General features: G+C 41.5%; 64 protein-coding genes, 1 tRNA gene and 1 pseudogene (2 of these 66 cut by a window edge). 34 read left to right on the top strand and 32 right to left on the bottom strand.

All coding sequences use genetic code 11. From position 1 onward, the window contains the following. Positions 1-375 carry the 5' end (the start) of a GMC oxidoreductase gene (locus tag EO132_RS17755; protein ID WP_127139146.1) on the bottom strand. It extends 1,314 nt beyond the left edge of the window, so only the first 375 of its 1,689 coding nucleotides appear in the window; the start codon lies at positions 373-375; the stop codon falls past the left edge of the window. A gap of 239 nt (positions 376-614) precedes the next feature. Between EO132_RS17755 and EO132_RS17760 the strand changes: the two genes are divergently transcribed. The 10 genes from EO132_RS17760 to EO132_RS17805 all read left to right on the top strand — a co-directional run bounded on the left by EO132_RS17760 (position 615) and on the right by EO132_RS17805 (position 7,312). Further along, positions 615-1,430 carry a helix-turn-helix domain-containing protein gene (locus EO132_RS17760; RefSeq protein ID WP_127139147.1) on the top strand — a complete coding sequence of 272 codons (816 nt, stop codon included), beginning with the start codon at positions 615-617 and terminating at the stop codon, positions 1,428-1,430. 280 nt (positions 1,431-1,710) lie between these two features. Then, a complete protein-coding gene (locus tag EO132_RS17765; RefSeq protein WP_205780383.1) occupies positions 1,711-2,505 on the top strand; it encodes a recombinase family protein in 795 nt (264 codons plus the stop codon). Positions 2,506-2,597: 92 nt separating this feature from the next. Continuing rightward, positions 2,598-3,362, top strand: coding sequence for a hypothetical protein (locus EO132_RS17770; RefSeq protein ID WP_127139148.1), 765 nt, complete (start codon positions 2,598-2,600; stop codon positions 3,360-3,362). A 65-nt stretch (positions 3,363-3,427) separates the two neighbouring features. Further along, entirely contained in the window at positions 3,428-3,832 is a 405-nt protein-coding gene (locus tag EO132_RS17775; protein WP_127139149.1) for a hypothetical protein, read from the top strand. A gap of 26 nt (positions 3,833-3,858) precedes the next feature. Next, positions 3,859-4,053: a hypothetical protein gene (locus tag EO132_RS17780; RefSeq protein WP_127139150.1), complete on the top strand. Its 195-nt coding sequence runs from the start codon at positions 3,859-3,861 to the stop codon at positions 4,051-4,053. A gap of 48 nt (positions 4,054-4,101) precedes the next feature. Continuing rightward, complete coding sequence (locus EO132_RS17785) at positions 4,102-4,653, top strand: hypothetical protein (RefSeq protein WP_127139151.1); 552 nt, start codon at positions 4,102-4,104, stop codon at positions 4,651-4,653. 324 nt (positions 4,654-4,977) lie between these two features. After that, positions 4,978-5,559: a hypothetical protein gene (locus EO132_RS17790; RefSeq protein WP_127139152.1), complete on the top strand. Its 582-nt coding sequence runs from the start codon at positions 4,978-4,980 to the stop codon at positions 5,557-5,559. 119 nt (positions 5,560-5,678) lie between these two features. Next, entirely contained in the window at positions 5,679-6,662 is a 984-nt protein-coding gene (rhuM, locus tag EO132_RS17795; protein ID WP_127139153.1) for a virulence RhuM family protein/type II toxin-antitoxin system death-on-curing family toxin, read from the top strand. Between the two features lie 127 nt (positions 6,663-6,789). Next, complete coding sequence (locus tag EO132_RS17800; protein WP_127139154.1) at positions 6,790-7,032, top strand: type II toxin-antitoxin system ParD family antitoxin; 243 nt, start codon at positions 6,790-6,792, stop codon at positions 7,030-7,032. Beyond that, the gene (locus EO132_RS17805) at positions 7,019-7,312 is read left to right on the top strand and encodes a type II toxin-antitoxin system RelE/ParE family toxin (RefSeq protein ID WP_127139155.1); all 294 of its coding nucleotides are present in this window, start codon (positions 7,019-7,021) and stop codon (positions 7,310-7,312) included. Before EO132_RS17800 ends, EO132_RS17805 begins: the two co-directional genes overlap by 14 nt. A 368-nt stretch (positions 7,313-7,680) precedes the next feature. On the opposite strand, the gene EO132_RS17810 is transcribed toward EO132_RS17805, so the two are convergent. The 14 genes from EO132_RS17810 to EO132_RS17875 form a co-directional block, all read right to left on the bottom strand. Next, positions 7,681-8,055: a group III truncated hemoglobin gene (locus tag EO132_RS17810; protein ID WP_127139156.1), complete on the bottom strand. Its 375-nt coding sequence runs from the start codon at positions 8,053-8,055 to the stop codon at positions 7,681-7,683. A 44-nt stretch (positions 8,056-8,099) separates the two neighbouring features. Further along, entirely contained in the window at positions 8,100-8,423 is a 324-nt protein-coding gene (locus tag EO132_RS17815) for a hypothetical protein (RefSeq protein WP_127139157.1), read from the bottom strand. Continuing rightward, the gene (gene ric / locus EO132_RS17820) at positions 8,392-9,144 is read right to left on the bottom strand and encodes an iron-sulfur cluster repair di-iron protein (RefSeq protein ID WP_127139158.1); all 753 of its coding nucleotides are present in this window, start codon (positions 9,142-9,144) and stop codon (positions 8,392-8,394) included. The genes EO132_RS17815 and ric overlap by 32 nt, the downstream gene beginning before the upstream one ends. A gap of 79 nt (positions 9,145-9,223) precedes the next feature. Then, positions 9,224-9,658 carry an RrF2 family transcriptional regulator gene (locus tag EO132_RS17825; RefSeq protein ID WP_127139375.1) on the bottom strand — a complete coding sequence of 145 codons (435 nt, stop codon included), beginning with the start codon at positions 9,656-9,658 and terminating at the stop codon, positions 9,224-9,226. Positions 9,659-9,799: 141 nt separating this feature from the next. Further along, a complete protein-coding gene (locus tag EO132_RS17830; protein ID WP_127139159.1) occupies positions 9,800-11,002 on the bottom strand; it encodes a hypothetical protein in 1,203 nt (400 codons plus the stop codon). A 33-nt stretch (positions 11,003-11,035) separates the two neighbouring features. After that, positions 11,036-11,818, bottom strand: a complete 783-nt coding sequence (locus EO132_RS17835) for an ABC transporter permease (RefSeq protein ID WP_127139160.1) — start codon at positions 11,816-11,818, stop codon at positions 11,036-11,038. Further along, entirely contained in the window at positions 11,811-12,521 is a 711-nt protein-coding gene (locus tag EO132_RS17840; RefSeq protein WP_127139161.1) for an ABC transporter ATP-binding protein, read from the bottom strand. Before EO132_RS17840 ends, EO132_RS17835 begins: the two co-directional genes overlap by 8 nt. After that, positions 12,518-13,768, bottom strand: coding sequence for a nitrous oxide reductase family maturation protein NosD (locus EO132_RS17845; protein WP_127139162.1), 1,251 nt, complete (start codon positions 13,766-13,768; stop codon positions 12,518-12,520). Before EO132_RS17845 ends, EO132_RS17840 begins: the two co-directional genes overlap by 4 nt. Positions 13,769-13,843: 75 nt before the next feature. Then, on the bottom strand, positions 13,844-14,299 hold the full coding sequence (locus EO132_RS17850) for a pyridoxamine 5'-phosphate oxidase family protein (protein ID WP_127139163.1): 456 nt from the start codon (positions 14,297-14,299) through the stop codon (positions 13,844-13,846). Between the two features lie 10 nt (positions 14,300-14,309). After that, on the bottom strand, positions 14,310-14,744 hold the full coding sequence (locus tag EO132_RS17855; RefSeq protein WP_127139164.1) for a nitrous oxide reductase accessory protein NosL: 435 nt from the start codon (positions 14,742-14,744) through the stop codon (positions 14,310-14,312). Between the two features lie 10 nt (positions 14,745-14,754). Beyond that, a complete protein-coding gene (locus EO132_RS17860) occupies positions 14,755-15,363 on the bottom strand; it encodes a hypothetical protein (protein ID WP_127139165.1) in 609 nt (202 codons plus the stop codon). Between the two features lie 122 nt (positions 15,364-15,485). Then, positions 15,486-17,414 (bottom strand): Sec-dependent nitrous-oxide reductase, encoded by a 1,929-nt coding sequence (gene nosZ / locus EO132_RS17865; protein ID WP_235856514.1) that lies wholly within the window; start codon positions 17,412-17,414, stop codon positions 15,486-15,488. Positions 17,415-17,476: 62 nt separating this feature from the next. Beyond that, the gene (locus EO132_RS17870) at positions 17,477-18,058 is read right to left on the bottom strand and encodes a fasciclin domain-containing protein (RefSeq protein WP_127139167.1); all 582 of its coding nucleotides are present in this window, start codon (positions 18,056-18,058) and stop codon (positions 17,477-17,479) included. Positions 18,059-18,063: 5 nt separating this feature from the next. Then, positions 18,064-18,576, bottom strand: a complete 513-nt coding sequence (locus EO132_RS17875; protein ID WP_127139168.1) for a c-type cytochrome — start codon at positions 18,574-18,576, stop codon at positions 18,064-18,066. A 115-nt stretch (positions 18,577-18,691) separates the two neighbouring features. On the opposite strand from EO132_RS17875, the gene EO132_RS17880 reads away from it, so the two are divergent. Beyond that, positions 18,692-19,123, top strand: a complete 432-nt coding sequence (locus EO132_RS17880; RefSeq protein ID WP_127139169.1) for an RrF2 family transcriptional regulator — start codon at positions 18,692-18,694, stop codon at positions 19,121-19,123. A gap of 280 nt (positions 19,124-19,403) precedes the next feature. On the opposite strand, the gene EO132_RS17885 is transcribed toward EO132_RS17880, so the two are convergent. Then, positions 19,404-20,384 (bottom strand): GlxA family transcriptional regulator, encoded by a 981-nt coding sequence (locus tag EO132_RS17885; protein ID WP_127139170.1) that lies wholly within the window; start codon positions 20,382-20,384, stop codon positions 19,404-19,406. Positions 20,385-20,560: 176 nt separating this feature from the next. Between EO132_RS17885 and EO132_RS17890 the strand changes: the two genes are divergently transcribed. From EO132_RS17890 to EO132_RS17920, 7 genes are read left to right on the top strand one after another with little or no spacing between them, the layout of a single operon-like run. After that, positions 20,561-21,061, top strand: coding sequence for a DinB family protein (locus tag EO132_RS17890; protein WP_127139171.1), 501 nt, complete (start codon positions 20,561-20,563; stop codon positions 21,059-21,061). Beyond that, a complete protein-coding gene (locus EO132_RS17895) occupies positions 21,058-21,474 on the top strand; it encodes a VOC family protein (RefSeq protein WP_127139172.1) in 417 nt (138 codons plus the stop codon). The genes EO132_RS17890 and EO132_RS17895 overlap by 4 nt, the downstream gene beginning before the upstream one ends. A 44-nt stretch (positions 21,475-21,518) precedes the next feature. Continuing rightward, the gene (locus tag EO132_RS17900) at positions 21,519-21,929 is read left to right on the top strand and encodes a VOC family protein (RefSeq protein ID WP_127139173.1); all 411 of its coding nucleotides are present in this window, start codon (positions 21,519-21,521) and stop codon (positions 21,927-21,929) included. Between the two features lie 12 nt (positions 21,930-21,941). After that, complete coding sequence (locus tag EO132_RS17905) at positions 21,942-22,385, top strand: SRPBCC family protein (RefSeq protein WP_127139174.1); 444 nt, start codon at positions 21,942-21,944, stop codon at positions 22,383-22,385. 21 nt (positions 22,386-22,406) lie between these two features. Further along, on the top strand, positions 22,407-22,832 hold the full coding sequence (locus EO132_RS17910; RefSeq protein ID WP_127139175.1) for a VOC family protein: 426 nt from the start codon (positions 22,407-22,409) through the stop codon (positions 22,830-22,832). Positions 22,833-22,857: 25 nt separating this feature from the next. Further along, positions 22,858-23,136, top strand: coding sequence for a hypothetical protein (locus tag EO132_RS17915; protein WP_127139176.1), 279 nt, complete (start codon positions 22,858-22,860; stop codon positions 23,134-23,136). Between the two features lie 55 nt (positions 23,137-23,191). After that, complete coding sequence (locus tag EO132_RS17920) at positions 23,192-23,569, top strand: nuclear transport factor 2-like protein (protein ID WP_164732383.1); 378 nt, start codon at positions 23,192-23,194, stop codon at positions 23,567-23,569. Positions 23,570-23,605: 36 nt separating this feature from the next. On the opposite strand, the pseudogene EO132_RS17925 reads toward EO132_RS17920, so the two are convergent. From EO132_RS17925 to EO132_RS17945, 6 genes and pseudogenes are all read right to left on the bottom strand, one after another. Further along, positions 23,606-23,850 (bottom strand): annotated as a pseudogene (locus EO132_RS17925) (tyrosine-type recombinase/integrase); the annotation flags it as partial. Positions 23,851-23,910: 60 nt separating this feature from the next. Next, positions 23,911-25,197, bottom strand: coding sequence for a type II toxin-antitoxin system HipA family toxin (locus tag EO132_RS17930; RefSeq protein ID WP_127139179.1), 1,287 nt, complete (start codon positions 25,195-25,197; stop codon positions 23,911-23,913). Continuing rightward, positions 25,191-25,520, bottom strand: coding sequence for a helix-turn-helix domain-containing protein (locus EO132_RS17935; protein WP_127139180.1), 330 nt, complete (start codon positions 25,518-25,520; stop codon positions 25,191-25,193). Before EO132_RS17935 ends, EO132_RS17930 begins: the two co-directional genes overlap by 7 nt. Positions 25,521-25,627: 107 nt before the next feature. Beyond that, the gene (locus tag EO132_RS17940; RefSeq protein WP_313781240.1) at positions 25,628-26,500 is read right to left on the bottom strand and encodes a site-specific integrase; all 873 of its coding nucleotides are present in this window, start codon (positions 26,498-26,500) and stop codon (positions 25,628-25,630) included. Between the two features lie 12 nt (positions 26,501-26,512). Further along, positions 26,513-26,860: an Arm DNA-binding domain-containing protein gene (locus EO132_RS19710; protein ID WP_313781239.1), complete on the bottom strand. Its 348-nt coding sequence runs from the start codon at positions 26,858-26,860 to the stop codon at positions 26,513-26,515. A gap of 229 nt (positions 26,861-27,089) precedes the next feature. Then, positions 27,090-27,163 (bottom strand) — tRNA-Arg (locus EO132_RS17945). Positions 27,164-27,226: 63 nt separating this feature from the next. On the opposite strand from EO132_RS17945, the gene EO132_RS17950 reads away from it, so the two are divergent. Further along, positions 27,227-27,739 (top strand): adenine phosphoribosyltransferase, encoded by a 513-nt coding sequence (locus EO132_RS17950; RefSeq protein WP_127139181.1) that lies wholly within the window; start codon positions 27,227-27,229, stop codon positions 27,737-27,739. On the opposite strand, the gene EO132_RS17955 is transcribed toward EO132_RS17950, so the two are convergent. From EO132_RS17955 to EO132_RS17965, 3 genes are all read right to left on the bottom strand, one after another. After that, positions 27,736-27,879, bottom strand: a complete 144-nt coding sequence (locus EO132_RS17955) for an SsrA-binding protein (RefSeq protein WP_127139182.1) — start codon at positions 27,877-27,879, stop codon at positions 27,736-27,738. The genes EO132_RS17950 and EO132_RS17955 overlap by 4 nt on opposite strands. A 520-nt stretch (positions 27,880-28,399) precedes the next feature. Then, complete coding sequence (locus tag EO132_RS17960) at positions 28,400-30,154, bottom strand: M56 family metallopeptidase (protein ID WP_164732384.1); 1,755 nt, start codon at positions 30,152-30,154, stop codon at positions 28,400-28,402. Positions 30,155-30,168: 14 nt separating this feature from the next. Beyond that, positions 30,169-30,528, bottom strand: a complete 360-nt coding sequence (locus EO132_RS17965; protein WP_127139184.1) for a BlaI/MecI/CopY family transcriptional regulator — start codon at positions 30,526-30,528, stop codon at positions 30,169-30,171. Between the two features lie 150 nt (positions 30,529-30,678). Here EO132_RS17965 and EO132_RS17970 point away from each other — a divergent pair, with 150 nt between their 5' ends. Then, entirely contained in the window at positions 30,679-31,617 is a 939-nt protein-coding gene (locus tag EO132_RS17970; RefSeq protein WP_127139185.1) for a calcium/sodium antiporter, read from the top strand. A 61-nt stretch (positions 31,618-31,678) separates the two neighbouring features. Here EO132_RS17970 and EO132_RS17975 read toward each other — a convergent pair whose 3' ends face one another. Next, positions 31,679-32,689, bottom strand: a complete 1,011-nt coding sequence (locus tag EO132_RS17975) for a glutamine synthetase beta-grasp domain-containing protein (RefSeq protein ID WP_127139186.1) — start codon at positions 32,687-32,689, stop codon at positions 31,679-31,681. A 211-nt stretch (positions 32,690-32,900) separates the two neighbouring features. Here EO132_RS17975 and EO132_RS17980 point away from each other — a divergent pair, with 211 nt between their 5' ends. From EO132_RS17980 to pyrF, 9 genes are all read left to right on the top strand, one after another. Further along, positions 32,901-35,087 carry a glutamine synthetase III family protein gene (locus EO132_RS17980; RefSeq protein WP_127139187.1) on the top strand — a complete coding sequence of 729 codons (2,187 nt, stop codon included), beginning with the start codon at positions 32,901-32,903 and terminating at the stop codon, positions 35,085-35,087. A 79-nt stretch (positions 35,088-35,166) separates the two neighbouring features. Beyond that, entirely contained in the window at positions 35,167-36,345 is a 1,179-nt protein-coding gene (locus EO132_RS17985) for an AIR synthase related protein (protein ID WP_127139188.1), read from the top strand. 47 nt (positions 36,346-36,392) lie between these two features. Next, positions 36,393-36,833, top strand: coding sequence for a QcrA and Rieske domain-containing protein (locus tag EO132_RS17990; RefSeq protein ID WP_127139189.1), 441 nt, complete (start codon positions 36,393-36,395; stop codon positions 36,831-36,833). A gap of 20 nt (positions 36,834-36,853) precedes the next feature. Further along, positions 36,854-37,291: a thioredoxin family protein gene (locus EO132_RS17995; protein WP_127139190.1), complete on the top strand. Its 438-nt coding sequence runs from the start codon at positions 36,854-36,856 to the stop codon at positions 37,289-37,291. Then, the gene (locus tag EO132_RS18000; protein WP_127139191.1) at positions 37,288-38,283 is read left to right on the top strand and encodes an FAD:protein FMN transferase; all 996 of its coding nucleotides are present in this window, start codon (positions 37,288-37,290) and stop codon (positions 38,281-38,283) included. Before EO132_RS17995 ends, EO132_RS18000 begins: the two co-directional genes overlap by 4 nt. Positions 38,284-38,295: 12 nt before the next feature. After that, positions 38,296-38,505: a DUF4266 domain-containing protein gene (locus tag EO132_RS18005; RefSeq protein WP_127139192.1), complete on the top strand. Its 210-nt coding sequence runs from the start codon at positions 38,296-38,298 to the stop codon at positions 38,503-38,505. Positions 38,506-38,689: 184 nt separating this feature from the next. Further along, positions 38,690-39,985, top strand: coding sequence for a DUF3570 domain-containing protein (locus EO132_RS18010; protein WP_127139193.1), 1,296 nt, complete (start codon positions 38,690-38,692; stop codon positions 39,983-39,985). A 68-nt stretch (positions 39,986-40,053) separates the two neighbouring features. Then, on the top strand, positions 40,054-41,130 hold the full coding sequence (prfA, locus tag EO132_RS18015; protein ID WP_127139194.1) for a peptide chain release factor 1: 1,077 nt from the start codon (positions 40,054-40,056) through the stop codon (positions 41,128-41,130). Between the two features lie 42 nt (positions 41,131-41,172). Continuing rightward, positions 41,173-41,994 (top strand): orotidine-5'-phosphate decarboxylase, encoded by an 822-nt coding sequence (gene pyrF / locus EO132_RS18020; RefSeq protein ID WP_127139195.1) that lies wholly within the window; start codon positions 41,173-41,175, stop codon positions 41,992-41,994. Positions 41,995-42,002: 8 nt separating this feature from the next. Here the strand turns inward: pyrF and EO132_RS18025 are convergent, their stop codons facing one another. Next, on the bottom strand, positions 42,003-42,194 hold the full coding sequence (locus tag EO132_RS18025) for a hypothetical protein (RefSeq protein WP_127139196.1): 192 nt from the start codon (positions 42,192-42,194) through the stop codon (positions 42,003-42,005). A 204-nt stretch (positions 42,195-42,398) separates the two neighbouring features. Here EO132_RS18025 and EO132_RS18030 point away from each other — a divergent pair, with 204 nt between their 5' ends. Beyond that, positions 42,399-42,920, top strand: coding sequence for a hypothetical protein (locus tag EO132_RS18030; protein WP_127139197.1), 522 nt, complete (start codon positions 42,399-42,401; stop codon positions 42,918-42,920). A gap of 184 nt (positions 42,921-43,104) precedes the next feature. Here the strand turns inward: EO132_RS18030 and EO132_RS18035 are convergent, their stop codons facing one another. From EO132_RS18035 to EO132_RS18055, 5 genes are all read right to left on the bottom strand, one after another. Beyond that, the gene (locus EO132_RS18035; protein ID WP_127139198.1) at positions 43,105-43,809 is read right to left on the bottom strand and encodes a DUF4197 domain-containing protein; all 705 of its coding nucleotides are present in this window, start codon (positions 43,807-43,809) and stop codon (positions 43,105-43,107) included. Positions 43,810-43,845: 36 nt separating this feature from the next. Further along, a complete protein-coding gene (locus EO132_RS18040; protein WP_127139199.1) occupies positions 43,846-45,705 on the bottom strand; it encodes a glycoside hydrolase family 13 protein in 1,860 nt (619 codons plus the stop codon). A gap of 44 nt (positions 45,706-45,749) precedes the next feature. Then, positions 45,750-48,035 carry a glycoside hydrolase family 65 protein gene (locus EO132_RS18045; RefSeq protein WP_127139200.1) on the bottom strand — a complete coding sequence of 762 codons (2,286 nt, stop codon included), beginning with the start codon at positions 48,033-48,035 and terminating at the stop codon, positions 45,750-45,752. Positions 48,036-48,135: 100 nt separating this feature from the next. After that, on the bottom strand, positions 48,136-49,488 hold the full coding sequence (locus EO132_RS18050) for an MFS transporter (protein ID WP_127139201.1): 1,353 nt from the start codon (positions 49,486-49,488) through the stop codon (positions 48,136-48,138). Between the two features lie 134 nt (positions 49,489-49,622). After that, positions 49,623-50,690 carry a LacI family DNA-binding transcriptional regulator gene (locus EO132_RS18055; protein ID WP_127139202.1) on the bottom strand — a complete coding sequence of 356 codons (1,068 nt, stop codon included), beginning with the start codon at positions 50,688-50,690 and terminating at the stop codon, positions 49,623-49,625. A 217-nt stretch (positions 50,691-50,907) separates the two neighbouring features. Here EO132_RS18055 and EO132_RS18060 point away from each other — a divergent pair, with 217 nt between their 5' ends. From EO132_RS18060 to EO132_RS18075, 4 genes are all read left to right on the top strand, one after another. Further along, entirely contained in the window at positions 50,908-53,991 is a 3,084-nt protein-coding gene (locus tag EO132_RS18060) for a SusC/RagA family TonB-linked outer membrane protein (protein ID WP_127139203.1), read from the top strand. Between the two features lie 12 nt (positions 53,992-54,003). After that, positions 54,004-55,554: a RagB/SusD family nutrient uptake outer membrane protein gene (locus EO132_RS18065; RefSeq protein WP_127139204.1), complete on the top strand. Its 1,551-nt coding sequence runs from the start codon at positions 54,004-54,006 to the stop codon at positions 55,552-55,554. A 14-nt stretch (positions 55,555-55,568) separates the two neighbouring features. Beyond that, positions 55,569-56,972: a SusF/SusE family carbohydrate-binding protein gene (locus tag EO132_RS18070; RefSeq protein ID WP_127139205.1), complete on the top strand. Its 1,404-nt coding sequence runs from the start codon at positions 55,569-55,571 to the stop codon at positions 56,970-56,972. 76 nt (positions 56,973-57,048) lie between these two features. Then, positions 57,049-57,404 carry the start of an alpha-amylase family glycosyl hydrolase gene (locus EO132_RS18075; protein ID WP_127139206.1) on the top strand. Its footprint extends 3,007 nt past the window's final position, so only the first 356 of its 3,363 coding nucleotides appear in the window; it begins with the start codon at positions 57,049-57,051; the stop codon falls past the right edge of the window.

Below are 57,404 nucleotides of genomic sequence, written 5' to 3' on the forward strand. Positions count from 1 at the left end.
CTCGTAATCACTCCAACGTTGACAGGCCCTTCCCCAAATCAGGGATTTGCCACCAACTTGGTACCCTCGTATCCAGTCGAATGGTTTCTCCTGTACATAAGGGTGATCGGTATCCTTTATGAAAAAATGGGCAGTATCTTCTCCGAATCCAGATGCTTTGGTAATCAGTGGGTTTTCTTCATAGAACTTTTTGGTCATTCGACCCCGGTGTTCAAAATCCCACGGATCCATAGTCATGGTGGGGTAATCTTTGATATGCTCTACATCCCTTCCCCTCTCCAGTACGAGTGTTCTTAAACCTTGTTCACAAAGTTCCTTGGCGGCCCAGCCCCCGGATATTCCCGATCCTATAACGATGGCATCAAAATGTTCCATAAAAATTCATAATTAGGAAATACTCCGTTTGAGTATTTGTAAAACTGATTTACCTTGCCAATAGATCAGTTTGATAATGGCCCCAATCTTCCGGTTTACTGTTTTTATCCGTAGTGATGTACTTATTCTCAGAAGTAAATTGCAATTGCCTTGATTGGGCTTTAATTTCAAATATGATCAAACCTTATATATGTCTTTTTGTAAATTACTTCATATTTTTTGTAAAATCATGATAGGATATGATAAAAGAAGCACGGATAGATGATTTGAAACGCTTTTATTTTGAGCTTGACGATGAGAGGCCCATCCAAATCATATTGAACAAGCATGAAGATGGGGAAGAAGGTTGGTTTGACATGCACTATGAATTCGAACTGGGCGTGGTATTGGAAGGTAAAATGAAGCGCTCCTACCTCGAATGCGATATGGAAGTAGAACCTGGCGAGGTTTGGTTCTGCAATATGTGGGAACCACATGGTTTCGAAGTACTTGAGGCTCCTTGTGAGGTGGCTGTATTTGTTGTGGACCCAAGGTATTTGGCAACCACACGTTTTTTTGATAGGGACATGACCTCTGCATTCATGTTACCACCGAAAGATAGGCCAAGGACCGCGGCAAATTTGATGAGTGAAATAAAGGGTTTGGCAAAAAAAGTAGAACAAAGGTTCTCCAAAAGCTATGATGTGGATTGGGCCAAACTATATTTATTTCAATTGTTGCTTTCCCTTATGGAAGAGTGGGAGATCCCACTGCAAGATTCAAATTCTGAATCCAGAACCTCCATCCAAGGAGCCTTACGATTGATTTTTGAAGAAAAGAGACTCATAACGACCAAAGAGGCAGCTTTGGCCTGCCACATGTCCGTGACAAAATTCACAGCCTTGTTCAAAGATTTGATGGGTTCAACTTTTTCCGATTTCGCGTTGCAGTATCGGGTAAAAGGCGCCTCTTTCCAGCTAAAAAACTCCAACCTGACCCAAGAGGCGGTGGCACTTAACTGGGGATTTTCCGACGCAAGCCACTTGCATAAATATTTGTACAACCCTAAATATTGATTTAAGCGGAAACAAAAAAACGCCGATGCAAAGCTTGGCGTTTTAATTGAACTATTTATTTGTGACCAGGTGCGGCAGGATTCAAACCTGTGACCGAACGCCCTATATTTAAAGGGTTATGGAGCCTTCCAAAATCTGTTGACCGATTTGTTGACGGGCAATTTGACCGTGTTTATAGTCAATTGAACTTTCCTGATAAATTTACTGAAATTTTTCTTTCATAACTTTTCCAGTAAAAGATGTTCTATGAATAGGTCTCCAACCCATAAGGGCATGAAACATGAAAATAAGCTACCGTTTAATTGAACTTTCACTCTTAAACAAGTACACTGATTCCAAAGAGTTTACTTTTTCGGTACACTTAAATAGTTTACCTTATATACCCTTTTTTACACCTAAGATGAAGTTTGGTTATGCAAGAGTGAGCACAAAATCACAGAAACACGATTTACAGGTGGATGCCTTTCTTAAGGAGGGAATCAAACCTAAGAACATCTATGCCGATATTTCATCTGGAGCAAAAGCGGAAAGAAAGGGTCTTGATGAACTTTTATCCATTTTGCGTGAAGGTGACACTCTTGTAGTCTGGAAACTGGACCGAATCGCCAGAAGCCTTTCTCATCTCACTAAACTCATTGAGGACTTTGAAAAGAAAGGAATCCACTTCAAAAGCATTCAGGAAAGTTTCATTGATACCACTTCCCCACACGGCAGGTTTATCTTCAACCTATTCGCATCGGTTGCCCAATTGGAACGTGATATTATTATTGAACGTACACGGGCAGGAATGGAAAGCTCAAGAAGACGTGGCTTGAAAATTGGTCGGAAGCCTGGTCTCAGTAAACAGGCATTGAACAAAGCTATGTTGGCAGAACGATACTATAGGGACAACAAACTGAGCATTGAAGAAATCATGAAACTCATTGATGTTGGTTCTAAAAAGACCCTCTATAAATATTTGGCGTATCAAGGCAGAAGAAAGTGTATTGAATGTGGAAATCTATTTTGGGACAAGAAACAAGCATTGGACAAAACTTATTGCAAAAAGCACAAGAAGAAAATCAAACCCAATTGACTGTTTTACTCCCCTTTCACCGAATACTCAATTCTTGTTTATTAGAATTTTCCTACATTTAAAAGCTGTTCATTACAACTAACTAAACTTAAATGGAACCACAAAAAACTAACCAAACACCTCAAGAAAAAATTTTCAAAGACAAAGCTTTTTGGGTAGGCACTTTCATTGGAGGACCATTGGTGGCAGGTTATTTCCTTGCCGAAAACTTTAAAGTTTTTAAGGAATTTGATAAAGTTAAGAAGTCATGGGTTTATGCAATATTAACTACCATCATTGTTTTCATAATTTCCTTCTCAATACCTGAAAACGTAAAGGTGCCAAATCAACTGATACCTCTAATTTATACTGGCCTAGCATATTTTTTGGTAATTCATTTTCAAGGAGATAAATTAAAAGAACATCTGGACTCAGGCGGTAAAACCCATAGCTGGTGGAGAATTATAGGCATTTCTTTTATTGGACTAATTGTCACGACTCTTCCCATTATTGGATATGCATATTTTGCAGATCCAGTTACAGATTTTTCAACTGAGACTAGAACTTATGGTACTATGCAACATGAAATTGCATTTGATAGTAAAAATATTTCAACTAGTGAGATAGATAATATTGCCGAAGGATTTAGAAAAACTACGTATTTCGATAATGCTGTTACCAAATACGTGTACGCAAAAGAAGAAAATGGAAATTATATACTGTATTTATCGGTAATAGATGGAATTGAAAATGATAACTATGCCCTTAAACCTTTTAATCAACTTCAGAAGGATATGCAGAAGGAGTTTCCAGACAAAAAAATAATAGTAAATCTTGTTGTTGACTATCTAGACAATGTTGTTAAAAGGATAGAATGAAAAGACCTCTTTTGGGCACACAAAGGAAATGTAATTAAAGTTCAAATAAACGATTCCAATTATTGGTGAAATACATTGCTCAAATATGGATTCTAACAATTATAACCTCTCCACTGGTGTTGGCAATTGTTTTAGGAATTATAATTAATAATTCGAGCCTTTCCGAGATATTTGAATCTTATGAGTTTTTTATTTTAATGTTCTTGGTTGGTTCCTTGTTTTCAATTCCTGCAATGGTTGTTTTTGGATTATTACAGAGAAGTTTAAAATCCTCTATACCAATATGGAAAAGGAAGTTGATACTTTCAATCTATTCCTTTTTATCCGTTTGGATTACTTTTTATATTGTTGATGAAGGATTTATAACGAGATGGACAGATCAAACAGTTTGGCCATTAATTTATTCACTAATCATAGTACTTGGTGTTTGGATTTTTAGACTTCCAAACACGAATAGATTGGCACAATAAAATTAAAGTTCAAATAAACGATTACAATGACTCTAGACGAAATAGATAAAAAAATCAAAAACTCCCCTAGTCTTATTGGAACAACGGGTAATGAAAGATTGGTTCTGAGTGGGCTTTTGGAAGAGTTTGACTTTTGTAAAGTTAATGATAAGAATAAAGCCAAGTATATCCTAGAAAAACTGGGTTTTGGAATAAATGATATAAATGGAATTTTGTCCTAACCGAATAAAGTTTAAATAAACGATTAAATAACATAAAATGGCACGAGTTTGAGTAAATATTCGGCGTTTATCATTTTGATATTACTTGTAGGTTGCCAAGAGACTTCCCAATCCCAAGAAGCATTAGGCACTTGGAATTATTGTACTAGGGATGGGAATTATGAGGAATGGATTATCACAAGGGACTTCTTGTTAATTATGTCAACAAAACCCAAAAAGTTTTTCCTCTTTCAAAATGAGATTAAGGATGGCAGTTTGGTTATTTCAACCATAAAAGGGGAAATAAATTTACCAATGCCTAAGGACACCTTAATCATCTTAGTAGAATCAAAAAAAAAGATGATTTTAAAAAGTGTCTTTGAATCAGAACCTCTACAATTAAACAGAGTAGAATATGACTTTGAACCCGTAGATTGGGAAAATCTGGAGTATTGGAAGAGTAAAGTTCACTCGGAATTTGAAAAAAGAGCAGCGCTTGAAAAATGTCCTGACTTAAGGAGTGATGAAGAAAAAATTATTCCAGAAATAATATTGGATAGTCGAAACATACTAGGCGAAGAAGTACCAATGACCCCAATTCAAAAGAGTAAAAACCATTGAATGACTGAGAACCAAGTCAAAACAAAGTTCAAATAAACGATGAAGTACTTGGACGACCATAACATCCTAAAGCTCAGTAAAATTATCTATCAAACCAATGTTATGCCGTCTGGGAAAAGTGATTCATTCTTAAGGCTTAGTGAGCACCTCCTTAGACAATTACAAAATGATTGTGATTTGGCTAAGGTTCATAGAATTATTTCAAGTGAATTAATTAGCACCTATGGATTAGATGTGACTGAATCTCAAAGTAGAAATATTTCTGAAACAATATATTCATGGTATCATGAATAGCAAAGTTCAAATAAACGATTCCAATTGAAGGTGTTCAAATACATAATTATTTTTCTGCTTTTGGTCAGTTGTAAAAAGCAAAAGACCCAAATTAAAGATTATGGAACATCTAAAGCATCTGATAAAAGTTTAGCTGTCCCAATAATTATATCGGACTTTAATAATTACGGAGAACTTATAGATGAAATCAGACAGGTAACTTGTAATGATAGTATTGTCAAAATAGTTCTCGAACAAAAAGACCTAGTTAAAAATGTCTACCCTATTGAGTATTGTGAACCGATTATTTTCGACCCAAATGAAAAGCACTATGTTACTTTTTGGAATGATGGAAAACCCTATGAACATTTAACACTAATTGAAATTTCAGCTGATTCATTAGAAACAAAACTTATAGATGATTTTTCGTACTACAGAACTTCCTCTAAAACCAAAGAGATTGAAAATTACTTGGTTATTATTGAATCGGAACGAACTGGAAAAGTTGTGGGAATCGAAGAATTTTTAACTAATTTGACTAATGCATATGATAATTTAAAAACAAAATCGGACCTGAACGTGGCGTTTTTTGAGTTTAGTCCACCATCAATACCAATAGAGGAAATTGAATGATTAAAAACTACGCCATACTTTAGGAGTGTGTTATATTAAAGTTCAAATAAACGATAACTAACGACTGAAAGTGATTAAACAAAAATTATCTCAAACAGAAGGTTTCAGTTTATAACTATATGAATACGGATAAGCAAATAGAGATTTATCAGGCCAATGACGGTTCCACTCAAATTAATGTTCAATTTGAACAAGATACTGTTTGGTTAACCCAAGCGCAAATGGGTCAACTATTTGAAAAAAACAAGCGTACGATTTCAGAGCACATACGAAATATTTTTAAAGAAGGTGAACTGGATGAAAAACTGGTTGTCCGGAAATCCCGGACAACCACTCAACACGGTGCCATTGCAGGGAAAACACAAACCTCCAACGTTAACTTGTACAATCTAGATGTTATAATTTCTGTAGGTTATAGGGTAAAATCTCAAAGAGGGACACAATTTAGAATATGGGCTTCCAATATTCTAAAGGAATATCTTATACAAGGGTACGCTGTAAATGAAAAACGTTTGGCCCAAAAGGAGCAAGAAGTACAACTTTTAAAAGGAGGCATACAAATATTAAGCAGGGCCATTGAAGAAAAAGTAGAAGATAATGAATGGCTTAAAGTTTATGCTAAAGGTTTAAGTTTATTAGACGATTACGACCATGAGCAATTAGATGCCAAAGGATTAACTGCAAGAGCGGCAACCTATCCGACTATAGAGGCTTATTTTGAGGTAGTGGATCAAATGAAATCTGAATTTGACAGTGCTGTATTTGGAAAGGAAAAGGACAACAGTTTTCAAAGCTCTCTAAGCCAAGTCGCAAAGGGTTTTGGCGAAACGGATTTTTATCCGACATTAGAAGAAAAGGCTGCAATGCTTTTATACTTGATTGTGAAAAACCATTCATTTGTAGATGGTAATAAACGAATTGCGGCAGCATGTTTTCTAAAATTCTTGCAACATAACAATATGCTTTTTAATAGTAAACAACAACCAATAATCAATAACGAAACACTAGCTAGCTTAACCTTATTTATAGCATCAAGCAAACCTGAGGAAATGGAAACAGTAAAGCGTTTGGTGATCAGTGTTTTAAATAGAAGCAATCAATAGTTCAAATAAACGATAGCTGACTAACCTATTAGCGAGGCGTATATACTCACTTTAAATTTTTTAAAAAGAGCCATACACATCACAAGTGGTGCGAAAAAGTATTATATTGCATCACAAACATAAATTTATGGAAACGGTTAGAAAGTCAATCACTTTTACAAATCAACAAGACGGTTGGATAAAGCTTAGGGTTCAATCAGGTGACTTTACCAATGATAGTGAATATATAAGGGATTTGGTAAGAAAGGACCAGGAAGAGAACATGAAACTCGCGGAACTTAAGGCCGCAATTGATGATGGATTGCAAAGTGGCAGAAGTAGTCTCAAAATAAGTGACATTATCACAAAAGTTGATAATGGGGAATTATAATTTATCTACTAGGGCCCAATATGACTTAGTAGGCATTTACAAATATGGTATAAAGTTTTTTGGTCCTCAACAGGCCTCCAAGTATTTATTGAATTTGGAAAATTTTTTAGAGGAACTCGCCGAACGCCCAGAATTGGCCAAAGACGCATCGGCCATTTCCGGTCCTTTAAAATACTACAGTTATAAAGCTCATGTCATTTTCTACCAATTTGATAGTGCCAACGAAATTTTTATTGTTCGGGTGTTGGGCAAACGCATGAATTTTATTGAACATCTTTAAAGTTCAAATAAACGATGAGCGATAAGAGACTGGGGAAGATTAGAAAGAATTTTGATCGATTAACTGCAAGCCTTGTAGTAATAGCTATTTTTTTTCTGACTTATGGACTTTATCATTATTTGATTTTGGGCACTACTACTGTGTAAGCTGTCCCTTATTGATAAAGTCTCAATGCAGTTACCAGTTTCCTGACAACAAGGATATGGCGATAGGAATATCGTGAGTAAAGACAGGAGTACACAGAGAAACTTCATAGCGTATAGATAACAAATGCTATAAAAATCTTGAAGTTTAATGAGAGTTGCCCTTGTTTATAAACAGGGGTATAAGCAAGAAATAATAATAGAAAAGGGAATTGAAATACTTTTTTATTTTTGTAAATAAGTAATTTTAATTTGGAACATTTCAGCCATTTTCTCTGCCCTTAGCTTGGCTTCCTTGGCTTTTTCCCCTAGGAAGTTTTCATCAACGGTCTCAAAAAACAATTGTTTCCAACGTTCAAAATGTTCACCCTTAACTGGAAGTTTCACATGGGGTGCAAATGGACTTCCAGAATAGGTGTGCTCCTCTAATAGAATCGTTTGCCAAAACCTGTACATCTTTTCTAAATGTACAGGCCAATTATCTTTAATAACACCATTAAAAATAGGGGAGAGCAGCTCATCCTCCCTTACCCGATCGTAAAAGGTATCCACCAATATTTTGATGTCTTCCAAACTTTCAATTTTGGTTCTCCGTGGCATATTCTTGTGTATTTAATGAATGTCCAAGTTGTGAATTGGATAAATCATATAAGATTAATAACTATAACAATAAGACTGAAGAGCGTAGAAAGGATTAACAGGTTAAAAGTAATCAAGGGCTTTAACTGTGCCAGCACAGCACCGTTGAACGCCATACAGAAAATCGTCACAAAAAACAATAATATCATTTTGAGCAGCATATCCATATCCCCCATTAAAAGCATCATGGCAGCAGCTGAACCAAGACAGCTTTGACCAATGATCGCTATGGTCGAATACCCCATCTGGCCTTTTTTGAACTCCAAGAAAAGCTGATTGTGCAAGTTCGTTACCCTATTATTGCTTCGATTGACTCCATTGGTAGCCATAGGAATGTTTGTTAGATAATTTACTTTCCAATGTTTCCGCTTTTGGGAACAAGATGTTGTTTTCCAAATGGATGTGTCGATGGAGGTCTTCCTCAAATTCCTGAAGGAGCGAAAAGGTGACCCGGTAGGTGTTGCAAGCATCGGCAGGGGGCGTGTAGTCATTGCTCAAATGAGCTATTTTTCGGAATCGTTCTCCTTCATTGTCATGCTCCTCCATCATCATTTTGATAGGGTTTTTCACGGTTCCAAAATAAGGTTGCTCCTTAGAGGAACCTTTAGAAGGGCCATTGACCATTTTACGTACCCAAGGAAAGAGGACCAACTCTTCTTTTTTCATGTGCATGGCCAATTCCCCAGCCGAGGTGTGAAAATGTTCTGAAACTTGATGTAGTTCTGGATGTTGCCCGCCATGCACTTTGCAGAGCTTGGTCAGGTATTGTTTTATAATCGGGATTTGCCGTTCCACATAGCGATGGTGTTTTTTCTCGATATAATCGATAAGTAGGTCCAAAGGCCATGTTTTAAAGTCAGGTTGATCACCTTGGTCTTGCTCCTGAACAATATCGAGTTCTTGCATCAAGCCTTTTAGATCCAAACCTTTTTTCTCTGCAATTTCTTTGAGGGTACGGTTGCCTTTACAGCAGAAATCAATTTTATGGTTTTTAAAGATTTGTGCGGCACGGTAGTCTTCCGCCACCATTTGTCCAATAGTTTTTTCCATGTTTCAATATTTTTTATGCTATACAATCAGTTTATTCATATTAATCGGACAAAATTGTCCGAAATAAAATCAAAATTTTTTAACGTTTCAAAAAGGTCAAACCAACCTCCAATCCCATGGCCAGCTCATATAAGCTTGTGCTTCCCAACATTTTACTTAAATTGGTTCTAATGTCAACGAATTTATCGTGTAGGGGACAAGGCTTGTTTGCATTACACTCTTTGAGTCCCAGACCACAACCCTTAAAGATCTTATCCCCATCGATAGCCTTGACGATCATATTCAATTTTACATTGTTCATTTCCTCTCGATCAATTTCAAAGCCACCGGTAGGCCCTTTTACCGATTTTATGATATCGTTCCTAGTAAGTAGTTGTAGGGTTTTGGCAGTAAAAGCAATGGGTGAATCTATTTCCTCGGCGATCTCATTTACGCTGACACGTCTTCCTTCCAAAGATTGGAGTGTAATATATACCGCAGCGCGTATGCCATATTCACAGGCTTTTGAAAACATCATAAGGAAACTTATATAGGTACAAAGATAACATTAAAAATAAATCGGACAAAATTGTCTTTTATTTATTTAAATCAAAATTCACTTGGTAATCAAATATACTTTATTGGGGGGTAATCCAACACAGATTAACAATTTATCTTAGGTTTTAGAACGGTTTTTTATGAGCATCATGGCAATGCTGATAGCAATCAGGACGCTAGTCCAGGACAAAAGCGTCGCTTGTCCGTCGAATATGACCCATCCCTGCCAAGCAGCAATACCCTTGTAGAATATCAGTGTTTCGGTAAGGATAAAACCGAGGAAATACCACGAAAAGGATTTTGTTGATATTCGAAGCAACTCAAAATAATCCATGAAAAAGAATAAAGCCATGCTGATGACACCTAAAAAAGTCAAGTGCAAATACCCGATTGTAAAGTCAAGATACGTAGCCGCCATAGTTGAAAAATAGGGGAGTACGGTCAGTAATTGAAGCACCATTTTAATCAAACCCATCGCCACCACTAATTTAATGAGCAGGGTTTGCAGTTTTGTCAGGGGTAGTCCATGGAACAGATTCTTGATCATTCCCCACAAGCATGCAAATGCATAGAGTTGAGCCACCGCACCCAACCCGGCAAGGGTATAGAACCCAAAAGAGGGCTTTGTCCAAAGAGTGGATAAGAAAAAGGTAAATACAATGCCCAAGTTGAAGTTCAAAAAAAAGTGGGTGAAGGGTTTTTTGGGTATTTCCAACCCATGTTGCTCGCAAACAAAAAGGAATATCCCCACTACCGCAAGAATCATCCACCCATTGTACTGAAAATGCAAATAAAAATATATGGCCAGTCGATACCAAATGGATTGAGGGCCTAAGCTGTTCATGATGGCACCCAAAGCCCAAGGCCCCAAACTGGAAATCATCATATAAATTAGGGCTGCTTTGGCACATTTTAGCCCCTTGCTCTGTTCGTATTTTGGGTCGATGTTTTTCCAGAAATGATATGCGTACACATAGGATACGATCAGGAACAATGTGGAAAAAACAATGGAAAGGAGTGCATACCCTTGAAATGGGAAGGTCAGCAGCATCCCGATCAATGTGGCTTGGGTACACCAAAAAATACGTTTGTACGTCCTGCTGGATTTCTTTTTTTCCAAAAAGCAAAAATGTAGCAAAGTGGTCAAAGCAACATACACCCATCCCAATAAAGCTATGTGTGAATGGCCGTGGACAACAAACCTATAATTGAAACTGAAGCCGAGCATAGGGTAGAAGCGTAGCAATAAGCCAAGTATGGCTGCCACGAGAAAATATATCATGGCCATCTGGAGATGCGATTGATATGATTGACCCTTCACGTTAAATGATTTGAAAACATACACCTATCAGGATTAAAAATCTTTTTTTCCAGCTTTGTACCGTAACCCCAATAAAGGCAGTATGGTCCACAATAAAAGTATGGCCAGTGAAATCAAGAAACCTAGATTGGTGCCAAAGAACTGTTTGAAAATGGCCCCTGTGTACCCCAGTAGGGCAGAAATATCCAATTTGAGCAGTATCAATATCCTGGAAAGATCAATGGGGTTGAGAATAGTGGCCACCAAGGAGAATGTGTCCAAAGGGTATTCTTCGAAAACGATGAGCGACATCAAGAACAATCCATCGTAGACCACGGCCAAGAAAAGCCAGAGCAAGACTGCATAGCCAAAGCCCTTTATCTTGTTTTCGTTGGATATGGCGATCACAAAGGACAGCCCTACAAAAATGAAGGTCAAAAATGCCCCGGTGACCAGTAATAGGGAAAAATCAAAAATGGCATTGCTCCGTAAAAGCCCATACAGTACAAATGGGATTCCCAACCCCAATACCAAGCTCAGGGTCAGTGAACCGGCCACGCCAAAATACTGTCCCAAAAAGATGGAACTGCGTTTTATGGGCTGTGCCAACAGGAGCTCGGTAAATTCCCGGGAGTTGTAATAGTACATCACTCCGAATATGGTTCCTATCAAGGGAATCAGGACAATGATCACGTTCATTAGGGTAATCACGGCCTTGGATACATCGTTGTTCAGGAACAACAATACAAAACCCAGGGCGAGGTAGAACAAAAAGTAAACATAGCTCCAACGGCTTCGTATAAGATCGTAAAAACTGTACTTCAATATTTTAAGCATGGCTAGCTGTTGTTATGGCCGCAATGGCGTGTTCAAAATTGGTTTGTTCAGTCTGTTCCATAAGTTTTCCGATACACCCTTTGAAATAAATTTCCCCTTCCAACAGGTATACGATTTCATCGGCCACTTCTTCCACAAACTGCATGATGTGCGAAGTGATCAAAATGGTTTTTCCATTGGCCTTTTCTTTTTGGATCAATTCCTTTAAATGAATCAATGCCTTGGGGTCCAAACCTGTGGTAGGTTCATCCAAAATAATCAGTGGACTATCAAACATAAAGGTCAGAACGATATTCACTTTTTGCTTGGTGCCCCCGGATAGGGTGGCCAGTTTTTTGTTCAAAAACGGTTCCAGTCCAAAGAGGTCGATGAGCTCAGCTTCTTCACTAGGGCTGTTTCTGAGATCTTTGATCATACCGATCAGTTCCTTGACCTTGATATTGGGTGGGAAATTGGCAATTTGCGGGAGGTAATCGATTTTTTTGCGGTATTTCCATCCTTTTTTTATCGGTTCTCCCAAAACCGAGATCTGTCCTTTATTTGGAATCACCATGCCCAAGATACTCTTGATCAAAGTGGTTTTTCCGGAACCATTTGGCCCGAGAATGGCATAAATGTTACCCTTGTCAATGCTTAGGTCAACCCCTTTCAAAACCTGGTTCTTGCCAAATTGCTTGTGAAGCTTGTTTATTTCAATGGTCATGATCGTACTTTCATTAAAGGTTGGGCATCTTTTAAATTATCGGGCGTAAAAACCGGGGAGACCCTTTCCGAGAAATCAATAATGTCCATAAAAAGACTCCGTAATAGCACAATGGTCTCTGGAGTTCGGTTCACAACATAGGAAAATAGTTTTACTGGACGATAGGGAACATCCCCAATGCCATCCTTGTCCAAATCGTATCCCGTATAACTGCTCCAGAAATTACCCTCAAAGACATTATCGTTGAGTTTGCTGTTGTAGGAGATGTCAAAGGAATTGTACAAGAAATTATTGCCTTTGAAAATATTGGTATAACATGCTCCGATTACACGTATGGCCCAACCATTGCCAATAAAATCGTTGTCGTTGTACTTGATTCGGTTCGACCCTTCTATGTTGATACCGATGGTGTTCTCCTCAAAAATGTTTCCACTGATTTCCGCATCGTTGATCTCTTTCAATAACATACCATAGGCAGCCGTGCCCCAATTCTTCCGAAAGGTGTTGTTTCTCATTGTGATGAATTTGGAGAACATCACGGCGACACCAGCGCCATTATTTTCAAAAGTATTGTTGGTATAGACATCATTGTTGGAGAACATGAAATGGAGGCCATAGCGAAGATTCTCCATGCTCACATTTTCAGCAATGGTGATCTCATCGGAAAATTCGAGGTAGATGCCGTCCCGGGTACCCTGTACATGGTTTTTTAGCACTTCTATCCCTGAAGAATACCAAAGCTGTATCCCATTGCCCGAGTTGTATTCGTCGACAGCTTCCCCTATGATCCTGTTGTGGTAGACTTTGCCATGGGATGATTTCTCCAAATAGATTCCAAAGAACAATTGCTCCAACACCATGTTCTGAATAAGGAAATTCTTGCTCTGTACCACACGTATCGCAGCATTGTCCTTGGTATAACTGACCCCTACATTGATGATGAAAAGTCCATCTAAAGTGACATGGTCCGATGTAACCCTGAAAATCTCCCCTTTTTTTTCACCATCCACAATAGGATAACCGACTCCTCTTATAACTAAGGGTTTATCCACCAATATTTCAAATTCCCGATACGTGCCCTTTTGTACCAATAGGGTGTCATAGGGCTGGGCTAGGGAAATGGTCTCCTTAATGGAGTTGTGCTCGCAGTCGTCACAGACATTCCATGTTTTCGCCCAAACCAAAGACGTCCACAGCAGAAGCGGCAGGGCTAGGATAAATTTGTAATGTGGATGGGAGGTTGGCATATAGTGATTACTATTTATGAGGTTCTATATTTAAATCCATTTAGGTTCGTTTTCCAAGTATCCGTTAGATGTAACCTATAATTCCTTTACTAACTTTCCCGTAATGTCGGTAACTGCTATGCGGTATACCACTGGCATTTCCGCTTCCTGCAATCTACCGGAAAAATGGCTCAAGAAATGGGGGCGCTCTGCATTTTTACGGTCAATGGTGCGCTGTACGCCTTCCGCAAAATGCTTTAAATATTGCTTTGCGGCATTTCCCGAAAGCTCTTCAAATATCCCGTGTACCTGTATCGACTCCCAATGACGGAACGACTCGATTCTATCGACTTGAAATGAGACTTTGTCGTGTTTTCTTAGGGCATTGATTCTATGTCCGTTGGAAGCAAAACATAATATACTCTTTTCCTCCTTAAGAAAATAGTAGGTTGACGGTACCACATAGGGTTCGTTGTCAGCTATATAGGCCAAACGACCCACATAATTGTCATTCAGTAGATGTTCACATTGTAAGGGCTCCAAATCAATCATTGTACTCGTGTTAAAGTTTAAACCTTTTTTTTAATTCCGTCCATGTATATAGTTTGCCGCCATTGGCACCCAAAGTGTTTTGGGCGGCCTGTTTCTGCTCAAATGCACTCAAAAACGCTCCCATGGGGCTCGGTATGTTTTCACTGATCAAATAGATGGCCTTTGTACCGTCCACCAAAGAACCGGGCTGGTCAAAATCGTTGACCATGAACAATGCCATGGTAGATTTGTCTTGATCCTTTAAATGGTTCATCATACATTCAATGGCATCAAAATTAAAGACCTTGCCTTTTTTGGTAACCAATTGCGCTGCATGTTGTTTGTCCACAATCGTCATGCTACAGTAATGACAGCCCACATGGCCATAATCAATGGGTTTTGGTCGTATCGAACAACCTGAAGCAAGGCCCAGGACCATAAATAGCATAATTATCTGTTTTTTCATTTTGAATTATTTATTGTTTTGAGCTTTTCCATCCCAAGAATCCTGCAAACAAAGTGAGCATCATCCCCACGAACATTAAATAACCACCAATGGATGGTAGAGAAGTGACATCAAAATTCAACATTTTGACATGTCCCAACAATGGTGGCTTGTAGGTCATGGGACTACCATCGGGATTGGTCAATTTCATAATGGCATTTGGATCTAAGTTGGTACCATAGTCAATCAACCATTCATTAAAATCGTACATGCCCAAAATACCAAGAACGGACATGAGTAGAAACCATCCCCAAAACCATTTATAGCTTACCTTGTTTAGATATCCCAAAATACCGATCAACACACCGATTCCCACCATGATCCCAATGATCAAAGGGAAAGTGCCGAATTCCCACATCTCCTCAGGTTTTGGCAACGTATGCATTCCAATATAGTGGTTTAAGCCATCGATGTTCTGGATATCAAACTCGTTTACTCCCTTAAGACCACTAATGTGGATGTTCAATCCCAACGGGTCTGGATATTGGGGCGCTCCCAACATGATGTTCCAGAGCGGGAAAATATACAATCCCAATAGGAAGAGCGGGCCAACAATCATTACTATACTAGCCTTTTTCATTTTTCTAGATTTATTGGTTACAAACTGAGTGCGGTTTTTTGGTCAAGGTTGTATGTCAATTTGTGAAAAAGCGGGCAGGTCCTGGACACAGCCCGCTTGATTATAGGGTATATCAATCCGAATTATTCACCCAAAGACCATTTGAGTTCTACATTGGAATTGGCAGGGGAGACCCTAACATATCCTTGCATTTCTTGGTGCAGAGCAGAACAGAAATCGGTACAATAGAATGGCCATACCCCAACTTTTTTTGGTTCCCAAACCGAAGTTTTGGTCTGTCCGGGCATAATGAGAAGCTCAGAGGTGTTCTGTCCTATCATCGCAAAGCCGTGGGGTACATCGAAATCCTGCTCATGGTTGGTAATATGGAAGTATACCTTATCCCCAACTTTGATGCCCTCGATATTATCCGGGGTAAAGTGACTTCGGATAGTGGACATATAAATATGCACTTGGTTTCCGTCGCGAACCACCTTGGAATCAGTAGGCGTTTTTACCGCAAAAGGGTGTTTGTTTTCATCCAAGCGATAAATTTTCTGCGATTTAGGTGCCAAAATCTCGGCAGGTATTCCAGCGGCATAGTGGGGCTCACCATGAGTAGGGAAATCATAGATCAATTCCATTTTGTCCCCAGAGATATCATAGATCTGGGCAGAGTGTTCCATTTCAGGTCCTGTGGGCAGATATCTGTCCTTGGTAATCTTGTTCATGGCCACGACATACTTACCGAATGGTTTTCTGGAGTTCCCTCCGGGAATCATCAAGTGACCTACGGAGTAATAGGTTGGTTTCCTGTCAATGACCTCCCAAGTCCCCAATTTCCATTTTACCACCTCAGAAGAGATGAAGAACGTGGTGTAGGCATTCCCCTTACCATCGAATTCTGTATGTAATGGGCCGAGACCACCACTTTTTACTTGGCCTGCCAATACATCCTCGAACTTAAGGATTGGAATCCCATAAGCTTCCCCATCAAATTTTTCTCCTTCAATGGCAGCAATCATCTTGTCAAAGGAGTGAACGGTCAAATCAGCGGAGAGTTTACCATTCCCTATAATATATTGACCGCTAGGGTCCACATCACAACCATGGGGGGATTTAGGCGTTGGCAAGAAGTAAACCGCTCCAGGGACTTTCAATGGGTCTACTGTCAAGACCTCTTTTTTCATGGTAGTTGTGGCTGTGTGGCTACCTTCATCATATAGATTGTGGGCATAGTTGGCGGGCATTTTGGTGCCTCCACCATTGTTCACGTATTCCTCGATTTTCTTCCAGTTGACCGCTGCAATGAAATCCTTGTCGTTCTGTGAGGCATTGACTTCTTGAAGTGTATGGGCTTCTTCGGTATTATAAGTAGTGAAAAAGAACCAACCATGGGATTTACCCCTTCCAGGGTGCGAAAGATCATAGTTGAACCCTGGCATCAACAATTGGAACTTAAGGTCCATGTGACCATGTTCCGGGTCTACACTGATAAAGGACAATGATCCCTTGAAGTTGCTCTTGTATTCATTAATGGGCATGTCTCTTTGAGGGATGGGTACGGAAAAACGAGTTCCCGCCACTACATATTCAGTGTTTTCGGTAATAAAGGAGGAACTATGGTTACCGGCACTGTTGGGTACCTCTATGATTTCCTCTGTTTCAAAGGTGCTCAAATTAATACGGGCAATTCTTGGCGTATTGTTACCGTTTATAAAAATCCATCGACCGTCCAATTCCCCATTGGTTTGGGAAATATCAGGGTGGTGGGCATCATCCCAAGGCACAAAACCATGGGAGGTGTTGAGCATGGGCTTGGTTTCTTCGGAATACCCATAGCCCGATGTTGGGAATTGGGAGAATACCGGAATCTCTTTGAACATTCTACCTGAAGGTAAACCGTAGACAGTAAGGTTGCCACTATACCCGCCTGATAGGAAAGCATAGTACTCATCTTGCTCACCTGGAGCCACATATACTTTTTCGGCGGCACTTGATGCGAGTGCCCCGTTCGAACTTTGGTTTTGTTGACCACAGGAAACCAGCAGCAGGGTAGCTCCAAAGGTCATTATTAAACGATTATGGATTTTCATTGTATTAGGGTTTTTGTTTATTCAATTATGATATTTTATTACGGGGTAGGGGGTAGTATTACTTTGTCCACGACATGTACGATTCCGTTTCCTGCCGGGATACTGGCAATTATTTTGGCCCCACCTACATAAACCTCACCTTCTTTTGTTTCTACGGCTACATTTTGATCATTGGCTTGTCCCAATTTTTTGAAGTTCTTCAAAAAGTCCTTGGAATAGTTCCCTGGGGTTACATGATATTTGAGAATGTTTGCCAGGGATTCTTTGTTCTCTGGTTTTAACAGGTCCTCAACAGTACCTTCTGGGAGTGCATCAAAAGCAGCATTGGTGGGTGCAAAGACCATTAAAGGTCCAGCGTTGACCAAAACATTTTCCAATTGTGCAGCTTGCACGGCGGCCACAAGGGTCGTGTGGTCATCGGATTGTAAAGCTATCTGCAAAACATTTGGGGTAGACTCGTCATCTTCGATAAAGGCTTGTCCCTTTGTGTATTCTGAGGCAACCTTGGGTTTGTTATGAGTTGCTTCCTTTGATTCATTTTGAGTTGCATTTTTACAGCTACTGGTTATCGTTAGCAGCGCAAAAAGACCCATCATACGGAGTTTAATGGTTGATTTCATAAGGTTTATTCTAGGGTTCTGAAGTATTCGAGAATGGCTCTAGCTTGGTCTTCGGTCAATCCTTGGTTGGACATGGGCGACCCATTGAACTCTTGCAAAAGGTCTTTGGCCAGTGGATCTTGTTGTACCATTTCCTGAGGGTTCAAAATCATGTTCATGACCCACTCCGGGGTTCTTCTTTCCAGTACACCATTGGGTGCAGGTCCTATGAATTTTTTTCCAATCCTGTGACAGGCCAGACACATTTGGTCATAAACCTTTTTGCCATTTTCTGCCATGGATTGGTCGATTTCGGGAGCCAATTCAACGGATTTAACAGGGCCAACACCCTTGGTGGTCAGGTCCACACGTTCAGAAGCCTTGACCTGATCAGTGGTGTTGGTTTCTGCTGGCTGTTCTGTTTGAACCTTTTTGCGTTGAACGCTAAATCCATCATCTTTCTTTTCTTCCTTCTTTCCACCACAACCGATCATGATCAGGGCGAAGAGTAATGTTATTCCTTTTAGTACTGTCTTCATGGGATAGAGAGTTAAAATTTGGTACCAAAAGTATGTAGCCATAATCACCTATAACATGATTTTAATCATAAAAAGGATAAAAATATCTTTTAATCTTTGATTTATATTTTTCGCCATGCTTTCCAATTCATCCAAATATGCCATTAAAGGAGTACTTTATTTAGCATTGAACTCCAATAGGGACCATAAAGTCATGGTCAGGGATATTTATACCGTAGTGCATGTGCCCGAAGCTTATTTGGCCAAGCTATTACAAGAACTCTCAAGGCATGGTATCATCTCTTCGACTAGAGGGCCAAAAGGAGGGTTTTATTTGAGTGAAGAAGATAGAAAGCACACGCTACTGGAAATTGTCCAGGTCATAGATGGAGAGAATCGACTAAATTCATGTGTTATGGGTATCCGTAATTGTGATATGGATAACCCTTGTGTTCTTCATAAACTAGTTGGAGGCAATAAGTCCAAGTTCATTAGAGTTCTTGAAAGTACGAAGATTTTAGACTTGGTTGATGGAAAGCAGGGCATTGAGGAGTTTTTTCCATTGTGATCCATGTTCGCTTTTGCATGCACAGCCTACTACCAATGTTTAGGGTACTATGTTGAGATTTTTCAATAACTCCTAAATCTTCAGGTTTATTGCTGTCCTTCACGGATTTGGCTTAAGGTTTAAGGAAGTTTCTGAGGATTACATTTGTCCAGTATGTGGTTCCGATAAGAACTTTTTTGAATCCGTTTGCTTGGTGTTTGGTTAATGAACACCTCTTTGTGATTCCCCAAAAACAGAGGGCTACCTAATTGTTTATCCCTGGCAATGAAATTTGAACATTTTAGGCAGGAACATTTCTGCGGTACTTCTTCGAATAGTCCAACGGGGTCATATCGGTTATTTTCTTGAAGGTGTCCCTAAACGCTTTGGAGTCGTTATAGCCAACTTCATACATCACTTCGTTGACTGTTTTTCTTCCTTTTTCCAATTCCTTTTTGGCAGCTTCCACTTTTACGCGCTGCAGGTATTCTATAACGGTATTTGAAGTAGCCTTCTTAAAACGTCGTTCAAAGGTTCGTCGGCCAACAGCCATTTGCTTGGCGAGTGCACCCACGGTAATCTTATCTTGAAAATGATGTTCGATGTACTCTTGGGCCTTCAGAACTTCCTTATCGGTATGGGCTTTTTGACCCTTGAAAATGATAAAAGGGGATTGACTGATACGACTGATATCTATCTCGAAAATTTTGGAAGACAAAATGGCCATTTCACGGCCCGCAAATTTTTCCACCAAATAGAGGTTCAAATTTAAAGATGAATACGCTCCTCCACTGGTGTACAAGCCATTCTCATCTGTTATGATCTTATCGTCGATCAAGTTGACTTTGGGGTACATTTCCCTAAATTCAGCTGCTGCTAGCCAGTGTGTGGCACATTCCTTTCCATCGAGCAGGCCTGTGCCTGCAAGTATAAAAGCACCAATACACAAACTTGCTACCTCCGCCCCCTTACCGTATTGTTCTTTGATCCAAGGGATAAATGCATTGTTCATGGAAACCACCTCCTTATAATTCCCATGAATGGCCGGAATGATAATCAAGTCGGTTTGGTCCACCTCTTCAATGGTACTACTGGGGGTGATACTAAACAGCCCATTGCTGGATCTTGCCTTTTTCTGCGTACCCACCAAATGGGTTTCAAATATGGGGGCCTTACCCTCTCGTTGAAGTGCCGTATTGGTCATATGGAACATTTTAAAGGTAGCCTCTAAATTGCTCAAGCTGGAATCGCCTTCAGGAACTAGGATTGATATATGCTTCATTTTCTGAATATCAATTGATTGGCATCAATTCAAAGGTACAGCATCACACTGTCGTAATCAACCCGTTAGTATGACGTAAAGACGCCCCCTAACTTCCATACTGGATGTTTATCTTTGGTAACCTGTTGAATTTCAGATAAAAAAGTGTAAAGTCACTACAACAAAAACTCGAATTTATGGAAATGAGATTGCTGGAAGTCTATGACTCCGTAACTATAAAACTGTTGCAACTTTTAAGGTCGCTAACGCAAGATCAGCTCAACAAACAGGTTTTTGAACATCATTGGACAGCTGGACAAATCGGTGACCACTTGGACAAATCATACAATGTTTCCAGTATATTAAAGGGTAGGGTGGCGCATACCCATCGACCACCGGACCAAAAACTTGGGGAAATCCAAGAACTCTTTCTAAATTTTGACATCAAAATGGAATCGCCCGAAGCCGTTCTTCCAACGCATAAGCCCATTGACAAAGGCAAACTTCTTAACCGATTGGAGCAAAAAATTCAATGGGTCAACGACCATGGAAAAACCATGGACTTGTCGAAGACCTGTTTGGATTATGAGATTCCAGAATACGGACCATTTACGCGTCTCGAATGGATAGGCTTTAACACGATCCATACACAGCGTCATATCCATCAACTCGAACAAATTATTAAACACATAAAATGATACCTAAAAAAATATGGGCTAACCTTGCCGTTGAAGATATTGGTAGAACACAGAAGTTTTACCTGGCCTTGGGGTTCAAACAAAATGGAAACCCTACAAAGGATTTGGTAAGCTTTTTATTTGGAGAGGATGATTTTGTCATCCACTTTTTTGAAAAGGAAAAACTAAAAACAAGTCTTGAGGGTGAGGTGGCCAACCTAAATCTGGGCAACGAGATTATGTTCACCCTATCCGCAGAGAGCAAAGAAGAAATTCACGAGTGGATTGATAAAGTAAAAGCGCTAGGAGGAACCGTTCGTTTTGACCCTAGAAAGGACAGAAAAAGATTCTATGATGAAAACGGTTATTACGTTTGTGTATTTGCCGATTTGGATGGACACTTGTTTAACCTGTTCTGTAATCTAAACAATTAATCGCTGCATGCAAGAAGGAAGAACGATCACTTAAACAAAATCTCATGAAAACAATTTGGTTGAACTTACCTGTAAAGGATGTAAAGAAATCGAAAGAATTTTTTAAAGCCATAGGTTTAAAAGAAAACCCCATGCACGAAAAAGCTGATCATATGGGAAGTTTTCTGATAGGGGAGAACAATTTTGTATTGATGCTGTTTCCTGAGAGCAGCTTTAAAAAATTTGCACAAAATGAAATCAGTGATACTCAAAAAGGAACGGAAGTACTGATCAACATTGATGCCCAGAGCAAAGCGGAAGTTGACGCAATGGCCAGAACAGTGAAGCAGGCGGGCGGTAAAGTCTTTGCCGAACCAGGTGAATCAGAGGGCTGGATGTATGCTTTTGGATTTGAGGATCTAGATGGACACCGATGGAGCATGTTGTTTATGGATATGAAAAAAATGCCCAAATAAAATGCAATACTGATGATACAGCTAAAATTCGAGATCATAATTAATGCCCCCACCGATAAGGTGTGGCTCACACTTTGGAGTGAAGAATCCTACCGAGAATGGACGTCGGTTTTTTCTAAAGGCTCGTATGCCAAAACAGACTGGAAGGAGGGAAGTAAGGCTTATTTTTTAACACCAGACGGAAGTGGAATGCTAAGTAAAATCAAAAAAAGCATCCCGGGTAGATTGATGTCCATCGAACATTTGGGGATTGTTGTTGATGGGGTGGAGGACGTGCAAAGCAATGCAGCAAAATCATGGGCAGGGGCCATGGAAGATTATACTCTCGAAGTCATTGAAGGCCATACACTATTACGTTTAAAGATCGATGTTGTCGAAGCATATAAAAACTTCTTTTTGAAAACTTGGCCCAAGGCTTTGGATGGCATAAAGGAATTGGCGGAAAAACAATCATAAAACCATATAAATATTAGGACAATGAAAGTAAACCCATATCTGAATTTTGACGGAAACGCTGCCGAAGCATTTAACTTTTATAAAAGTGTATTTGGTGGAGATTTTATTGCGAACATCACAATGGGCGATGCGCCCGATGCCGATAAATTATCGGAAGACGAAAAACATCGTACGATGCATATCTCGTTGCCCATTTCAAAGGATACCATTTTAATGGCTTCGGATATTGTACCTTCCATGGGGCAGACCTTGAACAAGGGAAACGCCGTCTATATTTCCTTACATCCCGAAAGTAAGGAAGAAGCGAATCGTTTGTTTAATGGATTGTCCAAAAATGGGAACATTGAAATGCCTATGGCCGACCAATTTTGGGGCGATTACTTCGGTAGTCTTATAGATAAGTTCGGGATTCATTGGATGATTAACTATAATCCAAAAGCTCAGTAATTCCATAAATTTTACTGAATAAAGTATGTGTAATAATTTCAAAGGACATCAACCAAAAGCGGTAGAGGTATTCTGTACATCGGTTACAACTATTGAAAAAGCGAAATTCCTGCTGGGAAAACTTCAACAGGAATTCCCCTATTGTGAAATCAATTTTGATTTGGAGGACTGTGACAATATACTTCGGGTGGTTACATTAGGACGGACATTGGATGTGCATTCCATTATCAGGCTTGTAAGAGCTTATCATGAAGACATACAGGTCTTGCCAGATGCTATTCCTGATAAAAGGGCTATATGGTAAATCGAACTTTTAATCGGACCACAATGCATGTGTAAAACTGTAAACTTTGAACAAAGTGAAACTGAATATCAAGCCAGACTGTGGAAATGCTCCAAAAAAAGAGCTGGTCAAATACCTTACCTGCTATTTTGCATCCAATGAAATAGAAAAGGGAATGGGTTTCCTAGATACTGATATTAGGTGGGAATTGGTCGGTAGCAAAACCATCAGGGGTAAAGATCAGTTCAGATTGGAATTGCACAAAAGACGCCAAAATAGCGTAGTCGAATTAACGATTCACAGCATACTTTCCCATGGCAAAGAGGCAGCAATCAATGGTGAAATGTTATTCGAGGATGGCAGTGTTATCGGTTTTTCCGATTTTTATGAATTTAGCAGTGCAAAAGGAAACCGCGTCAAGACTATTGTTTCCTATATGTGTGAAGTAAAATGAAATGTCTACATACTAAAACTGGCACTTCAGGATAAACTAATGATTGATATTAAGTTTCTTTTGAAGGGCCAACATGTCCTCGGATAATTTTTTATCCAAAACACGAGTATAAATTTGTGTGGTGGCCAATTTGGTGTGACCCAACATTTTGGAAACTGTTTCAATAGGTACACCATTAGATAGTATTACCGTTGTGGCTAAGGTTTGCCTTGCCATGTGAAGGGTCAGGTTTTTTTAATACCCACTGCATCAGCAATCTCTTTCAAGTATAAGTTAGTTTTAAAGTATATTAAAATATACTTTATTTAATAAAATACAATTTTGAGTATAATATATTATACTTAAATATTTAATCTAAATGCTTTTTTTAGAGTTTGGGATTGTATTTTGGGAATCCCTGCTTTATCGGAATATTGTTCCCATTGACCCAACGTTTTTCTGATGGTTTCAATATCCTCATTGCCCTTTTTATAGTTTATTTGGTCGGCGACCGTTTGCAGATCCTTTCTATTGAAGTTGTCACGTTTTCCGGTAATTGTCATTTGATGACCGTTGGTCCATTGACCGGACGGATTGTACGCATAGGTGACGTCATAAGCTGGGGAAAGTCGCCATCTCCCAGATCGGTCCATTAGGAATGAAATGTTCTTTGTATGATCATCTTGATTCCGTGCCAGTACATTGAAGACCATTCTTCTAAAGAGTTGAATGGCTTGCTCTTTTGGAAGTAGAAGTTCTCTCATCACATCTAGAGCGTCTTCATAGCCATATATGCCAGGTTTCCGGTAATCGAAATGGGCAAGAGCGCAGAGCGTTTGCATGTGCATTTTTTCTCCTTGACCGATTCTATCAAATCGTTTTGTCATAAAGTGGGCCCGTCCATTTTCTTCCAAAAGTTGGGAAGGCATCATTTCAATCCCGCAATCAATGGCCATCAGGTAATAAGCATATTCTATTCTCCCGTACCCTTGAGGGTCACCGAGCTCATTGTTGGTCACACCGTCAAATTTCAATATGAAATGCTCAAAACCATTAGGTACTTTTGTTTGACCGGAACGCACTTCCTGTGTAGCTTCATTATAGGCTATGATGGCCTTTGCCCGTTGTCCTCCAGCTGACGTCCCCACTTTGATCAATTCGTTCATTGCCTCGGTTTCCTGAAGATTCAATGAAATGTTCTCCCTTTCCTGTTGAATCTTTCCGGACAATTCCACCAAACTTGAAATGTTCAATGTCGTCGATTGATCATAGCCTAATTTTTTAGCTGGTTCGAACTCCAGTGCTCCCATGCCTCGGGTACCGATATAGGTGAGACGGTCCAGCGGTGAGAAGTCGGACTTTCTTATACCGTTCAATTTTAACCATCTATCAATTAGATGGTTTCCAAAGTCATCGGGCAACACATCGGAAATCATTCCAGGAAGACCTTTATAGGTCTGCTCATCCAAAGATGGAAAATTGTAAATCTTACCCTTCGAACCGGAAATGGGCATGTGTATTGGTGATACGTTCAGAGCCTTGCTGAGAAAACTGGGTTGGAACTCAAATGAACCAAGATTACGATCATTGTCCCAACTCAATGCTCCGATATTTTCACCCCATAGCGTGACACCGATTACATCTACCATTCTGAGGTCTTTTCTTTATCAAAATCAGCACCGGACGCACGCTCACGCTCTTTTCCCTTTAATTTGAGCAGTTGAACTGGGCTAATCCCGGGATCGGGTAGGAATTTGTCCAAAGCTGTAAGGTCACCGAATGCCCTAAGAATTTGAATCAAGGTCAATAATGAGGTGTTGTTGCCGGACTCAAAGTTTTTTATGGTTTGAATGTGCAGGCCGGTTATATTGGCCAATTGCTCTTGCGTCATATTTAGATTCAGTCGTCGCTGACGAACCCTTTTCATAAGTTCCTCCAAAATGGATTCATTTGATAATTTAGAAGTTATCATTTTAGGTATATTTAATTATACTTAATATAGTAAAATTACAAATAAAGTATAATATAATATATATTAAAGTTATATTTTTTGTATTCCACACTTGTAAACTGTTTCGATTAACGAACTTTCTGGGTATTCGAAAATTCCAGTTTTGACCTAAGCTCTTGCATATCTTCACTGATCTTTTTGTCCAGTACCCGAGCGTAAATCTGGGTTGTTGCCAACTTTGTATGCCCGAGTAATTTGGAGACTGTTTCAATGGGTACACCGTTGGATAAGGTAACAGTTGTGGCAAAAGTGTGCCTGGCCATATGGAAGGTCAGGTTCTTTTTGATGCCCACCGCATCTGCGATCTCCTTTAAGTATAAGTTGGTTTTTTCATTGGTGATCTTGGGCAAAAGAGTTCCAGAATGCTCCGTGACAGGATGCTCTTCATATTTATCCAGGATTTTTTTGGCAGGGTCCAAAAGGGGTACCCTTACTGACGTTTTGGTCTTCAATCTTTTTGTGGCTATCCAGCTGTTGCCTTCTATTCCTATGATGAGATTCGTTTTTGTCAGGCCCATAATATCAGAATAGCTAATACCGGTGTAGCAGCTAAAAACAAAAAGGTCTCTGACCCGGTCCAAACGATCAATGGGGAAATGATAGCTTTCCAAATTGTTCAGCTCATTCTGGCTGAGAAATTCTCGCTGTTTTTGTTCAAATGTAGGTTTCCATCGTAAAAAGGGATCTTTGTCCATCCATTCCAATTGGTAGGCGAGATTGACTATTTTACGGAGACGTTGTAGGTGTTTCATCACCGTGTTATGGCTCATGGCTTTTGGATAATAGTTGACCAAGAACATTTCAAGGTCTGAAATGAACTTGTAATTAAGTTGGTTCAGATTAACATCCGTTGTTTTGAGTTTTTGCTGTAGAAACCTATTGATGTAATTTTCAGTGACCCCAAAGTTTCGGACAGTGCCCTTGGCCAGCGTGTTTTCTATTTTTCGGTTATGTTATTCCAATAACTCCAACAGTGTTTTGGAATTGATGCTCTCACCGTTGTAAATTGATTTGACCAATTGTGGGGTTATAAGGTCCCCTTTGTATTTCAGGTCTTGATAAATGTTGAACAATCTGGATTGGACAAGGTTCAAATATTCGTTGATCTCCTTGGCCTCCCTTGTTTTGCCTTTTGCCTTTTTGCTTTTGCTGTCCCAAATGTGAATGTCGACTTTTCTTTTTAGGCCAATATTGGTTCTTTTCCCATTGATTGTTACCCTTGCGTAGAGCTCAGCACAGTTATTGGAGCTTCTTGACTTGTTGATCCAGAAGAGGATCGTGTACGTGTGAGATGTTTTCATACCTATGATTTTAGCGTTAAAAACATGTTAATGAAAAAGCCAAATCAACTGTATGTCAATGTCTTACGGGGTTAATCGTCAACAGTGTTGACGACTTGATTTTTGTTGACCGATTTGTTGACGAATCAAACCAAAATAAACCAAATTAAATGGTACCCCAAAAAAGCCGAAAACCTTGCAATCACGTGGATTTTGCAAGGTTTTCCTTTAGTTTGGTATTGCTACCTAGTGACCGCGGCAGGATTCAAACCTGCAACCTTCTGAGCCGTAATCAGATGCGCTATTCAGTTGCGCCACGCGGCCTTATTTAAGGGCTGCAAATATATTTCTTTTTAACTTTACCACAAAACCCTAGCACACAAAAAAATGGATTTTGAACCCTACATTCGTGATATTGAGGACTTCCCCAAGCCCGGTGTTGTTTTTAAAGACATTACACCACTCCTAAAAGACCCCAAAGCTTTCCAAAAAGCAGGCGATGCCCTGTTGGGTTTTACGAGCAATATGAAGATAGATAAAGTGGTCGGGGTGGATAGCAGGGGCTTTATTTTTGCCCCAATGTTGGCAGAAAAATTGGGAGCCGGCTTCGTTACCGTCCGAAAATCAGGGAAACTGCCCTATACAACGGTATCTGAACCCTATGACTTGGAATATGGTACGGGAACACTCGAGATCCATGCAGATGCCATTGAAAAAGGGGAGAAGGTGTTGATCCATGATGATGTCTTGGCCACTGGAGGAACTGCTCAAGCGGTATGCAAACTCGTTGAAAAGTTGGGAGGCGAAGTGGTGCAGTGCAATTTTTTGATTGAACTCACCTTTTTGAACGGAGCTGAAAAACTAAAGGGCTACCGTAAGGAAGTATTGCTCCAATATTAATCCAAGGCTTTTTTGGTAACGTAATAGCGCCAACCAATGATGGCCATTTGTAGTTTGGATGCCTTGGCCAAGTCCAAGCCTTTTTTAGAGTAAGAAGGGAGCACTGCTTTGTTGATTTTCGCCAATATCTTGTAAAACATATAACCACATTGCTTTTCACAAATATAGGTAAAGCAGTTTACAAGCTATTTAAGCAATAGCAATGGAGCAACCCTAACGGTTTTAAATAAATATAACCGCTAGGAGTTGCACAAGAAGTGTGATGAAAAACTTTACAATTGCTATCATTTTTTGATTGATTTTAAGTTTGAAAAAACAAATATTTTACTGTTGTTTCTTCGAATATAGAATGATAAAAGTCATGATTCCAAGGAATTAGATGGAAAATAATGAGATTGCATACGAGATTGTATTTTAAAAAATGAATCTATGCTACAACTGAAACCGTGTCCCTTGAAAAAAGTTTAAAGTTGTAAGTGTAAAATCATTTTAATCTATAAAAATGTTAGAATTGTAGGGGCTTTTTGAGGTCTCTTTTAAAAACCAAGGGAGCTTTCGTTTAAAAATGGGCTGATTTTCATTGTTTCGTTTGAGGGAATAAAAAAAGAACCGCCTTAAAAGACGGTTCCTTGGACTATTCAAAAAATGATTATACTGTAATTATTTACCTTTTTTGGTGGTTATTTCGATTACCCCGTTTTTTGCCTTTTTACCGTACTTCTCCACGGCCTTATCACCTTTAAGTACTTTCATGCTCTCAATGTCTGAGGGGGAAAGTTTTTTTATGGCAGTTGATTTTGATTTTTTGCCATCCACATAATACAGTGGTTCATTCTTGCCATCATTGTCCAGGAAAAAATAGCTGGAACCAGAACCGCTTATGACCTCAATGTCTTCGTCATCATTGGAATCTTTGATGAGCACAACATTCTTGCTTCTTTTTACAAATACCTCATCATCCTCATCGGTATCGATCACAGTGATGTTTTTTCCTTTGCCCTTCTTTTTGATTTCTTTGATGATGATCTCCTTGTTGTTTTCATCATTCTTTTTCACATGAATGGATGAGCCTTCCTTGATATGAAGTTTTTCAACCTCTTCATCACTCAATTGCTCTCCATCGACGATTACTATGGCTTTGCCACCTTTTTTCCTGATTTTGATTTCGTTGCTCCCATCCACGGTGCGCTTTTCATCTTTCTCTATTTTATGAATGGTCACAGTGTTTTCTTTGGAGGCGTTCCAAAAGGAAACTCCATTGTTTTCGTCATCATAAATAACCGTAATGGGTCCAATGGGGCCGTCGGAATTACTGGAGTAATTGCCACTTACTTTTTTACCATCATCGTTTTTGCCGGTCAAATGCAGGGAAATCTCAATAATTTCTTTGTCATCGTTTCTAACCGTGGTGTAGCTGAAATCAATGCCTTCTTCTTTCAAATCCTTTTTAATGTCCTCTAGCTCGGTATCCGAGGTGTTCTTGTCTATGGTCAGCTCTACCATCTTATCGTCCTTCGGGGTTTCTTCTTCCATAACGCTTTCGAGAGTGTCGGAATCTTTGTAGAGGTAATTTTCCTCAATGTTAAAACTCACTAGGAGCAATCCCAACAATGGTGCTACCACCAAGGTTTTCAGAACATTGATTTTTTTCGATTGATTTTGATTTAACATGACTATTCGTTTTTTGATTAATGAATTATAAAATGAGTTAGCTAAAGTGTATTCCTGAGTATTTACTGCCTGTTTGAGCATAAGGTACTGGTAGGATTTTTTATCCGTTGCGCTTTCAATGGCAAAATGGTCTGCTAAGTATTCCAGATTTTGCTTTACCGCACTTTTGTACAGCCATAATACTGGATTGAACCAGAAAAAAATCTTTAAAACTTCCAAAAGCAGGATATCCAGGGTATGATATTGACGGGCATGTACCTTTTCGTGCTCTAGAACTGAATCCAGTTCTTGTGGTTCAAAAAGTTTAGGATTGTAAAAAATATAGTTGAAAAAAGAGAAGGGGGATATTTTCTTTTCCGTCTCCATGTGCAAAAATGGCCTTTCCTTTCTTTTGTGGGCATTTCTCGCCAATTTATTTAAGGCAACCAACCTGATGATTAGCCGCAGCAACAAAAATGCACTTACTCCGAGGTAAACAGCGAGCAGTACGTTTTCCATGGTATAGATATTACTTTCAGGGACTGCCATCGGAGTGTTCTGTGTGGTAATTTCCGATGTTTGGAGTAAATTGGATTTGTCGACCACAATGGTTCTCTGGATTTTAATCAATGGAAATACAAAAGCAAGGACCAGTCCCGATAAGAGAAACAACCTATTTTCCTTAAAAAGGGTGTCTCGTTTTAGAAAAAGATGGTACACTGCCAAGAATCCCCCGGAAATAAGGGCGGATTGTAATAAGTACATATATATTGGTTCCATCATTTCTTCTTTTCAATTAGGTCGATAATTTCTTTCAGTTCCGTAATGGATATTTTCTCCTCTTGCGCAAAATGGGACACCAAACTCTTAAAAGAGTCATTGTAGTAATCAGCAATGGCCGCATTCACATATTTCTTTCGATACTGTTCCTTGCTTACCAAAGGGAAATAGCGGTGTGTGTTGCCAAAGGCCTCATAATCCACGAATCCCTTTTCTTGGAGGTTCCTCACAATGGTGGATAAGGTGTTGTAATGTGGTTTCTCACCCCGTATTTGTTCCAGTATTTCCTTTACAAAGGCTTTTTCAAGCTCCCAAAGGATTTTCATGATCTCCTCTTCCTTATTCGTCAATTTTTGCATGGTGCTCATATTATTTGCCCAAACATAATACTATTGATTTAGTTAAACAACTATTTTTGTAGTTTATTAACTAATTTTGTAGTTTTTCTTTTTGATGGATCCTTCTTCAGTGAGTGAATCTTCCATTATCTTTACGCGAAAATTTATTTTTTGGGAAATCTACTTTTTATTGTTTTGGGTTTGGTCCTGTTGATTGCAGGGGGGAATTGGTTGTTGAAGTCGGCGGTTGCCCTGTCCTTGAGACTGTATATCCCCAAGATTGTCATTGGTATGACAGTGGTATCCTTTGCCACCTCTGCCCCTGAACTTATTGTAAGTATAAAAGCAGCTCTGGATGGGTTTCCCGATCTTTCGTTGGGTAACGTAGTGGGCTCCAACATTGCCAATTTGGGATTGGTTTTGGCCATAACCGTTATCATGGGCAGTATAGATGTAAGGAAAAGTTTCTACACCACCGATTGGCCTGTGATGATCGTAGCTTCCTTGCTCTTCTGCGGTTTCATTTATTTTGATGGTATATTGGAACAATACGAAGGAATTATCCTTGTTTCCTTCTTGTTTGTTTTCCTAGTGTACCTATTGAGATTTCAAAAGACAGCCGTTGTGGATGAGATGCCCGAGGATGATGTGCCCTTACCATTATATAAGATTGTACTGTTTTTGGGAATAGGGGGAACTGCATTATGGGGTGGCTCCGAATTGCTCATTGATGGAGCTGTGGGCATGGCCTCGTCATTTGGTGTAAGCGATCGTGTCATTGGGATAACCATTGTGTCCGTAGGGACGAGTATCCCCGAATTGGCAGCTTCGGTAATTGCCGTGTTGAAAAAAGAGAAGGCGATCTCCCTGGGTAACCTTATTGGCTCCAATATTTTCAATCTATTGGCTGTACTCGGGATAACATCCATAATCACTCCAATAACGGTCATGGATGAAGGCTTGCTCTCCAGTGATATCTTTTGGATGTTGGGAATTTCCTTTCTTATATTTCCTTTGGTGTTCTTTCCAAAGGGGTTGCGGTTGGGATGGCGAGATGGACTGGTTCTTTTGGCTTTTTACGCCACCTTCATCTATTTTACCCTAAAATAAAAACCGCCCCAAAAAGCGGGACGGTTTTCATCTATAATCAACAACTAATTTATATACGCGTTTATACCTTTGCGGATTTTACGGTTTTCACGATTACGGCCGCTACTTTGTATGGGTCGGCGTTAGAAGCAGGTCTTCTGTCCTCCAACCATCCTTTCCAACCTTTCTCAACGGTCATAATTGGAATTCTGATGGATGCACCCCTATCGGAAACACCATAGCTGAAATCGGTAATGGAAGCTGTTTCGTGCTTACCGGTCAATCGCTCATCGTTGTACTCACCGTAAACAGCAATATGCTCTTTGGTCACGGGACGGAAAGCTTCACACACTTTTTCGTAAGTTTCTTTAGATCCACAGGTTCTCAACAAAGTGTTGGAGAAGTTGGCGTGCATACCGGAGCCGTTCCAGTCACCTTTGATGGGTTTGGGGTGGTATTCAATGTAGTATCCGTAGCTCTCGGTCAATCTTTGTAGCATGTAACGAGCCACCCAGATCTCATCACCGGCTTTTTTGGCACCTTTGGCGAACAATTGGAATTCCCACTGTCCAGCGGCAACCTCCTGGTTGATACCTTCAAACTGAAGACCGGCATCCAAACAAAGATCGGCGTGCTCCTCAACTAGGTCTCTACCCCAAGTGTTTCTTCCACCAACGGAGCAGTAGTATAGACCTTGAGGTCCCGGATAACCACCAACAGGGAATCCTAAAGGTAGCCCAGTAGATGTGTCCATAATGAAGTATTCCTGCTCAAATCCAAACCAGAAGTCATCATCTTCGTCATCAATAGTGGCTCTGGAGTTGCTCTCGTGTGGAGTTCCATCAGAATTCAACACCTCGGTCATTACCAAATAACCATTTCTTCTTGCTGGATCAGGGTAAATGGCAACCGGCTTCAACAGGCAGTCAGAGGAACCTCCTTCGGCTTGTTTGGTAGATGAACCGTCAAAAGACCACATTGGGCAGTCTTCCAATTTACCGCTAAAATCTTCTTCTATTCTAGTTTTACTTCTAATGTTGGCTGTCGGTTCATAACCATCCAACCATAGATACTCTAATTTAGATTTGCTCATAATTTTGGTAGTTAATCGTTCTCAATTCTATGATTAACAAAAATAGTTTTTTCATTTAATTATCAATGTTTTAAGGGGGTAAAATCACAAACTTGTCTATATTATTTATATTACCCCTGTTTTACGATGGGTTGAATGAAAAAAAAGTAATTTTTGCAGTTTAAATTATTAAATTCTTAATTGTAGATTTGAAAATTAAATTTTGTTGAAAATGCCGAAAACACGATTCCAGGCCTTGGCCGAAAGCCGTAACAGGGAACATGCCAATATTAATGAAACGGGAAAGCGTTCCGAACTTTTTGGGAAGAGCGTTTTCAATGAGGAAAAGATGCTTCAATTTCTTACTGACGAAGCGTTCGATAAGGTAAAATCCGCAATCTTTCAAGGTACAAAAATCGACCGTAAAATAGCCGACCAGGTGGCTGAAGGGATGAAAGCTTGGGCACTTTCCATGGGGGCCACACACTATACGCATTGGTTTCAACCTTTAACGGGTGCCACTGCTGAAAAGCATGATGCTTTCTTTGATATTCTTCCCAACGGAAGGGCCATGGAGAAATTTGGTGGGGCGCAATTGGTTCAACAAGAACCCGATGCATCCAGCTTTCCCAGTGGCGGAATCCGAAATACTTTTGAGGCACGTGGATATACCGCTTGGGATCCCACTTCGCCCGCATTTGTATACAAGACGACACTCTGCATCCCGACCATATTTGTAGCCTACACCGGAGAGGCATTGGATAACAAGGCACCACTGTTGCGTGCACTGCATGCCATTGATCAGGCTGCAACCGGAGTGGCCCAATATTTTGACAAAAACGTAAAAAAGGTACACGCCACCCTTGGGTGGGAACAAGAGTACTTTTTAATAGATAAATCGTTGGTGAATTCCCGTTTGGATCTTTCAGTTACGGGACGGACCTTGGTAGGGAGTTTTTCTGCGAAGGGACAACAATTGGATGATCACTATTTTGGTGTGATTCCACCGCGGGTCCTCGGTTTTATGAGCGAATTGGAAAAGGAATGCACCAAATTGGGCATTCCCGTGAAAACGCGTCATAACGAAGTGGCACCCAATCAGTTTGAGCTGGCCCCCGTTTTTGAGGAAGCCAATCTTTCAGTGGACCATAATCTGTTGTTGATGGATGTGATGGAAGAGATTGCGGATAAATACAACTTTTCCGTATTGTTCCATGAAAAGCCGTTTTCTGGCATCAACGGGTCGGGGAAACACAACAATTGGTCGTTGGGAACGGATACGGGCGTTAATCTGTTGAGTCCGGGAACCACTCCCATGAAGAACCTACAGTTTTTGACCTTCTTCGTTAATACCATCAAGGCGGTGGATACCTATGAGGAGTTGTTGCGAGCCTCGATCGCTTCAGCAAGTAATGATCACCGTTTAGGGGCCAATGAAGCTCCACCACCCATCATATCCATATTCATTGGGCAACAATTGAGCGACGTACTCGATGAGTTGGAAGGCGTTTCCAAAGGAAAGCTGTCCCCACAGGAAAAAACAGAGCTTAAACTCAATGTGGTGGGCAAGATTCCTGAAATATTATTGGACAACACCGATCGGAACCGAACCTCCCCGTTTGCCTTTACGGGAAATAAGTTTGAGATGAGAGGGGTGGGGGCCAAAATGAACTGTGCCAAACCGATGACGATGCTCAACACCATTGTGGCCAAACAATTGACCGACTTCAAAAAAGAGGTGGATGCACTTATCGATAAGAAAAACCTGAAAAAGGATGAAGCGGTCTTCAATGTGCTTCGGGAATACATCAAAACCTCCAAGCGTATCCGTTTTGAAGGGGATGGTTACGGAATTGAGTGGCAGGAAGAAGCAAGGAGAAGAAAACTCAGCTTCAACAAAAATACACCCGAGGCCCTACAGGTCATTACATCAAAAGAAAGCTACGAGCTCTTCAAGCAGATGGATGTGATGAACGAAGTGGAACTCAAAGCCCACAAGGAAGTGGAATTGGGTGCTTACATCTTCCATATTCAGATTGAAGGTCGGGTATTGGGTGAGATGGTCTACAACCACATCATCCCTGCCGCTGTGAAGTACCAGAATATGCTTTTGGAAAATATTCATGGGCTCAAGGAAGTATACGGAGCGGCGCATAAGAAAGTAGCCGAGGGCCAATTGAATATTTTAGAGCAAATCGGAGAGCACATTGTGGAAATCAAAAAGCTTACCGATGAGATGGCAGATGCGCGCAAACGGGCCAATGGCATGTCCGTTGTGGATAAAAAAGCTCAGGCCTATTGCAATAATGTGAGGCCATATTTTGAGAAAATTCGGGAGCATTCGGATACTTTGGAGAAATTGATCGCGGATGAATTCTGGCCGTTTACCAAGTATCGGGAAATGCTGTTTTCCAAATAGAACAATCCATAAAAACGAAAAGACGGAAAGCATATCAATAATTTGATGGCTTTCCGTTATTTTTGCCCAAACCTTTCATATGTCATCGGATACCAGTAAAAGATACGCACAGCGAGGTGTTTCGGCCTCCAAGGAAGATGTGCACAATGCCATCAAGAACATCGATAAAGGACTTTTCCCCAAAGCGTTCTGCAAAATCGTACCCGATTATTTAACAGGTAGCCAAGACCATTGTTTGGTAATGCATGCCGATGGCGCAGGTACCAAATCCTCGTTGGCCTATATGTACTGGAAAGAAACCGGTGATGTTTCCGTTTGGAAGGGGATTGCCCAGGATGCACTCATCATGAACGTGGATGATTTGATTTGCGTTGGAGCCACCGATAATATTATGCTTTCATCAACCATAGGACGTAATAAAAACCTGATCCCTGGCGAGGTGATTTCAGCCATCATCAATGGGACCGAGGAATTGATTTCCGATTTAGACAAGCACGGAATCACCATTCGCTCCACGGGAGGGGAAACTGCCGATGTTGGGGATTTGGTTCGAACCATTATCGTGGATTCCACGGTGACGGCCAGAATGGAGCGAAAAAATGTCATCGACAATGCCAATATCAAGGCAGGGGATGTTGTCGTTGGTTTGGCTTCCTTCGGAAAAGCGAGTTACGAAACCGAGTATAACGGGGGAATGGGCAGTAACGGTCTGACCTCTGCCCGACACGACGTATTTTCCAAATACTTGGCTGAAAAATATCCAGAAAGTTTTGATGCGTCCGTTCCAGAGGAATTGGTGTATTCAGGGAACACAAAATTGACGGACGCAGTGCCCGGTTCCCCACTGGATGCGGGTAAATTGGTATTGTCGCCAACGCGGACCTACGCGCCTATCATTAAAAAGATATTGGAGCGATATTCAGCTGAAGAAATCCACGGTATGGTACATTGCAGTGGTGGTGCCCAGACCAAAATCCTTCACTTTGTGGAAAACCTTCACATCATCAAGGACAACATGTTTCCCATTCCTCCTTTGTTCAAAATGATCCAAGAACAATCGGGCACCGATTGGAAAGAAATGTACCAGGTCTTTAATTGCGGCCATCGCATGGAGCTGTATGTGGACGAGCAGGTTGCAGAAGAAATCATGGCCATTTCCCAAAATTTTGATGTGGATGCACGGATTATCGGACGGGTGGAATCATCCGAAAGTAAAAAATTGACCATTCAAAGCCCCTACGGCAAGTTTGAATACTAGCATACGATTTCTCTCGAAATAGCGTTTAAATATATAAACCTCATGCTATGGAAAGAAAAGAGTTTCTTCGAAGTTTGGGAGCAGGCGCAGCCTTTGCTCTTACATTTCCCTGTTTACAAGGATGTTCCAAGGATGAAATTGATGGCAACTTAGTGGATGAACCCACAGGAGTTGATTTTACCATCGATCTTAATTCGGCCGAAGCATCCAATCTTTCCCAAAATGGCGGTTTTATTCTGATGAATTTAGTGGTTGTGGCCAGGAACTTGCAAGGTGGGTATGTGGCAGCCAGTCAAGTTTGTAGCCATCAATCGTACGATCAGGTGCGTTTTGTGGATCAAAATGGCGGTATTTTCTATTGCGATGTGCACGGTTCACGATTTGATCAAGATGGAACTCCACTCAATCAAGTGGATGGAACACCCGCTAGGGCACTAAAAGTATATAACACGGAGCTCAACGGTTCCACCTTACGGGTTTATGAATAGCTTTTTGAATCCCAAATCAAATGAAAAAATTAATCTACATACTCCTATTTGCCAGCTGTGGTATGCTGCAGGCGCAACAATGGCAAGAAAGTTTTGATGATGCCCTTACCAAGGCAGCTACTGAAGACAAACCTATTGTGTTGGTTTTCTCGGGGTCGGATTGGTGTGCTCCATGCATCCGTTTAAAAAGACATGTTTTTGATAGTGATGCGTTCAAGGCGTATGCTTTGAAACACTATGTAATGTACGATGCCGATTTTCCTCGTAAGAAGAAAAACCAATTACCAGAGGAGAAACTCAATGTAAACAAGTCCTTGGCTGAAAAATATAACCCAAAGGGTTATTTCCCATTGGTGGTGGTTATGGACAAAGACCGGCATGTCCTGGGCACCACAGGTTTTGTGGCACGGACCAGTCCCGAAAAGTATATCAAGACCCTTAATAAATTCCTGAAATGAAAACCTTCGTTGCCTTAGCCTGTAGTCTTTTTTGCCTGCTGTCGTTCGGGCAGTCGAGGCAGACCGACGTCACTGTAAAAAAGACCCTGAAACTAATGGGTACACGCTTCGAGATTACCGTGGTGGCACCCAACGAGGAAATTGGGTATATCAATATCGACGAAGCTGTGTCCGAAATAGAACGGATAGAAGGAATCATTTCATCCTGGGACAAGGATTCCGAGACCTCGCTGATCAATAAAAATGCAGGAATCAAACCTGTCAAGGTAAGTCGGGAACTTTTGAACCTAATCGAGCGTTCCATCAAAATATCTGAAATAACCGATGGTGCTTTCGATATAACTTACGCCTCCATGGATGAGATTTGGAAGTTTGACGGTACCATGGATAAGGTTCCTTCGGAAGGAAAAATCAAACAGTCCGTATCAAAGGTCGGGTATCAAAAAATACAATTGGATCAAGAAAATCAAACGGTTTACCTCCCCGAAAGGGGCATGTGCATAGGATTTGGTGCCATAGGAAAGGGATATGCTGCCGATAGGGCCAAAGAGCTATTGGTGTCCAAAGATGTTAAGGGAGGGATCATCAATGCTTCCGGAGACCTTACCACTTGGGGAACCAAAGTGACCGGAGAAAAATGGTTGGTGGGTATTGCAAATCCATTGAGCAAGGATAAAGTGTTCAGTTGGTTGCCCATTATAGAATCTTCCGTGGCCACATCGGGCAACTACGAAAAGTACATTATCCTTGATGGTAAAAAGTATTCACATATCATCGACCCAAGGACAGGATATCCCACTAGAGGCATAAGCAGTGTTTCGATTTTTGCAAAACAAGCAGAATTGTGTGATGCTTTGGCAACTGCTGTTTTTATAATGGGCCGTGATGTAGGGCTGCACATGATCAACCAGATTGACGGGGTGGAGGCCGTTATTGTGGATGCTGAAAATAAAATTCAAAAGAGTTCAGGTATCATGTTCGATACGAATTAGTACATTTAGTGTATGGGAAGACCTTTTTTTTTATTACTGCTTTTGATTTTCTCCAGTTCCTGCGTGGCCGTACGAGAGTATGATAAAGTGTATGTGAACGATGAGGAAATGCAGTTGAGTGCGAGGCCGAGCGAACGGTTCGAGACCAATTTCCATATTTACAGGGAAGCTTCCTCTGGTGCCAATGGTGGCAAAACAGGAGGCGGATGCGGATGTAATTAATGGTTAATTCAAAAACACGATTGTCTGGATGTTGTCAACCTGAACTTGTCTCAGGTTCTCATAAGGCTTTTGATTACCAGTACAATGAGATTCCGAAATACCTTGCCTACCGGCAGGCAGGAATTCGGAATGACGTGCACAAGGAAAATACTACAGATTGCAAGTTTTAATTTTTAAAAATCTTATGACCCAGTTGTCCAGATCAGTAAAATCCGTTTCCGTAGTCTTGTTCTTTTTTATGGCGTTCATCGGCTGGTCACAGCAGGGCGATACTTCGTACAAGCGAAGGGCTTTGGAGACAAGTGAGGTGGACTTGTTGTTCAGTTATTACAACCAAGATGGGCAGAATGCCGCCGTAACCGGGGGCGAGGGTACGGAGGAATTAACCGATGCCACTTCTAGCATTGTTCTTCGCATGCCCATGAACGAAGATGATATTTTAACGGTCGATGTTGGTCTTTCGGCCTATACTTCGGCATCTTCCAGTAATGTAAATCCGCTGGATGGAGGGCTCAATGTCACTCCTTTTGATGCTTCTTCGGGAGAATCCCGAAAGGATTTGTTGGCTTACATCAACCCGACCTATCAGCATAGTTCGGACGACCGGAACACTATTTGGAGCGCCAATGCCTATTTTTCATCGGAATACGATTATTTCTCGATTGGATTCGGCGGTAGTTTTACCAAATTGTTCAATGAAAAGAATACTGAAATTACGCTAAGTGGTCGTGTATTTTTGGATAAATGGAATTCACAATATCCGATAGAGCTGCGGGAAGGCTTTTTTGATGATCGTATCACGGGGAATGGTACCTACAATCCTATTTTTACGGAGTTTGATAACGAGAACAGGAATTCGTATTCACTTTCCTTAAGTTTTTCCCAGATTTTGAGCCAAAAACTGCAAGGAGCGTTGTTTATGGATGTGGTTTCCCAGAATGGATTGTTGAGTACGCCCTTCCAACGGGTCTACTTTTCGGATTTTGAGGACTTTTTTATTGATGGGTTTCAGTTGGCGGACAATGTGGAGCAATTGCCCGATACCCGATTCAAAATACCTGTGGGCGGTCGGTTGAATTATTATTTGAACGATTTGGTCATCCTGCGTTCCTACTACCGTTTTTATTGGGATGATTGGGGCGTCAGTTCACACACGGCCAGTTTGGAAGCTCCATTCAAGCTGACGGATAAGTTTACCCTGTACCCAACCTACCGGTACTACACTCAGACTGCGGCGGATTATTTTTACCCAAAAGAGCAGGCGTTGTCCACCTACGGGTTTTATACTTCGGATTACGATCTGTCCCAATACGATGCCCATCAATATGGGATAGGGGTACAGTACAAGGACATTTTTACAAGTGCGCGAGTCCTCAATTTCGGGTTGAAAACCATCAATCTTCGATTTAGCCAATACGATAGGAGCGATGGCCTCAATGCTTTCATCGTTACCTTGGGGACTACTTTTGTTGGAAACTGACTTCATTTAGTTGGAAAATAATCCAACGAAAAAATCGTAAATTCGCATTCCACTAGGAGGATTGATTTATGCTAGACAAACTCAACATCGTAAAACAGCGTTTTGATGAGGTTTCGGACCTTATCATTCAGCCGGATATTATTGCGGACCAAAAAAGGTACGTGAAACTGAACAAGGAATACAAAGACCTTAAGTTGCTGAGCGATAAACGCGACGAATACATTACCCTTACCAACAATATTGAAGAGGCAGAAGAAATCATTGCTGACGGAAGTGATGCGGAAATGGTGGAAATGGCCAAAATGCAATTGGACGAGGCGAAAAGCGCTATGCCCAAGTTGGAAGAGGAAATCAAATACTTGTTGATTCCGAAGGATCCTGAGGACGAGAAGAACGTGGTGATGGAAATCCGTGCGGGAACGGGTGGCGATGAGGCCAGTATTTTTGCGGGCGACCTATTCCGTATGTACACTAAATATTGCGAATCCAAAGGATGGAAGACCAACGTAATTGATTTAAGCGAGGGAACCAGTGGCGGATACAAGGAAATCCACTTTGAGGTAAACGGAGAGGACGTCTACGGGACACTTAAGTTCGAAGCTGGGGTGCACCGTGTTCAGCGTGTGCCGCAGACCGAGACCCAGGGTAGGGTGCACACAAGTGCAGCTACCGTGATGGTGATTCCAGAAGCGGAAGAGTTTGATGTCCAGATAGATCCAAAAGATGTTCGAATCGATTACTTCTGTTCTTCAGGACCAGGAGGGCAGTCGGTGAACACGACATATTCTGCGGTACGTTTAACACACGAGCCTACGGGTATCGTTGCGCAATGTCAGGACGAAAAATCCCAGCACAAGAACAAGGATAAGGCGTTCAAGGTGTTACGTGCCCGTTTGTACGATATGGAATTGGCCAAAAAACAGGCGGAGGATGCAGCCAAACGTAACTCTCAGGTAAGTAGTGGTGACCGTTCGGCGAAAATCCGCACCTACAATTATCCGCAGGGAAGGGTAACCGATCACAGGATTGGACTTACCCTTTACGATTTACAGAATATCATTAACGGGGATATCCAAAAAATCATCGATGAATTGATGTTGGTGGAAAACACCGAAAAACTCAAAGAAGCGTCGGAGATATTTTAAGCTGGTAAACCCAAGTTTCAGTACGGTCGAGAATCCATCAAAATGAAGATTGAAGATTTAATTGCCCAGATACATCAAAAAAAATCATTTCTCTGTGTTGGTCTCGACACTGATTTGGATAAAATCCCAAAGCACCTTCTAAAAGAAGAAGACCCTATTTTTGCATTCAATAAAGCCATTATTGATGCCACACATCCCTATTGTGTAGCTTACAAACCCAATATCGCTTTTTATGAGGCTTATGGTCTGCAGGGGTGGAAATCCTTGGAACGAACTATGGAGTATCTGAATGCAAACCATCCGGAAATGTTCACCATTGCTGATGCCAAGCGAGGGGATATCGGGAATACTTCAACACGGTATGCCAAAGCATTCTTTGAGACCATGGATTTTGACTCCATAACCATTGCACCCTACATGGGCAGAGATTCTGTTGAACCCTTTTTGGAATTTGAGGACAGGCATACCGTTTTATTGGCATTGACGTCCAATCAAGGTGCTTTTGATTTTCAGACCAAGAATGTGGATGGTCAAGAATTGTACAAAGAAGTATTGTCCGTCTCCAAAACCTACAAAGGTTCGGAACGGTTGATGTATGTGGTAGGGGCGACGAAGGCCACCTATTTGGAAGATATTCGGAAAATTGTTCCAGAAAGCTTTTTGTTGGTACCTGGAGTGGGAGCGCAAGGAGGGAGTTTGCAGGAGGTTTGCAAGTATGGAATTACCACGGATGTAGGTTTGTTGGTAAATTCCTCCCGAGGCATTTTGTATGCCTCCACCGATTTGGATTTTGCTGAAATAGCTACGAATAAGGCACAGGAAATCCAGCAGCAAATGGAAATTGAACTGTCTAAACTGAAATAGGGTTCAGGTTACAGGCTTTCCAATACTTTTTTAATGCTCCGTGCTTTATTTTTAAAGAATTCACCCAACTGATTATCCTTACCGGCAACACTGGCTGCTTTTTCCATAAAATTTTGGTGCATTACCTCCAAAACCGAGGCTGCTTGGCTTAAACCTGTGATGGGCGTGACCGATCCAACTTTACAATACTGATTATTCATAGCTCTCAAGATTTGTTAATAACAAAGATACGTTCAAAACGGGCTTGTGGATTATGACCAAGGATGGTATACATCTATAAATCAGGTAATTTATCTAAAATTTAACGTATGGGTTCCTAACTGGCTAGATAGGTTACATTTAGGTTGGATAAAATTAACGTACCTTTAAAAGGAGTCCTTTTTTGATCATAAATCACCCTCATCATGAGAAAGTCCGTCTTGGCCCTGACCATTTTATTTCAGTTTGTTCTATATGCCCAAAATGATGACAGCTGCAATTGCTGTACGGAAAATCACAGGGCCTTTGATTTTTGGATAGGGGAATGGGAAGTGGTCAATTCACAGGATGGAAGCCCAGCAGGGTCCAATGTGATAAGTAAGGGACAAGACGGCTGTGTTATCCATGAGAAATGGACAAGTGCCAAAGCGGGATATACGGGGACCAGCCTTAATTTTTACAATGCAGGAACCGAACAATGGGAGCAATTGTGGGTGGACAATGCCGGGGAGGTACTAAAATTGAAAGGCAACAGAAAAGGTGACGAGATGATTTTGGTATCGGAGGAGTTTGAAAGGGATGGTAAGACCTTTGTAAATCGGATCACATGGACCAAAAATGATGATGGCTCCGTTAGGCAATTATGGCTGGTTGTGGGAAATGATGGTACCGTTTCAGTTGCTTTTGACGGATTGTACCAAAAAGTCCAGAAAACAAAAAACCGGTGAGAAACACCGGTTTTTAAACTAACTAACTCAAAAAAATGCTAACTCAGATAACTTTTACAAAATTCAGTTTTAACCTTCAGGTCAAGGTTAATTTAACTTTAGGAATTTGTTATAATTATTCTTGATTATTGGGTTTATAACGGATGATTTTTTGAGTTATTGCGTTTTTGACAAAAAATTATGATTAATCTTGAAGTGCAAAGACCTTTTTTAACAAATCTGTTGTCCTGGACGAAACTTTTGTCCTAATTTCTTTCTCTTCCACGGCGATCATCGTGTATACTCCTTCCAAAGCTTCGTTGGTGGTATAATCCGTTAAATCGGGGTTTACATCATTGGTCAACGGCAGGCTGTTGTACTTTGTTATGATATTGCTCCAGATTTGGTCGGCCCCTACTTTTTGAAATGAATTTTTGATGATCGGGTTGAATTTATTGTAGAGCTGGGTACGAGTGGCCTGTTGTAAATATTGGGTCGCTGCATTGTCGTTCCCCAAAAGAATTTGTTTGGCATCATTGAAAGTGATGCCCTTTACCGCATCCACAAATATTGGAGTGGCTTCGCCCACGGCATCCTCGGCAGCTCTGTTGATGATCCTGAGTCCTTCATCGGCCAAACTGGACAAACCAACATCGCGCAAGGTCTTATCCACTTTTTGAAGCTCTTCGGGCAGTAGGATCTTTACCAGTTCATTCCTGTAGAACCCATTTTCGCTGGTAAGTTTGTTCACCTGTTTTTCAATGCCCATGTTCAGGGCCTCCCGTAATCCTTGGGCTATTTGGTCATTACCTATTCCAGAGGTTCCTTGGGGCAATTGGTTCACGACTTGTTGAAGTTCGGCACAACCTACAAGTTGAATCACCAATACACATAGCACTAATCTTTTCATGGTTGAATTTTTAAGTTGATATGAAAATACTCCGAATTACCTTAATTCAAAAACCAATCCGGTTTTAGCACCGATTTCCATAGCTTGATTCATTTCATATTCCTGCCCTGAAATTATGTCCAACCCTTTTTGGTGTCCTTGGATACCTTCCGAAAATCGCTCGAGGTCAATTGTTTGGTCTTTATCGGAATTGTTCAAGACCACCATTACGGTTTCATCAGGATGTTCTGGCAAGTATCTAAAATATACGTAGACGTTGTCTATGGGAGTAAAGTGAAGGGTTTTACCAAAATGAACGGCTTTTTTTTCTTTTCGCCAGTTCAATAGCTTTTGGCTGAAATCGAAATACTCATTTTGTACATCGGTTCTTCCCTCGGAAGTAAAGGCATTTTGTTCATCTGCGGCCCATCCGCCCGGAAAATCCCGACGTATATCGCCGTCGCCCTTGCCCTTGTCGCCCAACATTCCTATTTCATCACCATAATAGATCTGTGGTATTCCACGTAGGGTCATGATCAAGGTAAGTGCCATTTTGTATTTGTCCACATCGCCATCAAATTCCTGATTGATACGGTTGACATCGTGGTTGCCCATTTTTATCAAAAGGTTGTTGATATTGGGGTAGAGGAAATCCTTGGTCAAATGATCGTAAACCCGATATACACCGTCCCCCCAATTTTGCTCATCCTCTTTGAAAACCTTTGGTAGAATATCGTGCAGTGGAAAATCCATTACTGTCGGCAAATTGGAATTGAACCCTTGTATTGCACCGATTTTACTGTCTTTTTGCCAATAGGCGATGTGGGCGGTTTCGTGCATGAAGATTTCTCCCATAATGTTGAAGTTGGGATACTCTTCCATCACACGGGTCACCCACTCTGTAATTCCTTGCTTGTCGTTGTATGGGTAAGTGTCCACCCGGATGCCGTCCAAATCCCCGCTCTCTATCCACCAAATGGCATTTTGTACCAGGTAGTTGATCAACATGGGATTGTTTTCGTTCATGTCGGGCATGGTGTAGTCGAACCATCCATCCATACAGCCCTTGGCGTCGATTTGCGAGGCGTAGGGGTCAAACTGGGTAGTTTGGATATAGTTACTTCGCTTAAACCCATTTTCTCCACCTTCCCAATAGTGTATCCAGTCACTCGAAGGTAAATCCTGGATCAGCCAATGGCTCAATCCCCAATGGTTGGGGACAAAATCCATGATGTGCTTCATGTCCCGCTGATGGAGTTCCGCGGAAAGTTTTGCGAAATCTTCGTTGGAACCATAACGCGGGTCAATTTTGTAAAGGTCGCTACTCGCATAACCGTGGTACGAATAGACTTTTTCATTGTCCAAAGTAAGCGGTGTGCTCCACAATGTGGTGGCTCCAAGGTCGTTGATGTAATCCAAATGATCGATGATTCCCTGGATATCTCCACCATGCCTGCCACCTTGGTGCTCTCTGTTGGCTTTTTCAATGGTCTCCGCAGTACTGTCGTTTGATGGATTTCCGTTGGCAAACCGGTCCGGCATCAGAAGGTAAATCACATCTGATGAGTCAAATCCTTTTCTATGCGCGGAATTTTCACGCCGGGATTTGAACTCATACGCATAGGTATCCACCGTTTTACGTCCTTTTTTGAAGGATAGAGTCTGTGTTTCAGCGGTGATTCCATCCGTGTCGATCGTTACGAACAGATAATTGGGATTTTCTACTTTCACCACTTTTTTGATGGTAACATTCCCTGAAAATTCGGGTCGTAGGTCGCTGATATTGTCACCATAGACCAAAAGTTCCAGTTTGGTCTGTTTCATTCCAGCCCACCAATAGGGAGGCTCTACGCGTTCTACTTGACCAAATGCATTCGCGCAAATGGCCAAGAAAACCAAGATTATCAATTTTTTCATGATGTTTTTTCTAATTGTTCAAAATGGTCTCGTCAGAAGACCAATCAAGAAAGTCTAACGGGTTCGCCGTTCATCAAAATTTCCAAAGCTTCTCCTTCGTTCATATCAAAGGTGGTTCCGTCTTGGGTTGCCGTCACTTTTAAGATCCTGTCCCTGAAATTGATTTTAAAGGAATACTTCTCCCACTGATCAGGGATTTTTGGGGCAAAGCACAGCTTTCCATCCCGTACTCTCATACCACCAAAACCTTCTACAATGCTCATCCAAGTACCAGCCATGGAGGTAATGTGCAATCCTTCTTCCACCTCTTTGTTGTAATCGTCCAAATCCAATCTGGATGTGCGGAGGTAAAAGGTGTAGGCTTGCTCCATGCGGTCCAATTTCGCAGCTTGAACGGAATGCACACAAGGCGATAGCGAAGACTCATGAACGGTAAATGGTTCATAGAAATCGAAGTGCTTTTCGAGCTCTTCGTCGGTAAAGTGATCTTCGAAGAAATAGAATCCTTGCAAGGTATCGGCCTGCTTAATGTATGGAGATCTTAGAATGCGGTCCCAACTCCAATGTTGGTTGATGGGACGTTCTTTTTTATCCAAATCGGCCACGCGGACCAAATCTTTATCCAGGAAACCATCTTGCTGCAGGTAAACCCCATGCTCTTCGGAGTAAGGAAAATACATGTGGGCGGCGACTTTTTTCCAAAGCCCTGTCTCGTCGATGGACAATTGTGTCTTATCCATTACCCTTTTGTAGTCGGAAGGGTGGTTCTGTTGCACATGTTCCAATTGTTCCAATGCGTATTCCAAACACCATTTGGCCATATAGTTGGTGTACCAATTGTTGTGCACGTTGTTTTCATACTCGTTTGGCCCTGTTACACCAAGCATTACATATTTGTTACGTTTTTCGGACCAGTTAACACGTTGCTGCCAAAAACGGGCTATTCCAATCAGGACTTCCAATCCCATTTCAGGTACGTAACTGTAATCCTCGGTATAGCGGGTATAATTGTAAATGGCGTAGGCTATGGCACCATTTCTATGGATTTCCTCAAAAGTGATTTCCCATTCATTATGGCATTCTTCACCGTTCATGGTTACCATGGGATAGAGGGCGGCACCGTTTTTAAAGCCTAGCTTTTCAGCGTTTTCAATGGCCTTGTCCAAGTGGTTGTACCTGTATTTGAGTAATTTTCGGGCTACTTCCTGATTCTTGGTCGCCATATAGAAGGGCAGACAGTATGCCTCGGTATCCCAATAGGTGCTGCCGCCATATTTTTCTCCTGTAAAACCTTTGGGGCCAATGTTCAATTTAGAATCCGTTCCCGTGTAGGTCTGATTCAGTTGGAAAATATTGAATCGAATGCCTTGTTGTGCTTTTACATCGCCTTCGATATGAATATCGCTCATCTCCCAGACCTGTGCCCAAGCTTTTTTCTGTTCTTCCAGAAGTCCGCTAAAACCAAGGGCAGATACTGCGTCCAAAACAACCTTGGCAGCTGTAGTCAATTTATCGGCTTTATGATTACGATCTACCGTGTAACCTCCGTACTTGATCAAGCTGACCTTTTCTCCTTTTTTTACTTTATGGGCAAATTCGAAACCAATGGAAAGCTCTTCTTTATTTTCGGAATCGGGTGTGGTTTTTATGTTGTCGTTGTATACCGAATGGGCCTGCATGAATGTGCACACATTGAAATGGGTCTTCATGGTGTGCGACTCGATAAATGCCCTGTTTTTTTCTGATGTTACCTTTGTTGTGTTCCAAAACTTATCGTCCCAATTACTGTCCTCATTGGTAATCCCCGCATCGATATAGGGCTTGAAAACGATTCCTGCATCGGAATTAAGCGGAGTGACATCAAACGTAATGGCCCCGACTTCATCGTGCGATAGACTTAAAAACCGTGTGACGACCACTTCAATTTCAATGTTGTTAGGGGTTGTTGCTACAAAGCTTCTTTGGTACCAACCCTCTTTCATGTTCAGTTCGCGCTTAAAATCCTTAACGTCGGGGCAGATGGCCAAATCTAAAGGTGCTCCTTCGATCTCAACATCGATACCGATCCAATTGGGAGCGTTCAATACCTTGGCAAAATATTCGGGATAACCATTCTTCCACCAGCCCACACGGGTTTTATCGGGATAGTATACCCCTCCGATATAACTGCCTTGGAAGGTGGGGCCTGAATAGGATTCTTCAAAATTGGCACGTTGGCCCATGGCTCCGTTTCCCAAGCTGAAAAGGCTTTCGGAAGACTTTACGCGTTCCTTATCAAAACCCTCTTCAATAAGGCTCCATGGATTTGGTTGTATATAATCTTGATTCATTTTTTACTGTTGATTGACGTGTTTCTTTTTTGTATAAAATCTAAAACCTATGGTTTTGTTTTTATGTGTGTTAGGGCGGCTTGAAAAATATGAATTTAAGTTAAATTGAGAGTCCTTTGTCATCAATATCTTCTACTCTTGCCACCAATAGTGCAGCAATTAAAAAAGATACCCCGCTTGTTACCAATGCGAAAATCGGATGACCACCATAAAGGTATTCCACCATAGGTCCTCCGATAAAGGCATTCACGATCTGTGGTATGACAATGAAAAAGTTGAAAATACCCATGTAAACCCCCATTTTTTGGGGAGGGATGGCTCCAGCCAATATAGCGTATGGCATTGCTAGGATACTGGCCCAAGCAATACCGATTCCAACCATGGAGAGTATCAACCAATTTTCGTCGGGCATCATGTAAATGGAAAGGAAACCTATGGCTCCTATGACCAAGGAAATGGTATGGGTTTTTTTTCGTCCTACCTTTTTTGCAATGGCCGGCAGGAAAAAGGCAAAAATGGCAGAAACCCCATTGTACACTCCAAAGAGGATGCCCACCCAATCACCAGCATTTTGATAGGCGGTACTTTGGCTGCTATTGGGGTCCAGACCATAAATATGTTCTGCAATGGCCGGGGTGGCGAATACCCAAAGACCAAAAAGTCCAAACCACGAAAAGAACTGTACCCAGCTCAATTGTCGCATGGTCTTTGGCATTTTGGCAAAGTCGGTAAATATATCCAACAGTCCCCCAGTGCTTATCGTATCAATTTCAGTTTCTTCATTTTGATTGAGCAACGCCATCTCCTCAGGTGTGTACTCCTTGGTGGTGAACACCGTGATTGCCACACTGACAATGAGTACCAATGCACCTATGACGAAGGAAAGTAACAGATTCAAAGGAATTTCCCCCGCAGCTGCCGTATTGCTGATTCCCACCCAATTCGTCAATGCGTAGGGAAGCCAAGAGCCTATAACGGCCCCAACCCCGATAAGGACGGTTTGGATACTGTAGCCCAATGTTCTTTGGTCCGAAGGAAGCATGTCCGCAATCAAAGCCCGGAAAGGTTCCATGGCAATATTGAAGGAAGCATCCATGACCATGAGCATACCCGCGCCAACCCATAAGGAAGGCAAAAAGGCAGTGAACATGTCCGCATTGGGCATTAGAACAAGACCTAGGGATGCCAAAAGGGCCCCTGTTAAAAAATAGGGACGTCTACGGCCCAAACGGGTCCAGGTCTTATCACTATAATGGCCAACAATAGGTTGCACGATAAGTCCAGTGAGAGGAGCTACGATCCAAAACCAAGATAGTTCATGGACATCGGCCCCAAAACTTTGGAGAATTCTACTGGCATTGGCATTTTGGAGGGCAAAACCCATTTGAATTCCAAGAAATCCAAAACTGAGGTTCCAGATTTCCCAGAAACTTAATCTACGCTTTTGAAACATTGTGATCGGTGTTAGTTTCACAATATGAGCGGCTTAACCTGCTCGTTTTATTTACTTGGGAAGCAAAATATAAGCGTTGATAGGGACAAAGATATGTCTTTTTATGATAAAGAACCTCTTTTTGGCTTTTCCAGCTACAATTCAATTGATGTATTGTTTCTGGTGGAATCCCGAATAATAAGGTTTGTTTTAACCACTTGGGTGGTGTAGGGAGGTATCTGGTCCTTGTCCATTTTCTCCAATCTGTAAATGAGTGTTTCCGCTGCGAGTTCCCCCATATGAAAGCCATGCTGACTGACCGTGGTGAGGTGAGGTCTTGCATACTTGGAGAGGATACCATCGGAAAAGCCGATGACGGAAAGTTGTTCGGGTACGTCGAGGCCACGCAGCCTGGCCACATTTAGGGCGGTTACAGCGTAGATTTCGTTGACCCCGAAAATCCCGTCAATATCCGGGTGCATTTCAAACACCCTGTTGATACGTTGTTCCAAGTTTCTTTGGTCATCTTCGGAATCCCCAAGTTCCCCGATTCGTACAACTAAATCTTCATGGTAGGGGATGTTGTTGGCAGCCAGTGCATCTTTATATCCCTCTGTTCTGAGTCGACCTATGTTCAAATAATCTTTTGTGGTAAGCAACAGGATTTTTTGGCGCCCCTCATCAATCAATTTTTGAATGGCCATACGCCCCGCTTCGCGATCATCTATGATGACCTTATCGCATGGAATCTCATCAACGGCCCTATCGAACATTACCACGGGTATATTTTGGTTGATGGTCTCTCGGATGTGTTTATAATCCTTTTTCTGTAATGTTTCTTTGGAGAGTGATATGATAAAGCCATCGATACTGCCATCAATCAGCATTTCCATGTTGATGATTTCTTTGTTGAACGATTCATTGGTCACTCCGATAATAACGTTGTATTCTTTGGAGTTCGCCACTTCTTCTATACCGGAAATGACTTTTGCGAAATAATGGTGGACTATTTCGGGAATTATCACGCCAATGGTCTTGGTTTTCCTGTTTTTGAGGCTGAGGGCAACACTGTTGGGGCGGTAGTTGTAGTATTTGGCGAATGCCTGTACTTTTTCCCTGTTCTCCTTACTGATATCCTTATTGTTCTTAAGTGCTTTGGATACGGTTGAAATGGAAAGCCCCAACTCCGAGGCAATCTTCTTGAGCGTCATTTTAGGCTTCATTCTGCATAATCTTTCATCGGATTCAGGGGAAAAAATCCAATTATTTCTCAAATATACTCGGATTAAGAATCAGAAGGTAATTTTTTGTCAACCAGAAAACGTTGTAAGTGCCCAAAACTGACAAATGTCAAAAAAATGGGGGTCTTAATTACATATTTTCGCCTTTGGGAAGTGAAATATAGCATATTCTTAAAAATTAACTTTAACAAACTTCAATATGAGAATTAAACGAATGTACCTCTTATGGTGCATGTTCTTGGTTCCTTTTGTACAGTATGCCCAAATTACTGTGCAAGGGATGGTCACGGATACCGCGACCCAGGATCCATTACCTGGTGTGAGTATCATCATAAAAGGTACGAGTCAAGGTACGGCAACGGATTTTGATGGAAATTACCTGATAGAAGCCAATATGGGCGACACTTTGGTCTTTTCCTATATTGGATTCCAACCTAAGGAGGTAGTGGTTTCCGGGAGCACAATGAATGTTACCCTGGATGAAGATACCACGCTGCTCGATGAGGTTGTGGTCATCGGTTACGGTACCACAACGGTGGAGGATGCCACGGGCTCTGTTTCTTCAATTACGACAGAGGATTTTAACAAAGGTGCCATTGTTTCCACAGACCAACTCCTTACGGGTAAAACCGCGGGGGTTCGGATTACAAACAGTGGTGGGCAGCCCGATTCCGCACCGAATATCCGTATTCGTGGTGGGTCTTCTCTGACCGCGAACAATAATCCATTGATTGTTATTGATGGTATCCCGGTAGACAATACAAACCCTGCTGGTGTGAACAACCCGTTGACGCTTGTGAATCCAAACGATGTGGAAAGTGTTTCCATCCTAAAGGATGCATCGGCAACAGCGATTTACGGTTCCAGGGCCTCCAATGGTGTTGTCATCATTACTACAAAAAAGGGTTTGACAGGAGAATTTAAGTTCAACTTCTCTTCCAATACAACGGTAAGTACCGTGGGCAAGGAAATTGATATGATGGATTCCAATAGGTTTACCCGTTTTATTCAGGAATACCATCCCCAATTTACCAATTATTTGGGTGTTGATGACCCCAGTACTGATGCTGAGGATGATTTGGCAACCACTGATGTGATCGAGGGTAGAATTTTATCCGATACTGATTGGCAAGATGCCATTTACCGCACGGCAATTTCTTTTGATCATAATTTCAGTGCGCGTGGCAGTATCTTCAACTCGGTGCCCATTCGTATGTCGTTGGGATACACAGAAACCCAAGGTTTGGTGAAAACCAGTGATTATGAGCGTATTACTACTTCGGTAAAGCTGACACCACGTTTCTTGGATGACCATTTGAAGGTTGATTTCAACGCTAAGGGAATCATGTCTAAAAAGAATGCCATTGACGAAGGCGGTGCATTGGGCGGTGCGGTGAACATGGATCCGACAAAACCGATTTATGATACCACTGCCGACAATCGTTTTGGTGGGTACTATCAAAACACAGTATTGGATGGTAGCTTTCTTAGCTTGGACGGTCAATGGAACCCGGTTGCTATTTTGATGCAACGTTATCGCCCTGAGCGGGTAAGCAAGATTTTGGCCAATATGGAGCTTGATTATAAGATGCATTTTATGCCAGAACTTCGTGCCGTCGCCAATATAGGTGTCGAAGCTTCCAAAGCAAAAGTTAGGGAAGAGTATACCGACAATTCATTGGCAACGTACCGTCAGGACGATACCGCTGTGGATCCAGCGGATAATTATCGATTCAATCCAGGGGTAAACTACAGGGAGAATCAAGATATCGTCAATAAAACCCTTGAAGCCTATTTGGCTTATGAAAAAGATTTGGAAGGCGCCATCACAAATTTTGATGTACAAGCCGGTTACTCCTACCAAAACTTCAGGAACGATGGTAACAAGGAAGAATACAATTATGACACAGCAACTGGTGAGCGTTTCTTGGTGTTCGATCCACAAAACCCTACCAACAGATATTTCAACGAACTCAATTTGCAGTCATTCTTTGGTCGAGGAAATATCAACTTGTACAATAAATACTTGTTGACTCTATCTTTTAGAGCGGATGCATCTTCGTTGTTCTCGGAAGAAAATAGGTGGGGTTATTTCCCAGCGGCAGCCTTTGCATGGAAAATCTATGAAGAGGATTTTATGGAGAGTGCCGAATTCGTCAATACCTTGAAGTTGAGACTTGGTTGGGGTAGAACCGGGCAGCAGGATATTACCGGTGCCGTAGGTTATTACCCGTCACTTCCGTTGTTTGAGGCAGGTTCGGTGACCAGTCAATATTTACAGGGGTATGCTCTTTACTCTGCGCGTCCTTACAATTCCGACCTAACTTGGGAAAAAGCGGAAACCTATAATGCTGGTTTGGATTTTGGATTGTTCCAAAATAACGTACTGAGCGGTTCTTTCGATATTTACTATAGGACCACATCGGATTTGTTGGCAACAGTACCCGTGGCTCCAGGTCAGGCACTCACTTCATCGTTTGTGAAAAACGTTGGGGAAACCGAGAGTAAAGGTTTTGAGGTCAACTTTAATGTAAGGGCATTGACAAAAGACAATATGTCTTTGGAGTTTTATGGAAACACTTCCTACAACAGGGCGGAAGTGACCAATCTTGAAGATGTTTCCCGAATTACGGCCAGTGAGTCGGGTATCCCAACAGGTACAGGTGTGAATTTGGCCTATCATGCAGTAGGGTACCAGCCCTATTCTGCTTGGGTGTTCAGACAATTGTATGATACCGAAGGAAATCCAATCCATGGCGCATTTGCCGATTTTAATGGAGATGGAACCGTGGATAACGATGATAGGTATTACCGTTCGTTGCGTCCCAACTGGACCTTTGGTTTCGGTTTTAATTTCAACTACGGCAAGTTCGATTTGAGTTCTAGCTTCCGGGGACAATTTGGAGGTCAGGTCTACAACTCAAGAAGATTGACATCGGGTTGGACCGAGAGTGCCATTCCAAACAACTCCAACAGCTTGTCCAACGTTTTGGACTTTTATGGTGGAGCTGCGGATTTCAACTTTGTTGATGTTCGTGGAAATGTACCATTTTCCGATTATTATTTGGAAGATGCCACTTTCCTGAGATGCGAGAACATAGTCTTGGGTTATCGTTTGGATGACGCCTTGCCCAATGTAGCCATGCGTTTTTATGGCGCTTTGAACAATCCCTTCATCATTACAAAGTACGATGGACAGGATCCTGAGAATTTCAATGCAATAGACAATAATTTCTATCCAAGGCCTCGATCCTTCACGTTTGGGGTAAATGTGGATTTTTAAGATATAGCTGACATGAAAAAATTAACATCAATATTATTTTTAGTAGTTCCCTTGGCCTTAATGATTCAAGGGTGTACCAAAGATTTGGATACCGAACCAGAGGTAGAGCTTACGTTGGATGAGCTCTTGGAGCAGGACCCAGATGCCGTTAGTGGTATTCTGTCAAGACTGTATGCCTCTTTTGCGCTTTCAGGACCAGATGGGCCAGGAAGCTCGGATATAGACGACGATGCAGGGGAATCACCATTTCTTAGGGGGATTGTCAACCTTCAGGATTTTACGGCCGATGCCATGAAAAACCGATGGGGGGATGATGGTTTAGATCAATTGACCACTACTTCCGATTGGGATGAGAACAACAAGTTTTTCCGTTACCTCTACAACCGTATTTATTATACCATTCCACAATCGAACAACCTTCTTTTGGTTTTAAGTGCGGTCGATTTGGAAAATAAGGGTCAGATTGAAGGTGAGGTCAGGTTTATTCGTGCCTTGGCCTATTATTATTTGATCGATTGTTTTGGTAAAGGAGTGTTGGCCACCGAAGAAAACTATGGTACTTCGGACCCACTGCCCGAAGTGGACCGTCAAGAGTTGTTTACCTATGTGGAGAACGAGTTGTTGGCCGTCATTGAGCTATTGCCAGAGACCAACGAATATGGTAGGGCCAATAAAAGCGTAGCACAAATGCTTCTGGCCAAGCTTTATATGAATGCAGGGGTTTATACGGGGACAACCATGTTTGATGAAGCAGTGCCTTTGGTGAATCAGGTAATCAATGAAGGAGGCTATTCATTGGCTGAAGACTTTGTAAGCATCTTTTCCGGTGACAACTTCATGTCCAATGAAATTATCTTCCCGCTGATTGCCGATGCCGACATCAGCCAGAGTTATGGGAACACCACCTATATCGTCAACGGTAATTTGGGAACGGAAACCATGACCCTTAGCGATTTTGGAGCTGAAGAAGGATGGAGTGGGCACAGAGCCACCAAAGCATGGTATGGGCTTTTTAATGATGGAGACCTTGAAAACAGTACCGACGACAGGGCGGCTTTGTTCTGGACAGAAGGCCATAATTACGAAATGACCGATTACAGGGCATGGACCGATGGTTATCCAGCCGTTAAGTTCAGGAACACCTTCTTTTTCAGTGATTCCAATCCAACAAGTTTCTCCAGTACCGATTTTCCATTGTTCCGATTGGCCGATGCTTATCTAATGTATGCCGAATTGGCCGTTCGAGGAGCTTCAGGTACTGAGATGGCAACCGCATTGGGTTATGTGAACGATGTAAGAAATCGTTCCAATGCAAGCTCCATTTCCCAATCAGCTATGACCTTGGACTTCATTTTGGACGAGAGAGCTAGAGAACTCAACCTTGAAGGGCATAGGAGAAGCGATCTTATCCGTTTCGGCAAATTTACAGGGAACAGTTACCTATGGCCTTGGAAGGGAAATACCTTGAATGGTACCTCGATTCCAGATACCTACAGACTTTTCCCAATTCCATTGACCGCTTTGGAGGCCAATGAAAACCTAACTCAAAATCCAGGATTCTAATTAAAACGACTCTCATGAAAAACATAAAATTATTTATAGCACAAGTTTTAGGGGTGGTAACGGCCCTAGCTCTTTTCACTGCATGTGAAAATGACGATCACGTACCGGAATTCACCTTGAAGGCTGCTTCAGAAGATGTAGCTTTTCAAAATGAATTCTTGGCGGATTATTTACTTTCTGATGAAACGCCCGACAATATAGCCGAGCGCTTTGTTTGGAACGAAGTGGATTTTGGTGTGCCTACCGAAGTATCGTATCAATTGGAAGGATCTATTTCTGAAAACTTTGATGCCGATGGGGCTTATCAATTCGATTCGGGAACACTGACCACCCTGAATGCCAGTGTAACCGTAGGTCAATTGTTGACCATGGCCGAAGGTTTGGGATTGGACGATGACCCAGCTACAACGGATGATCAAGGAAACCCAAATAACACCGGAACTGTTTACTTCAAAGTAACCGCCTTTGCAGGAAGTGGGGAAGGTGTGGATGCTGTGACTACAGAGTCCCAAGTAGCAGCACTGACCATTACCGTTGTGGAAAAATCAGCCGATACTGGAGGGGGAATCCAAATTTCCAGTTGGGGAATTGTAGGTTCTGGTTACAACGACTGGGGTGCGTTTGAAGATGCTCCATTCTACACAACGGATACAGACGGTGTGTTGGTAGCTTACGTTAACTTGATTGATGGAGAAATCAAATTCCGTGAAAACAACGAATGGAATAACGATTTTGGAGATACTGATGCTGATGGAACCTTGGATGCCGGTGGTGATAACATAGTAGTAACTGCTGGGGATTACAAAATCACAATGAACTTAAATGATAACACCTATACCATGGAGGAATATTCCTGGGGCGTTGTGGGATCTGGATACAATGATTGGGGCAATTTGGGTCCCGATGCCAAATTCTTCTATGACTACACCACGGATACCTTTAAAGTTGGTGTCAAGTTGATCGATGGTGAGATCAAATTTAGAATGAACAACGAATGGGTTAACGACTTTGGTGATTCAGGAGCCGATGGAACCTTGGATGCAGGAGGTGACAACTTGGTCGTTACAGCAGGATATTATTTGATCACTCTGGATTTCAATGCAGGAACTTATACCATGGAAGAAGCTGAACTTCTAGGTGTGGTAGGTTCTGGATACAACGATTGGGGCAACGCAGGAGGTGACTTCATGTTGACCGAAGTGAATCCAGGGGTATGGGTTGGCGAAAATGTGGAGTTGATCGATGGTGAGATCAAGTTCAGGGTAAATGAAGCTTGGGATTCCGATTATGGAGACACAGGTGCCGATGGCACATTGGATCCAGGAGGCGATAATATTGCTGTAACAGCGGGTACTTATTTGATCAAATTAGATCTTTCCGAAGGTGGTTCGTCTGCTTATTCGCTCAATGCGAGATAGGTAAGAGCCCCTTTTTGTAACTAAAAAGATAAAGGGGAATGGCTTAGCCGTTTCCCTTTATTTATAAATAATCGGTATGAAGAAATTTTTACTTTTTGGATTATTATTATCTGCCTTGACTTCTTGGTCCCAAGTTACCATTGAGCCCTATCCCTTTGCAGTGGATGATGAGATAACCATTACCGTGGATGCCAACAGCAATGAAACGGACTGCAATGGATTGTCAAATCCGAACAAGGTCTATCTACACTCAGGTATTGGTAACGATGTAGACCCTTGGACCACGGTCATTGGAAATTGGGGTCAGGATGATGGAATTGGCGAGATGACCGACAATGGAGACGGTACCTGGAGTATCACTCTTGTACCCGAAACCTATTACGGGTCAACTGCCGAGCAAGCCGATAATGCCACTCAAATGGGAATGGTATT

It is taken from the genome of Flagellimonas oceanensis (genome assembly GCF_003992595.1).
GTDB lineage: Bacteria > Bacteroidota > Bacteroidia > Flavobacteriales > Flavobacteriaceae > Flagellimonas > Flagellimonas oceanensis.

Coding starts and splice junctions, on each gene's coding strand:
- EO132_RS17760 (WP_127139147.1), top strand. CDS start 615: ATGATAAAAGAAGCACGGATAGATGATTTGAAACGCTTTTATTTTGAG.
- EO132_RS17765 (WP_205780383.1), top strand. CDS start 1,711: ATGAAAATAAGCTACCGTTTAATTGAACTTTCACTCTTAAACAAGTAC.
- EO132_RS17770 (WP_127139148.1), top strand. CDS start 2,598: ATGGAACCACAAAAAACTAACCAAACACCTCAAGAAAAAATTTTCAAA.
- EO132_RS17780 (WP_127139150.1), top strand. CDS start 3,859: ATGACTCTAGACGAAATAGATAAAAAAATCAAAAACTCCCCTAGTCTT.
- rhuM (WP_127139153.1), top strand. CDS start 5,679: ATGAATACGGATAAGCAAATAGAGATTTATCAGGCCAATGACGGTTCC.
- EO132_RS17800 (WP_127139154.1), top strand. CDS start 6,790: ATGGAAACGGTTAGAAAGTCAATCACTTTTACAAATCAACAAGACGGT.
- EO132_RS17805 (WP_127139155.1), top strand. CDS start 7,019: ATGGGGAATTATAATTTATCTACTAGGGCCCAATATGACTTAGTAGGC.
- EO132_RS17810 (WP_127139156.1), bottom strand. CDS start 8,055: ATGCCACGGAGAACCAAAATTGAAAGTTTGGAAGACATCAAAATATTG.
- EO132_RS17815 (WP_127139157.1), bottom strand. CDS start 8,423: ATGGCTACCAATGGAGTCAATCGAAGCAATAATAGGGTAACGAACTTG.
- ric (WP_127139158.1), bottom strand. CDS start 9,144: ATGGAAAAAACTATTGGACAAATGGTGGCGGAAGACTACCGTGCCGCA.
- EO132_RS17825 (WP_127139375.1), bottom strand. CDS start 9,658: ATGTTTTCAAAAGCCTGTGAATATGGCATACGCGCTGCGGTATATATT.
- EO132_RS17835 (WP_127139160.1), bottom strand. CDS start 11,818: ATGCTTAAAATATTGAAGTACAGTTTTTACGATCTTATACGAAGCCGT.
- EO132_RS17840 (WP_127139161.1), bottom strand. CDS start 12,521: ATGACCATTGAAATAAACAAGCTTCACAAGCAATTTGGCAAGAACCAG.
- EO132_RS17845 (WP_127139162.1), bottom strand. CDS start 13,768: ATGCCAACCTCCCATCCACATTACAAATTTATCCTAGCCCTGCCGCTT.
- EO132_RS17850 (WP_127139163.1), bottom strand. CDS start 14,299: ATGATTGATTTGGAGCCCTTACAATGTGAACATCTACTGAATGACAAT.
- EO132_RS17855 (WP_127139164.1), bottom strand. CDS start 14,744: ATGAAAAAACAGATAATTATGCTATTTATGGTCCTGGGCCTTGCTTCA.
- EO132_RS17860 (WP_127139165.1), bottom strand. CDS start 15,363: ATGAAAAAGGCTAGTATAGTAATGATTGTTGGCCCGCTCTTCCTATTG.
- nosZ (WP_235856514.1), bottom strand. CDS start 17,414: ATGACCTTTGGAGCTACCCTGCTGCTGGTTTCCTGTGGTCAACAAAAC.
- EO132_RS17870 (WP_127139167.1), bottom strand. CDS start 18,058: ATGAAATCAACCATTAAACTCCGTATGATGGGTCTTTTTGCGCTGCTA.
- EO132_RS17875 (WP_127139168.1), bottom strand. CDS start 18,576: ATGAAGACAGTACTAAAAGGAATAACATTACTCTTCGCCCTGATCATG.
- EO132_RS17880 (WP_127139169.1), top strand. CDS start 18,692: ATGCTTTCCAATTCATCCAAATATGCCATTAAAGGAGTACTTTATTTA.
- EO132_RS17885 (WP_127139170.1), bottom strand. CDS start 20,384: ATGAAGCATATATCAATCCTAGTTCCTGAAGGCGATTCCAGCTTGAGC.
- EO132_RS17890 (WP_127139171.1), top strand. CDS start 20,561: ATGGAAATGAGATTGCTGGAAGTCTATGACTCCGTAACTATAAAACTG.
- EO132_RS17895 (WP_127139172.1), top strand. CDS start 21,058: ATGATACCTAAAAAAATATGGGCTAACCTTGCCGTTGAAGATATTGGT.
- EO132_RS17900 (WP_127139173.1), top strand. CDS start 21,519: ATGAAAACAATTTGGTTGAACTTACCTGTAAAGGATGTAAAGAAATCG.
- EO132_RS17905 (WP_127139174.1), top strand. CDS start 21,942: ATGATACAGCTAAAATTCGAGATCATAATTAATGCCCCCACCGATAAG.
- EO132_RS17910 (WP_127139175.1), top strand. CDS start 22,407: ATGAAAGTAAACCCATATCTGAATTTTGACGGAAACGCTGCCGAAGCA.
- EO132_RS17915 (WP_127139176.1), top strand. CDS start 22,858: ATGTGTAATAATTTCAAAGGACATCAACCAAAAGCGGTAGAGGTATTC.
- EO132_RS17930 (WP_127139179.1), bottom strand. CDS start 25,197: ATGGTAGATGTAATCGGTGTCACGCTATGGGGTGAAAATATCGGAGCA.
- EO132_RS17935 (WP_127139180.1), bottom strand. CDS start 25,520: ATGATAACTTCTAAATTATCAAATGAATCCATTTTGGAGGAACTTATG.
- EO132_RS19710 (WP_313781239.1), bottom strand. CDS start 26,860: ATGAAAACATCTCACACGTACACGATCCTCTTCTGGATCAACAAGTCA.
- EO132_RS17950 (WP_127139181.1), top strand. CDS start 27,227: ATGGATTTTGAACCCTACATTCGTGATATTGAGGACTTCCCCAAGCCC.
- EO132_RS17955 (WP_127139182.1), bottom strand. CDS start 27,879: ATGTTTTACAAGATATTGGCGAAAATCAACAAAGCAGTGCTCCCTTCT.
- EO132_RS17960 (WP_164732384.1), bottom strand. CDS start 30,154: ATGTACTTATTACAATCCGCCCTTATTTCCGGGGGATTCTTGGCAGTG.
- EO132_RS17965 (WP_127139184.1), bottom strand. CDS start 30,528: ATGCAAAAATTGACGAATAAGGAAGAGGAGATCATGAAAATCCTTTGG.
- EO132_RS17975 (WP_127139186.1), bottom strand. CDS start 32,689: ATGAGCAAATCTAAATTAGAGTATCTATGGTTGGATGGTTATGAACCG.
- EO132_RS17980 (WP_127139187.1), top strand. CDS start 32,901: ATGCCGAAAACACGATTCCAGGCCTTGGCCGAAAGCCGTAACAGGGAA.
- EO132_RS17985 (WP_127139188.1), top strand. CDS start 35,167: ATGTCATCGGATACCAGTAAAAGATACGCACAGCGAGGTGTTTCGGCC.
- EO132_RS17990 (WP_127139189.1), top strand. CDS start 36,393: ATGGAAAGAAAAGAGTTTCTTCGAAGTTTGGGAGCAGGCGCAGCCTTT.
- EO132_RS17995 (WP_127139190.1), top strand. CDS start 36,854: ATGAAAAAATTAATCTACATACTCCTATTTGCCAGCTGTGGTATGCTG.
- EO132_RS18000 (WP_127139191.1), top strand. CDS start 37,288: ATGAAAACCTTCGTTGCCTTAGCCTGTAGTCTTTTTTGCCTGCTGTCG.
- EO132_RS18005 (WP_127139192.1), top strand. CDS start 38,296: ATGGGAAGACCTTTTTTTTTATTACTGCTTTTGATTTTCTCCAGTTCC.
- EO132_RS18010 (WP_127139193.1), top strand. CDS start 38,690: ATGACCCAGTTGTCCAGATCAGTAAAATCCGTTTCCGTAGTCTTGTTC.
- prfA (WP_127139194.1), top strand. CDS start 40,054: ATGCTAGACAAACTCAACATCGTAAAACAGCGTTTTGATGAGGTTTCG.
- pyrF (WP_127139195.1), top strand. CDS start 41,173: ATGAAGATTGAAGATTTAATTGCCCAGATACATCAAAAAAAATCATTT.
- EO132_RS18025 (WP_127139196.1), bottom strand. CDS start 42,194: ATGAATAATCAGTATTGTAAAGTTGGATCGGTCACGCCCATCACAGGT.
- EO132_RS18030 (WP_127139197.1), top strand. CDS start 42,399: ATGAGAAAGTCCGTCTTGGCCCTGACCATTTTATTTCAGTTTGTTCTA.
- EO132_RS18035 (WP_127139198.1), bottom strand. CDS start 43,809: ATGAAAAGATTAGTGCTATGTGTATTGGTGATTCAACTTGTAGGTTGT.
- EO132_RS18040 (WP_127139199.1), bottom strand. CDS start 45,705: ATGAAAAAATTGATAATCTTGGTTTTCTTGGCCATTTGCGCGAATGCA.
- EO132_RS18045 (WP_127139200.1), bottom strand. CDS start 48,035: ATGAATCAAGATTATATACAACCAAATCCATGGAGCCTTATTGAAGAG.
- EO132_RS18050 (WP_127139201.1), bottom strand. CDS start 49,488: ATGTTTCAAAAGCGTAGATTAAGTTTCTGGGAAATCTGGAACCTCAGT.
- EO132_RS18055 (WP_127139202.1), bottom strand. CDS start 50,690: ATGAAGCCTAAAATGACGCTCAAGAAGATTGCCTCGGAGTTGGGGCTT.
- EO132_RS18060 (WP_127139203.1), top strand. CDS start 50,908: ATGAGAATTAAACGAATGTACCTCTTATGGTGCATGTTCTTGGTTCCT.
- EO132_RS18065 (WP_127139204.1), top strand. CDS start 54,004: ATGAAAAAATTAACATCAATATTATTTTTAGTAGTTCCCTTGGCCTTA.
- EO132_RS18070 (WP_127139205.1), top strand. CDS start 55,569: ATGAAAAACATAAAATTATTTATAGCACAAGTTTTAGGGGTGGTAACG.